This is a genomic window from Veillonella parvula (assembly GCF_040097785.1).
GTDB lineage: Bacteria > Bacillota > Negativicutes > Veillonellales > Veillonellaceae > Veillonella > Veillonella parvula_D.
This window is the reverse complement of record NZ_JBBNNS010000001.1, coordinates 57,672-115,342: the sequence shown is the minus strand read 5'-3', so window position 1 is coordinate 115,342 and position 57,671 is coordinate 57,672. Positions and strand designations below refer to the sequence as shown.

At 37.7% G+C, this 57,671-nt stretch carries 57 protein-coding genes (2 of these 57 cut by a window edge); 2 read left to right on the top strand and 55 right to left on the bottom strand.

The features are described from left to right. The 15 genes from smc to AAA071_RS00465 all read right to left on the bottom strand — a co-directional run. Positions 1-2,275: the 5' portion of a chromosome segregation protein SMC gene (gene smc / locus AAA071_RS00535; protein WP_024061461.1), read on the bottom strand. 1,280 nt of this gene lie to the left of the window's left edge; 2,275 of the gene's 3,555 nt are visible here — the first part of the coding sequence; it begins with the start codon at positions 2,273-2,275; its stop codon lies off the left edge, out of view. 45 nt (positions 2,276-2,320) lie between these two features. Beyond that, entirely contained in the window at positions 2,321-3,520 is a 1,200-nt protein-coding gene (locus AAA071_RS00530; protein WP_316581450.1) for an elongator complex protein 3, read from the bottom strand. 170 nt (positions 3,521-3,690) lie between these two features. After that, positions 3,691-4,431, bottom strand: coding sequence for a ribonuclease III (rnc, locus tag AAA071_RS00525; protein ID WP_004693448.1), 741 nt, complete (start codon positions 4,429-4,431; stop codon positions 3,691-3,693). Then, positions 4,431-5,675, bottom strand: a complete 1,245-nt coding sequence (gene fabF, locus AAA071_RS00520) for a beta-ketoacyl-ACP synthase II (RefSeq protein WP_004693446.1) — start codon at positions 5,673-5,675, stop codon at positions 4,431-4,433. Before fabF ends, rnc begins: the two co-directional genes overlap by 1 nt. A 35-nt stretch (positions 5,676-5,710) precedes the next feature. Next, positions 5,711-6,667 carry an NAD(P)H-dependent flavin oxidoreductase gene (locus AAA071_RS00515; protein ID WP_008600668.1) on the bottom strand — a complete coding sequence of 319 codons (957 nt, stop codon included), beginning with the start codon at positions 6,665-6,667 and terminating at the stop codon, positions 5,711-5,713. A gap of 77 nt (positions 6,668-6,744) precedes the next feature. Further along, positions 6,745-6,975 carry an acyl carrier protein gene (locus AAA071_RS00510; RefSeq protein ID WP_004693441.1) on the bottom strand — a complete coding sequence of 77 codons (231 nt, stop codon included), beginning with the start codon at positions 6,973-6,975 and terminating at the stop codon, positions 6,745-6,747. 51 nt (positions 6,976-7,026) lie between these two features. Beyond that, complete coding sequence (gene fabG, locus AAA071_RS00505; protein ID WP_287525351.1) at positions 7,027-7,770, bottom strand: 3-oxoacyl-[acyl-carrier-protein] reductase; 744 nt, start codon at positions 7,768-7,770, stop codon at positions 7,027-7,029. 1 nt (position 7,771) lies between these two features. Further along, positions 7,772-8,713 carry an ACP S-malonyltransferase gene (fabD, locus tag AAA071_RS00500; RefSeq protein ID WP_004693437.1) on the bottom strand — a complete coding sequence of 314 codons (942 nt, stop codon included), beginning with the start codon at positions 8,711-8,713 and terminating at the stop codon, positions 7,772-7,774. Positions 8,714-8,724: 11 nt separating this feature from the next. Continuing rightward, complete coding sequence (gene fabK / locus AAA071_RS00495) at positions 8,725-9,669, bottom strand: enoyl-[acyl-carrier-protein] reductase FabK (protein WP_316055155.1); 945 nt, start codon at positions 9,667-9,669, stop codon at positions 8,725-8,727. A 15-nt stretch (positions 9,670-9,684) separates the two neighbouring features. Then, the gene (locus AAA071_RS00490; protein WP_012864189.1) at positions 9,685-10,680 is read right to left on the bottom strand and encodes a beta-ketoacyl-ACP synthase III; all 996 of its coding nucleotides are present in this window, start codon (positions 10,678-10,680) and stop codon (positions 9,685-9,687) included. Then, on the bottom strand, positions 10,664-11,692 hold the full coding sequence (gene plsX / locus AAA071_RS00485) for a phosphate acyltransferase PlsX (RefSeq protein ID WP_004693432.1): 1,029 nt from the start codon (positions 11,690-11,692) through the stop codon (positions 10,664-10,666). The genes AAA071_RS00490 and plsX overlap by 17 nt, the downstream gene beginning before the upstream one ends. A gap of 3 nt (positions 11,693-11,695) precedes the next feature. Continuing rightward, complete coding sequence (gene fapR, locus AAA071_RS00480) at positions 11,696-12,256, bottom strand: transcription factor FapR (protein WP_004693429.1); 561 nt, start codon at positions 12,254-12,256, stop codon at positions 11,696-11,698. A gap of 305 nt (positions 12,257-12,561) precedes the next feature. After that, on the bottom strand, positions 12,562-12,738 hold the full coding sequence (gene rpmF, locus AAA071_RS00475) for a 50S ribosomal protein L32 (protein ID WP_004693428.1): 177 nt from the start codon (positions 12,736-12,738) through the stop codon (positions 12,562-12,564). A gap of 25 nt (positions 12,739-12,763) precedes the next feature. After that, on the bottom strand, positions 12,764-13,276 hold the full coding sequence (locus AAA071_RS00470; RefSeq protein ID WP_004697400.1) for a YceD family protein: 513 nt from the start codon (positions 13,274-13,276) through the stop codon (positions 12,764-12,766). A gap of 100 nt (positions 13,277-13,376) precedes the next feature. After that, positions 13,377-13,511: a rubredoxin gene (locus AAA071_RS00465; RefSeq protein ID WP_004693422.1), complete on the bottom strand. Its 135-nt coding sequence runs from the start codon at positions 13,509-13,511 to the stop codon at positions 13,377-13,379. A gap of 548 nt (positions 13,512-14,059) precedes the next feature. On the opposite strand from AAA071_RS00465, the gene AAA071_RS00460 reads away from it, so the two are divergent. Together AAA071_RS00460 and AAA071_RS00455 are read left to right on the top strand one after the other, a co-directional pair. Then, positions 14,060-15,013 (top strand): nitronate monooxygenase, encoded by a 954-nt coding sequence (locus tag AAA071_RS00460; RefSeq protein WP_004697213.1) that lies wholly within the window; start codon positions 14,060-14,062, stop codon positions 15,011-15,013. 21 nt (positions 15,014-15,034) lie between these two features. Further along, the gene (locus AAA071_RS00455; RefSeq protein WP_349233992.1) at positions 15,035-15,583 is read left to right on the top strand and encodes a gamma carbonic anhydrase family protein; all 549 of its coding nucleotides are present in this window, start codon (positions 15,035-15,037) and stop codon (positions 15,581-15,583) included. 93 nt (positions 15,584-15,676) lie between these two features. Here the strand turns inward: AAA071_RS00455 and AAA071_RS00450 are convergent, their stop codons facing one another. The 40 genes from AAA071_RS00450 to AAA071_RS00255 form a co-directional block, all read right to left on the bottom strand. Further along, positions 15,677-16,915: a chloride channel protein gene (locus AAA071_RS00450; protein WP_004697215.1), complete on the bottom strand. Its 1,239-nt coding sequence runs from the start codon at positions 16,913-16,915 to the stop codon at positions 15,677-15,679. Between the two features lie 2 nt (positions 16,916-16,917). Next, positions 16,918-17,415, bottom strand: coding sequence for an anaerobic ribonucleoside-triphosphate reductase activating protein (gene nrdG, locus AAA071_RS00445; protein ID WP_004697282.1), 498 nt, complete (start codon positions 17,413-17,415; stop codon positions 16,918-16,920). Positions 17,416-17,672: 257 nt separating this feature from the next. Further along, positions 17,673-19,823: an anaerobic ribonucleoside-triphosphate reductase gene (nrdD, locus tag AAA071_RS00440; protein ID WP_004697088.1), complete on the bottom strand. Its 2,151-nt coding sequence runs from the start codon at positions 19,821-19,823 to the stop codon at positions 17,673-17,675. Positions 19,824-20,067: 244 nt separating this feature from the next. Next, the gene (locus AAA071_RS00435; protein WP_004697179.1) at positions 20,068-20,871 is read right to left on the bottom strand and encodes a tyrosine-protein phosphatase; all 804 of its coding nucleotides are present in this window, start codon (positions 20,869-20,871) and stop codon (positions 20,068-20,070) included. A gap of 288 nt (positions 20,872-21,159) precedes the next feature. After that, positions 21,160-21,594 (bottom strand): VanZ family protein, encoded by a 435-nt coding sequence (locus tag AAA071_RS00430; RefSeq protein WP_004697058.1) that lies wholly within the window; start codon positions 21,592-21,594, stop codon positions 21,160-21,162. Between the two features lie 36 nt (positions 21,595-21,630). After that, complete coding sequence (locus tag AAA071_RS00425; protein WP_004696963.1) at positions 21,631-22,797, bottom strand: nucleotide sugar dehydrogenase; 1,167 nt, start codon at positions 22,795-22,797, stop codon at positions 21,631-21,633. Continuing rightward, positions 22,798-23,895, bottom strand: a complete 1,098-nt coding sequence (locus tag AAA071_RS00420) for an NAD-dependent epimerase/dehydratase family protein (protein WP_024061192.1) — start codon at positions 23,893-23,895, stop codon at positions 22,798-22,800. Positions 23,896-23,917: 22 nt separating this feature from the next. Further along, a complete protein-coding gene (locus AAA071_RS00415; protein ID WP_316581594.1) occupies positions 23,918-25,372 on the bottom strand; it encodes a lipopolysaccharide biosynthesis protein in 1,455 nt (484 codons plus the stop codon). Further along, positions 25,372-26,505 carry a CapA family protein gene (locus AAA071_RS00410; RefSeq protein WP_229055787.1) on the bottom strand — a complete coding sequence of 378 codons (1,134 nt, stop codon included), beginning with the start codon at positions 26,503-26,505 and terminating at the stop codon, positions 25,372-25,374. The genes AAA071_RS00415 and AAA071_RS00410 overlap by 1 nt, the downstream gene beginning before the upstream one ends. Continuing rightward, positions 26,489-27,421, bottom strand: coding sequence for an ATP-grasp fold amidoligase family protein (locus AAA071_RS00405; RefSeq protein ID WP_105086567.1), 933 nt, complete (start codon positions 27,419-27,421; stop codon positions 26,489-26,491). Before AAA071_RS00405 ends, AAA071_RS00410 begins: the two co-directional genes overlap by 17 nt. Further along, a complete protein-coding gene (locus AAA071_RS00400) occupies positions 27,399-28,640 on the bottom strand; it encodes an O-antigen ligase family protein (RefSeq protein ID WP_004693397.1) in 1,242 nt (413 codons plus the stop codon). Before AAA071_RS00400 ends, AAA071_RS00405 begins: the two co-directional genes overlap by 23 nt. Positions 28,641-28,659: 19 nt before the next feature. Further along, positions 28,660-29,727, bottom strand: a complete 1,068-nt coding sequence (locus AAA071_RS00395; RefSeq protein WP_105086568.1) for a glycosyltransferase — start codon at positions 29,725-29,727, stop codon at positions 28,660-28,662. Beyond that, on the bottom strand, positions 29,724-30,773 hold the full coding sequence (locus tag AAA071_RS00390) for an NAD-dependent epimerase/dehydratase family protein (protein ID WP_316581593.1): 1,050 nt from the start codon (positions 30,771-30,773) through the stop codon (positions 29,724-29,726). Before AAA071_RS00390 ends, AAA071_RS00395 begins: the two co-directional genes overlap by 4 nt. Then, a complete protein-coding gene (locus AAA071_RS00385) occupies positions 30,766-31,488 on the bottom strand; it encodes an IspD/TarI family cytidylyltransferase (RefSeq protein ID WP_058948433.1) in 723 nt (240 codons plus the stop codon). The genes AAA071_RS00390 and AAA071_RS00385 overlap by 8 nt, the downstream gene beginning before the upstream one ends. A gap of 9 nt (positions 31,489-31,497) precedes the next feature. After that, a complete protein-coding gene (locus AAA071_RS00380; RefSeq protein WP_058948432.1) occupies positions 31,498-32,364 on the bottom strand; it encodes a LicD family protein in 867 nt (288 codons plus the stop codon). 11 nt (positions 32,365-32,375) lie between these two features. After that, positions 32,376-33,062 (bottom strand): sugar transferase, encoded by a 687-nt coding sequence (locus AAA071_RS00375; protein WP_058948431.1) that lies wholly within the window; start codon positions 33,060-33,062, stop codon positions 32,376-32,378. After that, the gene (locus AAA071_RS00370) at positions 33,056-34,255 is read right to left on the bottom strand and encodes a DegT/DnrJ/EryC1/StrS family aminotransferase (RefSeq protein WP_058948430.1); all 1,200 of its coding nucleotides are present in this window, start codon (positions 34,253-34,255) and stop codon (positions 33,056-33,058) included. Before AAA071_RS00370 ends, AAA071_RS00375 begins: the two co-directional genes overlap by 7 nt. 77 nt (positions 34,256-34,332) lie before the next feature. Then, the gene (locus tag AAA071_RS00365; RefSeq protein WP_195394906.1) at positions 34,333-34,944 is read right to left on the bottom strand and encodes a CpsD/CapB family tyrosine-protein kinase; all 612 of its coding nucleotides are present in this window, start codon (positions 34,942-34,944) and stop codon (positions 34,333-34,335) included. A 1-nt stretch (position 34,945) separates the two neighbouring features. Then, entirely contained in the window at positions 34,946-36,391 is a 1,446-nt protein-coding gene (locus AAA071_RS00360) for a GumC family protein (RefSeq protein ID WP_004697438.1), read from the bottom strand. A gap of 150 nt (positions 36,392-36,541) precedes the next feature. After that, the gene (locus tag AAA071_RS00355; RefSeq protein WP_004693378.1) at positions 36,542-38,368 is read right to left on the bottom strand and encodes a polysaccharide biosynthesis protein; all 1,827 of its coding nucleotides are present in this window, start codon (positions 38,366-38,368) and stop codon (positions 36,542-36,544) included. Between the two features lie 37 nt (positions 38,369-38,405). Next, the gene (locus AAA071_RS00350) at positions 38,406-39,149 is read right to left on the bottom strand and encodes a polysaccharide biosynthesis/export family protein (RefSeq protein WP_004697402.1); all 744 of its coding nucleotides are present in this window, start codon (positions 39,147-39,149) and stop codon (positions 38,406-38,408) included. Positions 39,150-39,557: 408 nt separating this feature from the next. Next, positions 39,558-40,268 (bottom strand): ABC transporter ATP-binding protein, encoded by a 711-nt coding sequence (locus tag AAA071_RS00345; protein WP_287519098.1) that lies wholly within the window; start codon positions 40,266-40,268, stop codon positions 39,558-39,560. Between the two features lies 1 nt (position 40,269). Then, on the bottom strand, positions 40,270-41,031 hold the full coding sequence (locus AAA071_RS00340; RefSeq protein WP_004697257.1) for an ABC transporter ATP-binding protein: 762 nt from the start codon (positions 41,029-41,031) through the stop codon (positions 40,270-40,272). A gap of 11 nt (positions 41,032-41,042) precedes the next feature. Beyond that, on the bottom strand, positions 41,043-42,056 hold the full coding sequence (locus tag AAA071_RS00335) for a branched-chain amino acid ABC transporter permease (protein WP_024061205.1): 1,014 nt from the start codon (positions 42,054-42,056) through the stop codon (positions 41,043-41,045). Continuing rightward, positions 42,056-42,937 (bottom strand): branched-chain amino acid ABC transporter permease, encoded by an 882-nt coding sequence (locus tag AAA071_RS00330; RefSeq protein ID WP_024061206.1) that lies wholly within the window; start codon positions 42,935-42,937, stop codon positions 42,056-42,058. Before AAA071_RS00330 ends, AAA071_RS00335 begins: the two co-directional genes overlap by 1 nt. Positions 42,938-42,953: 16 nt before the next feature. Beyond that, positions 42,954-44,102, bottom strand: coding sequence for an ABC transporter substrate-binding protein (locus AAA071_RS00325; protein WP_118091540.1), 1,149 nt, complete (start codon positions 44,100-44,102; stop codon positions 42,954-42,956). 120 nt (positions 44,103-44,222) lie between these two features. Next, positions 44,223-46,142, bottom strand: a complete 1,920-nt coding sequence (locus tag AAA071_RS00320) for an ABC-F family ATP-binding cassette domain-containing protein (RefSeq protein ID WP_118091539.1) — start codon at positions 46,140-46,142, stop codon at positions 44,223-44,225. Positions 46,143-46,170: 28 nt separating this feature from the next. Beyond that, positions 46,171-47,493 carry a type II secretion system protein GspD gene (locus tag AAA071_RS00315; protein WP_118091538.1) on the bottom strand — a complete coding sequence of 441 codons (1,323 nt, stop codon included), beginning with the start codon at positions 47,491-47,493 and terminating at the stop codon, positions 46,171-46,173. After that, the gene (locus AAA071_RS00310; protein WP_118091537.1) at positions 47,475-48,323 is read right to left on the bottom strand and encodes a hypothetical protein; all 849 of its coding nucleotides are present in this window, start codon (positions 48,321-48,323) and stop codon (positions 47,475-47,477) included. Before AAA071_RS00310 ends, AAA071_RS00315 begins: the two co-directional genes overlap by 19 nt. 125 nt (positions 48,324-48,448) lie before the next feature. Further along, positions 48,449-49,438, bottom strand: a complete 990-nt coding sequence (gene galE, locus AAA071_RS00305) for a UDP-glucose 4-epimerase GalE (RefSeq protein WP_270278885.1) — start codon at positions 49,436-49,438, stop codon at positions 48,449-48,451. Positions 49,439-49,447: 9 nt separating this feature from the next. Then, positions 49,448-50,884 (bottom strand): glucose-6-phosphate isomerase, encoded by a 1,437-nt coding sequence (locus AAA071_RS00300; RefSeq protein WP_287518508.1) that lies wholly within the window; start codon positions 50,882-50,884, stop codon positions 49,448-49,450. 83 nt (positions 50,885-50,967) lie between these two features. Then, positions 50,968-51,246 (bottom strand): DUF1294 domain-containing protein, encoded by a 279-nt coding sequence (locus AAA071_RS00295; RefSeq protein WP_058948421.1) that lies wholly within the window; start codon positions 51,244-51,246, stop codon positions 50,968-50,970. 20 nt (positions 51,247-51,266) lie between these two features. Beyond that, on the bottom strand, positions 51,267-52,190 hold the full coding sequence (locus AAA071_RS00290; protein ID WP_349233991.1) for an NAD-dependent epimerase/dehydratase family protein: 924 nt from the start codon (positions 52,188-52,190) through the stop codon (positions 51,267-51,269). Positions 52,191-52,212: 22 nt separating this feature from the next. Next, complete coding sequence (locus AAA071_RS00285; RefSeq protein ID WP_008713648.1) at positions 52,213-52,938, bottom strand: ribonuclease H1 domain-containing protein; 726 nt, start codon at positions 52,936-52,938, stop codon at positions 52,213-52,215. 10 nt (positions 52,939-52,948) lie between these two features. Continuing rightward, complete coding sequence (gene ybaK, locus AAA071_RS00280; RefSeq protein ID WP_058948419.1) at positions 52,949-53,440, bottom strand: Cys-tRNA(Pro) deacylase; 492 nt, start codon at positions 53,438-53,440, stop codon at positions 52,949-52,951. Positions 53,441-53,521: 81 nt separating this feature from the next. Further along, on the bottom strand, positions 53,522-54,520 hold the full coding sequence (locus AAA071_RS00275) for a nucleoid-associated protein (RefSeq protein WP_024061215.1): 999 nt from the start codon (positions 54,518-54,520) through the stop codon (positions 53,522-53,524). Between the two features lie 27 nt (positions 54,521-54,547). Beyond that, positions 54,548-55,843 (bottom strand): AMP-binding protein, encoded by a 1,296-nt coding sequence (locus tag AAA071_RS00270; protein ID WP_349233990.1) that lies wholly within the window; start codon positions 55,841-55,843, stop codon positions 54,548-54,550. Position 55,844: 1 nt separating this feature from the next. After that, positions 55,845-56,951, bottom strand: coding sequence for an acetyl-CoA C-acyltransferase (locus tag AAA071_RS00265; protein ID WP_004693340.1), 1,107 nt, complete (start codon positions 56,949-56,951; stop codon positions 55,845-55,847). Positions 56,952-57,011: 60 nt separating this feature from the next. After that, positions 57,012-57,524, bottom strand: coding sequence for a biotin transporter BioY (locus tag AAA071_RS00260; RefSeq protein ID WP_004693338.1), 513 nt, complete (start codon positions 57,522-57,524; stop codon positions 57,012-57,014). 8 nt (positions 57,525-57,532) lie between these two features. Then, positions 57,533-57,671: the 3' end of a hypothetical protein gene (locus AAA071_RS00255; protein WP_349233989.1), read on the bottom strand. It continues 359 nt past the right edge of the window; the window shows 139 of its 498 coding nt (coding positions 360-498); the start codon falls outside the window, past its right edge — the gene reads right to left on this strand; the stop codon is at positions 57,533-57,535.

The window sequence follows — 57,671 nt, the reverse complement described above, 5'->3', positions numbered from 1 at the left end:
TTTGTACTAAACGTTGCTCTTCTTCATGGAGAACACGTTTCTTACGATCCAGCTGATTTTGTATATTTTGTACCTTTGTTTCACTAGCCACATAGAGTAAGTTCGTATGTTGATAGCTTTCATCAAGAGTCGCTTGATCCTTTTCAGTCTCTTCAACCCGTTTTTCAAGGCTTTCTAAGTTAGCTATTAAGGAGCGAATTTGTTCTTCAATTTGTACCAGTTCTTGTTCAAGACTAGCAGCCTCTTCCTTGCGGCTCAATACAGAAGCACGCTTACGTTTTGTGGCACCACCGGTTAGAGAACCACCAGGTTGAAATTGTTCCCCTGTAAGAGTTACGATGCGCAATTGCTGATTGTATTTTTTCTGTAATCCAATGGCATCATCCATGGAAGACACTACCAAGGTGCGCCCCAATAAGTATTGGAAAATATGGGCGTATTTATTATCAAAAGAAATACAATCAACAGCAGTGCCTAATACACAGCTTTCATGTAAAGCCGGTGTATCATATGGTTTACCTTTAACAGAATCCATCGGCAAGAAGGTTACGCGACCACCTTGGATAGATTTCAAATAATTGACACCCTCCGCAGCAGCGCGAGCTGTAGTAGTTACAACGTGGTTAACACTACCGCCTAAGGCCGTTTCGATAGCCGTAGTATATTTCTCCTCTACCGTAAAGAGATCGCCAACAGCGCCCGTGATCTGTTCGCGCCAAGAACCTTTACCATTGAGGATGTTCTTTGTGCCTTCTAAGTAACCTTCGTGCTGTTCCTCCCACTGTGCTAATAGTTCTAATCGACCTTTTGCACGTTGTTCTTGAGTGCGCAGCTTTTGTAATTCCTTACGCTCTTCACGCGCTTTCATGACCGCATCCTTAGCATCATCAACGAGGGCTTGTCGTTGAGCAGATAAGGCATTAAACTTTTGACCTAGCGCTTCAAATTCAGAACGAGCGACTTGTAGTTCACTATCTACCTGTGCTATTTCAGATTCTAGAATAGCACATTGATTTTTACTTTCCCCCTTGCGAGCTTCTAAGCTCCGAATACTAGCCTTAGCCGTTTCAATAGCACTCACAACTTCTAATTGACGTTTCTCAAAAGCCTCTCGATTGGATTGCAAGGATTGGAACTTAGCTTGTTCTGACCTTACATCTTCAACAGCCTTTTTGTAACTCGCTTCTAATTCTTCTAGATTAGACTCTTTTTCTACTAATTGAGCACTTTCATCTTGAATCAATTGATTTAAGATGCGCAATTGTTGCTCCTCGCCCTTTTGCGTAGCCTCTAGCTCGCTAATGCGCATAGACGTTTCATCTAATTCACGGCGCGCTGTTTTTAGTTGCTCTTCTAAGAGACGTAAATGACCAGATAAGCGTTCTTCATCGCGTTGCTTTTCAGTATATTGAGCCTCCCACAACTTAAGCTGTTCCTGCTCTTTTGACGAGGACGATTGCAATTCGTGACGACGAGCCTCTAATTTAGACAATTCAGTTTGAAGCTCAATTTCTTCATCTTTAAAGGCAATATTATCGTTTTCAAAACGTGTTAAAAGACGATCAGAGGTCTTATAATTGTGGAAGCCTAATGCCCCATCATAATCGCGCTTTGCGCGGCTTAAGGTCATATATTTTTTAGTCTTTTCCGCTTTTTCAGACAAAGGTCCTAATTGCTCTTCAATGGTAGCCATTACGTCTCGTACACGCTCCATATTACGATCTGTACTGGCAATACGACGCAATGCATCTTCTTTATTGATCTTAAAGCGAGAAATACCTGCTACATCTTCAAAGATAAGGCGCCGTTCTTCAGGTTTAGAATTTAAAATAGCATCAATTCGGTTCTGCCCAATGATAGCCATGGAGTCTCTACCAAGACCGGTATCTGCTAGTAAAAGATGTATGTCCTTTAAACGACAAGATCGCTTATTAATGAGGAACTCACTTTCACCAGTGCGGTATATACGGCGTGTAATGGCTACCTCAGCCATATCTATATCTAATTGTTGGTCACTATTGTCAAACACAAGTGTAACCTCAGCAGCGCTCATAGGTTTGCGCTTTTCCGTACCAGAGAAAATAATATCCTCTGCTTTTTGACCGCGCAAATTACGGACATTGGATTCTCCCAATACCCATTTCATAGCATCCGTAATATTACTTTTACCACTTCCGTTAGGACCAATAACGGCAGTCATTCCTGGTGAGAATTTTACAATCGTTTTATCCGCAAACGATTTAAAGCCCTTTAATTCCAACCGAAGTAATTGCATGACTGCCTCCTTTCTACCAACAACCCTAAATAATCATATCTTTTATTATAACACATATTGCAGGCCATCAATACAGCAACGAACGGTATTTCTCGTGCGTTCTTCACACCATTCAAATGCATACTGCGGATACTGAATCTGAAAGTATTTAACGTTTCGATTATTAAGGCCTCGCACCTTAGATGTTAAGCATCTCGGATAAGAAATAACAATATTATGCTGTACTGCAATACCATTATTCCTAATATAATTTGTTCTATCATTATTAGTGTTATCTATATATCCACTATTATCAGCATTATAAGCACTAACTCCACTAAATCCTAGATTTTCATAAGTAGCGTAGTCAGTTAGATTAAAACAATCGTTACTTAGTGCGTACGTATACTGAGATGCATGCTCATCAATACAACGTTCAATTCGCTGCTTATACTGTTCGTTCACAACCAGCTCCCCCATAGCGGGCTCATATGGCCCCGCTACTAAGCTATTCCTAGAATCTAATTCTTCTGTACTTTGTAAACCCGTGCGAATGACTTCAATACCATGCTGTTCAAACCAATCTTTTAAAAATGAACAATACTGTATAGCTAGCTCAGTACTTAGTGGTTTATATTCTCCAGCTCTATACTGGTCGGCTAGCTCTGTATTTTCTATAACTAGTACGGGATAGATACGTACAAAATCAGGTCGTAATGCGACTACTGCAATGGCCGTTTCTATTATGGTTTGCCATGTCTCTCCTTTTAGTCCTGGTAAAAGTTGAACTCCAACGGTCATATCACGATGTTTTAATCGTGTAACAGCCTCTACTACCTCTTGTGCCGTGTGCCCCCTCTTAGCATCGACTAAAATACCATCATTCATAGACTGCACACCAAGTTCTACAGTTTTTACTCCATAAGACTGTAATAATGTAATCGCTTCATCACCTACAGCATCAGGTCTTGTAGAGCAACGTATGCCATCAATGAGGCCCTGTTGAAGTATTTCATAGGCAGGCATTAATAATTTATGTTGTAAATCTTTAGTAATAGCCGTAAATGATCCACCATAAAAGGCAACCTCCCAAAACTTTTCATTCCGCTTTGTTCCTACATAGTCTTTGATTGTTTGTTGTATATATTCTGGAGTTAGGTGACTAATACCAGATTGGCCTGTAATACGAGATTGATTACAAAATGTACATACATAGGGACAACCTACGTGAGGTATAAAAAAGGGAATCATACCAAATGGTTTCATAGACACCTCCTCTTCTTATGTAAAAATTATTATTCATCTACTATTATATAGATTATTGTTCATCTATCATTATATAGATCATTATTCATCTATCATTATATAGATTATTACTCACATACTATATATTACTCACATACTATTATACAAAAAAAGCGCCATTCGGCGCTTTTCTATTTATCAGCCATCAACTTTTCTAAAGTCAATTGAGCCGCATGTTGTTCTGCAATTTTTTTACTTTTACCAGAGCCGGCCTCGTAAGTAACACCATTAATTTCAACCTCCATATGGAAGGTTTTAGCATGATCGGGACCACTTTCACTGAGCAAATGATAGACAATATGTTTATCCCCATCGCGTTGCACATATTCTTGTAATAATGTCTTATAATCTTTGCCCCGTTTACCTTCTAAGGCTTGCATGATATAGGTAGTTAAATGCTTTAAAACAAAGGCCATAGCCGTTTGATAATCTGTAGAAATATAAATGGCACCGATGAGAGACTCAAAGGTATCCGCTAATATAGAGTTTCGATCGTTACCACCGGAAGCGCGTTCTCCATGACCGAGCAATAAATATTGTCCTAGTTGCAAAGAACGACTCACAGATGCTAAAGAATCCTCACACACTGTAGCGGCCTTAATTTTCGTTAAATTACCTTCAGCCATATCTGGATATGTCTTAAATAGGTATTCCCCAATAATAAGATCCAAAACAGCATCGCCTAAAAACTCTAATCGCTGATTGTGATGAATATGCTTTGATTTATGTTCATTCGCATAAGAAGTATGTGTAAAAGCACAATCTATAATGGATATATCTGACACAGGTATGTCTAAACGAGCAACAAGCTCATGAAGAGATTCTTCACGAGCTTGTGTTATCTTACTCTTATGCGTTTCGATAGTAACCATTAAGCTTCATAACGGCGAATGCAAAGTGTACCGTTATGACCACCAAAACCGAAAGAGTTAGAAAGTGCACATTTTACTTGAAGTTCACGTGCGCCTTCACGAACATAGTCCAGATCCAAACCTTCATCAGGATTGTCACAGTTAATTGTAGGGTGAACTTTACCAGTTTCGATAGCCATCGCCATTACGATAGTTTCGATAGCACCAGCAGCACCTAACAAGTGACCTGTCATGGATTTTGTAGAGTTAACAGCGATATTTTTAGCGTGATCGCCGAACAATTCTTTAATAGCCAATGTTTCATTTTGGTCATTAAGGCCAGTAGATGTACCATGAGCATTGATGTAGTTAACGTCTTTAGGATCAATACCTGCATCTTTAATTGCTAATTCCATACATTTCCGAGCTTGAACACCACCTGGAGCTGGTGCAGTGATATGGTAAGCATCACCATTGCTACCATAGCCCACAACTTCAGCATAGATATGCGCACCGCGTGCTTTTGCGTGTTCTAATTCTTCAAGAACTACGATACCAGCACCTTCACCCATTACGAAACCATCGCGGTCACGGTCAAATGGACGGGACGCTTTTGTTGGTTCGTCATTGCGTGTAGACATAGCTTTCATAGCCGCAAAACCAGCTACAGCAGCCGGAGATACCGCAGCTTCAGTACCACCAGCAAACATCACATCAGCATCACCACGTTGGATGATACGGAATGCATCGCCAATCGCATTTGTACCAGAAGTACAAGCAGTTACGTCTGTAATAACTGGACCTTTAAGACCAAGGCGAATAGATACGCGTGCAGATGTCATATTTGCAATCATCATAGGTACTGCAAATGGACTTACGCGGCCAGGACCTTTTTCGAATAATGTTTCATACACCTCATGGATAGAGTCAATACCGCCTATACCTGTACCAACTACAGTACCACAGCGATCTAAATCTGCTTTATCTAAATCAAGATCAGCATCTTCACAAGCAAGAACAGCTGCACCGATAGCAAATTCTACAGAACGGTCCATACGACGAGCTTCTTTCTTATCTACCCCATAGTTTGTAATATCAAAGTCTTTTACTTCACCCGCAATGCGTGTTGCATAGTCAGATGCGTCAAAGCGTGTAATCGGCCCAATACCAGATTGACCTGCCAATAACGCATTGTAGAAGTTCTCTTTACCGATACCTACAGGAGTCACTGCCCCTAAGCCAGTAATTACTACACGTTTTTCCAATTATTCCACCTCTTATAGCTATACAGCCCTTTAAATTAATCAATCTCTGCTACTTGCTGTTTTAATTGAGCAAAGATATCTTTAACTGGCATAATCCTATCGACTTTTCTCATATTATTGCCAGAGAACACCAACCCCGTTTCCACATCACCTTGTTGTGCGCGAGAAAGAGCACGGATAATGCAGAATTTATGGGAACAATGTTTTAAACAGTTATCACACACCGTTGGAGGCGCTACAGTACCATCTAAAACAGATTCAGCAAATTTGTTTTTTATTGCTTGACCAGGCAAACCAACAGGACTTTGAATCAATACTATATCCTCAGGGTTTGTAGCTCGTACATACATTTTTTTCAATTCATCAGATGCATTACATTCATCAGAAGCAGCAAAACGGCTACCCATTTGAACACCACTAGCACCGATTTTTAACATTTCAACGATATCACGGCCATCTAGAACACCACCAGCAGCAATTACTGGAATGTTTTTTACCGCTGCTACAACTTCGGGAACGATTTCTCGAGCGGAACGATCCGTCCCCAAGTGTCCACCAGCTTCACAGCCTTCTACGATTACAGCTGCAGCACCTAAACCTTCAGAAATGCGAGCTAATTTTGCGGACGAAACAATTGGTACAATAGGAGTACCAGACTCTTTGCCCATTGCGAACATATCTCTTGAAAAACCAGCACCTGCTACTACAAGATCAATGCCTTCTTCGATGGCAGTCTTTACTAAGCCAGCAAATTGAGTTGCTGCTACCATCGCATTTATACCAATAATACCCGTAGGTGATAATTTTCTAGCTAATTGTATTTCGTATCGTAATTCATCGAAAGGCAAGCCCGATGCCGCAATAAGGCCGATACCACCTTCATTTGCAACGGCTGCTGCCAAGCGAGCTGTAGACAATCTAATCGCCATACCACCTTGAATAATAGGTACTTTGGCCACTAGATTCCCAATGCGAAGTTCAGGGAGCTTCACTATCAAATCCTCCTGTAAATAAAACCGGTTGGGAGGCCACTCGGCCTCCCGTTCGGTTGAATTGTTAGCTTTACAGCTTATTTAGCAGAATCAATATATTCTACTGTATCCTTAACGGTTTTAATTTTTTCTGCAACGTCGTCAGGGATTTCAACATTGAATTCTTCTTCAAATGCCATGATCAATTCAACGATATCTAAGGAGTCAGCGCCTAAGTCGTCGATGAATGTAGAATCAATGGTAACTTCAGCTTCATCAACGCCTAATTGTTCCACAACGATTGCTTTAACTTTATCGAAAGTGTTCATTAGTGGTTCACCTCCTTTCAAAGTGTATTTATATATAGTCTAATTTTACAACTACATTACCATGCCACCATCAACATTGATGACTTGACCCGTAATATAATTAGCAAAATCGCTAGCAAGGAATGTTGCTACTGTTGCTACTTCTTCGGCATCAGCCATACGGCCCAACGGAATTTGAGTAACCATAGCTTCTTTAACTTTTTCTGGTAATACATCAGTCATATCTGTATTGATAAAGCCTGGTGCAATAGCATTAACTGTAATACCACGGCTAGCCAATTCTTTAGCACAGGATTTAGTAAAACCAATTACGCCCGCTTTAGAAGCAGCATAGTTAGTTTGACCAGCATTACCTATAACACCAACAACAGATGTCATGTTAATAATATGACCAGAACGTTGTTTCATCATGATTTTAGATACTGCTTTAGTTACCAAGTAAACACCTTTTAGGTTGATATCGATAACAGCATCAAAATCTTCGTCTTTCATTCGCATTAACAAACCGTCACGCGTAATCCCCGCATTATTCACGAGAATATCAATGTGACCAAATTCTTTATGAGCTTCTTCCACCATGGAAGCAACTTCATCTACATTGGCTACATTGGCTTTAATTTTAATGGCTTTGCGGCCTAACGCTTGTACAGCTTCAACAGTTTCTTGCGCTGCACCTTCGCTACCGCTATAATTTACTACAACATCAGCACCAGATTGTGCTAGATTGATAGCTACAGCGCGACCAATGCCACGGGATGCGCCAGTTACAATGGCTACTTTACCCTCTAAATGCATTTTATCGAACCCCCTTCAAAAATTCAAGCGTTTTCTCTAAGGATGCAATGTCTTCAACATTGGCTAATTCCATATCTTTGTTAATCTTTTTAGTAAAACCTGTAAGTACTTTCCCAGGTCCCACTTCAACAAAGCGAGTAACACCAAAGTTTACCATTTCAGCTACACAATCTTCCCATAAAACAGGGTTAGCGGCTTGAGTAACTAAGGACTCTTTAATGTCATTGGCATTAGTCAAAATCTTACCAGTAACATTTGCAACTACAGGAATTTGTGCATCACTCACTTGGATCTTATCCAATTCTTCCTTTAACCGAAGAGCTGCTGGTTCCATCAAACGGCTGTGGAATGGAGCACTCACAGGAAGCATTACTGCACGTTTCGCTCCTGCTTCTTTCATTTTTTCAGCTGCTGTTTCCACCGCTGCAGTTTCACCGGCAATAACGATTTGTCCAGGGCAATTGAAGTTAACTGCTTGTACAGAACCTACAGAAGCATTTACTTCTTCACAAATTTCTACAACTTGCTCACGAGGTAATGCCAAAATTGCCGCCATAGCGCCTTTACCCAATGGCACAGCTTCTTGCATATATTCACCGCGTTTATGAACTACATATACTGCGTCTTTAAAGTTCAATACACCAGCTGCTACTAGAGCACTATACTCACCAAGACTATGCCCGCCTACGATATCAGGCGTAAAGCCTTGTTCTTTTAGGATTTCATAACAAGCTACGGATGCAGTCAAAATAGCTGGTTGTGTATTTGCTGTTTTAACGAGCTCTGTATCAGGACCTTCGAAGCATAATTTACTGATGGAGTAACCAAGTGCTTCGTCAGCCTCTTCAAAACGTTGTTTTACAATAGGATACGCATTATACAAATCTTGTAACATGCCTACTTTTTGAGAACCTTGACCAGGAAAAACAAATGCCGTTTTCATTAGGGGCCTCCTTATTTACTAAGATCTTGAAGATTCTTAATCACTGTTTCAGCTTCAGTCATGATATCTTTAATGATAGTTTCACATGGTTTAACATCTGTTAACATACCAGAAATTTGACCGATCATTACAGAACCTTCTTTTACATTACCCTCAATAGCAGCTAAACGAAGTGTGCCAGCGCCTAATGCTTCCAATTCCTCTTTAGAACCACCACTAAATTCAAGGGATTTATATTTATGAGCTAACGCATTATCTATAATACGTACAGGATGACCTGTTGTTAAGCCAGTCATAACTGTAGCACGATCTTTTGCTTTCAATACAGCATTTTTATAATTTTCATGGGCAATACATTCTTCGGATAATACGAATCGTGTCCCCATTTGTACCGCTTTAGCACCTAATGCAAATGCCGCAGCCATACCACGACCATCTGCAATACCTCCAGCAGCAATAACTGGTACATCTACAGCATCAACTACTTGAGGAATTAATGCCATAGTTGTAATATCACCTACGTGACCACCAGACTCTGTACCTTCAGCAATAATTGCATCAATACCGCCACGTAATAAGCGCTTTGCAAGTAATACTGATGCAACTACAGGAATAACTTTTGTACCAATTTCTTTCAAAGCGGGAACATAAACACCAGGATTACCTGCACCTGTAGTGATAACAGGAACACGTTCTTCCACAACTACTTCCATAACCTCTTTTACAAATGGAGACATGAGCATAATATTACAGCCAAAAGGCTTGCTAGTGCGCTCTTTTAATTTATGGATTTCATTACGGAAAATATCAGGAGGCATATGACCAGCACCAATAATCCCAAGGCCACCAGCTTCAGAAACGGCTGCCGCTAATTCTGCAGTACCGAGCCAAGCCATACCACCTTGAAAGATTGGATACTCAATCTGCAATAAATCACAAATGTCAGTCTTAATCATCTTGATGTGTCCTCCTTAATACCATTTCAAGACCAGGCTTGCCCATGTTAGGCCTGCACCAAATCCTGCAAACGCAACATTATCACCGCGTTTGAAACGTCCCTCGCGATTAGCTTCATCAAGTGCAATCGCTACAGACGCGGCAGATGTATTACCATACTTATGTAAATTAACAAAAACTTTTTCCATTGGCAGATGTAAACGTTTGGCTGCCGAATCAATAATACGAATATTCGCTTGATGAGGAATGAAGTAATCTAATTCGTTTAACTCCATACCAGCGCGTTCTAAGGATTTTAAAACCGTACGCCCCATCGTTTTAACGGCAAATTTATATACTTCAGGGCCATCCATATGAATAAATGTTAAGCCCTCTTCTACGCGTTGATCATTTGCCACCACAGCAGTGCCACCTGCAGGAATGCAAAGCGCTGGTCCGCCAGTACCATCGGCGCCCATGTCAATACCTTTAATGCCATAGCCTTCAGGTACTTCAGATACTACTGCAGCCCCAGCACCATCACCAAAGAGGATACATGTACCACGATCATTCCAGTTTACTCGACGGGAAAGAATTTCCGCCCCCACGACGAGTACTTTTTTATAAATACCAGAACTAATATAACTAGCGGCAGTAATCAATCCATATACAAACCCAGAGCATGCCGCTTGTAAATCATAGGCTGCAGCGTTTTTAGCGCCTAAGTTCGCTTGCAATACACAAGCTGCCGAAGGAATAATCATATCTGGTGTTAAGGTAGCAAAGATAATCATGTCGATTTCCTCTGCAGTGACATTAGCCATTTGCATAGCTTTTTTTGCTGCCTCGGTCGCCATATAGGATGTATTCATGCCTTCCGGTGCAATGCGTCGTTCTTCTATACCCGTACGCTCTCTAATCCATTGATCATTGGTATCAACCATTTTTTCAAGATCAAAGTTTGTTACTACATTGTCAGGAAGGAAGCTCCCAGTACCAATGATTCCTACAGGTTTATTCATCATAGTCATACTTTAAGGCTCCTTCAATATCCATCGTTTCTCTTATGTGTTGAATAATTTTACGCTCTACTAAATCACTAGCAATTTCAATAGCAGTTTTTATTTCTTTTGCTTTAGAACTACCATGAGCAATCATGAATACCCCATTAACTCCCAAGAGCGGAGCACCACCATTTTCTGTGTGATCCAAACGTTTTGCCATCTTTTTCAAAGCTGGCTTTACAAGCATAGCTCCTATCTTGGCGAAAATACTTCCTGCCATGATACTATCCTTTACTAATTGCGTAAGACCTGTTACTAAACCTTCCGCAAATTTAAGTACCACATTGCCTACGAAGCCATCACATACGACAACATCAACGGCACCTTTAGGAATATCACGACCTTCAATATTTCCTTTAAAATTGATAGTCTTCATACCCTCCAAAATCGGATATGTCGCCAATACGACATCGTTCCCCTTTGTGGCCTCTTCACCAATATTTAACAATCCTACAGTAGGATTTTCTTTTCCTAATAAAAGCTTAGCGTATTCAGACCCCATTAAAGCACCTTGTACAAGATGTTTAGGTTTACTATTAGAATTTGCACCAGAGTCTAACATAACTGTTATACCACTTACCGTTGGCATTGGAGTTGCAATGACAGGGCGATCAATGCCCTTAATGCGACCGAGACCAAACAAAGCCGCTGCAACAGCAGCTCCCGTACTCCCCGGAGCAATTACAGCATCACAACGATTATCGCGAACCAACGAAGTAGCGACCACAACAGATGCATCTTTTTTCTTGCGCAATGCTTGACCTGGATGTTCATCCATGCCGATTACCTGGCTAGCATGATGTACAGAAATACGTGGATTCTTAGCTTCATTATTAGCTTCTAATATATCAAAAATTTGCTGCTCATCGCCGACGAGCACCACTTCAATGTGTTGATTTGCTCGTACGGCTTCAATGGATCCAAGTACAGTCTCCATTGGAGCAAAGTCGCCACCCATGGCGTCTATTGCAATTTTCATAATTTACACCCTATTCTCTACGGATTCCATAATAAATTTTGCGCGAAACACTTCTTTTATTTTATCTCTTATTATAACCCAAATAAAGAACTTATTACCTCGGCGACGAACAATTTCTGCTTTCGCTACCAAATTAGTACCAGATCCTACCGGGTTCTTATATTTTATATTTCCAACTTCCGCAGAGCAAACAGTCGTCCCCATAACCACTTTTGCAAGGGAATTTGCTTGAGCATATAAATACTGCGGTTCTACATATCCAAATTGATCTTCCATATCAGCCGTAGTACGCAACATAGATAATGCTTGGTGCCCCTCGGTGACATCAATCAATTCGCCAACCACTTCATATGATACATGTTCTGCCATTTCATGTGATTGACCTGTAGCCATAACACGAATGCGTTCACGCAATTCAGGAATACCCAATTCTAGTCGATCGAGACGAATTGTTGGCACACTTACACCAAAGTGTGTTGCCAATTCTTCATCAGTAAGAAATGGCGTAATATTCAGTTTTTCTTGTAACTGCTTCTGGCGCTCTTGCTTCTTTAACCGACTCATGGGACCACCTTTTATGACCTAGTATTAATATTACATCCTAAGTATATACAATAATTCCCTTATTGGCAAGACTTTTCATACATATAGTAAGATTTTTTCATAGCATATACAAAATATAGTTGTTTTTTTATATTTTAGTATTATTGTTTATAAAAAATAAAAATGTGTCACCATCTTATAGAATAATCTTACTATAAAATAGTGACACTTGCTATTGATAACGAAACATATAAAAATATGAGTGTATATTTTGAAAGCATATAAAAAAGACGCCTACAAAGTAGGCGTCTCTCTCTGCTCACATATTAAGCATTAGCTACTACTTGTTCACCTTTATAGTGACCACATGTAGGGCAAACACGATGAGGCATCTTAGGTTCGTGGCATTGTGGACATGCTACATAACCAGGAGCTTCTAATTTCCAATTAGCACGACGACGATCGCGACGGCATTTAGACAATCTACGTTTAGGTACTGCCATTATCTGCACCTCCTTAGTACAATCATTAGGATAATCTATCATCTTTCTCATCAAGCAAAGCACGTAACTCTGCAAATCGAGGATCCACCACAAAGGATTCACAAGAACAAGGTGAAACATTTAAATTTGCTCCGCAATGAACGCACAATCCTTTGCAATCATCCTGACATAACACTTGAGAGGGCTCATTGATGATTAATGTATCCCTAATTAGTTCAGTTAAGTCAATTTCTTCTCCATCAAAAGAATTCACATCATCTGCAGCATCTCGACAATCACTAAAGATTTCCTGAAAGAAATCTTTTCGATAATGTTCTGTGGTATTTAAACAACGGGAACAATCATAATCGCCTTTAGACTGAATCGAACCTTGAACGATGTAATTTTGACCATCAAACCAAAACTCACCACTAATGGTTATATCATGACGGCTCCAAGGAAAAGCAGTTACGTCACCAAGCTCAGAGGCTGATATCGTATAGCTATAAGGAAATTTCTTTCCTATATGTTCTTTTGCTTGCTCTACTTGCAGTTTCATAATCTTACCTCGACTCATAATATTATAAACATGACATGGTGCTTTGTCAAATAAAAAAGACTATCTCAAGTGGACTCAAGATAGCCTTTTGGTAAGTCAATTACATTTTTTCGAATTGGTCTTTACCAACACCGCAAATTGGGCAAACATAATCAGCTGGTTGATCTTCGAATTTTACGCCTTCAACAGCTTCGTCATAAACCCAACCACATACTACGCATACATATTTTTCCATGTGTATTTCCTCCTTCACTTGAAAATTATTGTTTAATGTTTATCTTTAATTAATTCAGATACTCTATCTGTAATGTAGTATATCAAAGACATCGAAACTTTTCAATACTCATTTTCTTATTTTCTCATTTTTTATAATATTTAATAATCATAGATACTATGCGGTTTTCTACTACTTAACTCATTTGAAATATATTATCATTTAGTTTTTTTATCTTTAGACTACTGCTGAATATTTTATTTTAATCTAATAATTGGAAATTAATTTTGAAAGCATATTGTTTAAATAAATAACTATAATAACCTTATCTAAGGTGTACATAATTACTATATTATACTATTATATAGAGAAGAGATTATGTGACTACATATAATCTCCAAATAATATTACGCTTAATCTCTTTAGTATATAAGTATATACTGATGAATATTCTTGACTTTATTAATACTCTAATTTTATATAAGAAAATAAAATCATTCTTATATAAAATTCTCCTATAAAGGTATAATAAAGTTTCAGTAAATCTAATTGTTATCATAGGAGGCTTTATGAGAACAGCGTTAACACAACTTTTACAAATCGAATACCCTATCATCCAAGGTGCTATGGCTTGGGTATCTGAACACAAACTAGTTGCTGCCGTAGCTAATGCAGGTGCTACAGGTGTAATTGCTCTTGGTGGTCGTGATGCAGAATGGACGCGCAACGAGATTCGTGCCTGTAAAGACTTAACGGATAAGCCTTTCGGAGTCAATCTCATGTTAATGGCTCCCAATAAAGACGAATTAGTGGATATTATCATTGAAGAAAAGCCTGCATTTGTAACACTTGGAGCAGGCAATCCTGTACCATATATTAAACCATTGCAAGATGCAGGCATTAAAGTTATCCCTGTTGTTCCATCTCTAAAACTTGCTAAACGCATTGAAGAGGCTGGTGCTGATGCAATTATTATTGAGGGTATGGAAGCTGGTGGACATATTGGTAGCCAAACAACCATGTCCTTGATGGAAAATATTTTACCTGAGATTTCCATTCCTGTTGTTGTAGCAGGCGCTATCGTAGATGGTCGTGGTATTGCAGCAGCATTGTTGATGGGTGCTGAGGGTGTACAAATGGGTTCCCGTTTTTTGTTAGCTGAAGAATGCCAAGCCCACATAAATATGAAAGAAGCAATTATCAAAGCCACAGATACAGACTCTGTTGTAACGGGTCTCCTCTCCGGTCACGGTGGAGTACGTAGCTTGAAAAACGAATTCACTACACGTTACTTAGCTGCCGAAACAGATGGTGTCACTACTCCTGAAGAACGCACCAAAATGTCCCAAGGTACTAACAAACGTGCTGCTATCGATGGCGATGTTGTAAATGGTGCTGTACAAGTTGGACAAGGTTTAAACCGACTTACTACTATTGAACCTGCTCACACTATAGTACAAACAGTAATGAACGAAGCTATTATGTCTATTCGTAAAGCACAACGTCTTATTGAAATCGTATAGTTAATAAATTAGGAGTTCCTTATGTTACCATTTCACGGAAAATATCCCAAATTAGATTCCAAAAGTTGTGTTATGCCTGGTGCAGAACTTGCAGGTGATGTTGAACTAAAAGAATATGCTTCCATTTGGCAAAACTGCGCACTTCGCGGTGATGTAAATAAAATTGTAGTAGGTCGCTATTCCAATGTACAGGATAACTCTGTATTACACGTTGATGACGACAGGGCTTGCATTCTTGGAGATTATGTAACAATTGGCCATGGTGCAATAGTACACGCTAGTACCATTGAAGATAATGTATTAGTTGGAATGGGCGCTATTGTATTGAGCGGTTGTCATATTGGCTCTGGCTCTATTATTGCTGCTGGTGCAGTCATAAAGGAGAACACTGTAATCCCACCTAATTCTTTAGTTGTTGGAATCCCAGCTCGCATAGCTCGTACAGATGAAACGCAAATCGAACGTATTCACAATCAAGCACTAAAATATAAACACTTGTGGACTGTAGAATATGGCATGCTTCCTGATGCGGGTGGCGAGGAATACGATAAAAACGCCAAAATCGTATAATTACATATACATTAAAAGCGGATAGTTGATTAACTCAACTATCCGCTTCTTTTCTATATATTATATTTAACTTTTATTAACTGTTATTTATTGCTACTTAGCGCTATTTAATTTTGATTGAATAATTTGCTCTACCATAAGGGCTGTCCCCATTGTTAAAGCTATAGGAAACAACATCTCTACAGAGAAACGAGATAATTCAAGCATAAATACACAAGATGTCATAGGCATTTTTTGTGCAAGGCCTAAGAATACTACGGCCCCCACAAAAGCAGACATTCCCAAAGATACTGGCGCTATAGCAATAGCCCATACGGTACCAAATACGATCCCCAAAGTACTACCTAACATCATAGATGGTGTAATACGACCACCATATGCACCAGCGGCCAAAGCAAGTAAAACAGCTACCCATTTGGATCCAAATAAACCCAATGCATATGTCCATGTGATATCGTTCGTAAAAGTCAACTCATTGCCTGCTTTACCATTTCCAAGAATTTCAGGAAAATACATAGCTAAAACACCAATTAGTGTAAATGCTACGATAGAAATGGGAATCATTACAGGACTACTACGATGAATGGCGGGTAGCTTACTTTGTGTAATATTAAATAAAACAACACCAATTGCAATAATAGCGCCTAAAACGATAGAAAACTCTACATAATGACTCCCCAAACTGGGTTGTGCCATTGTATATTGTATAACATCTCCTACACCAGCTTGTCGCGTCACAAATGTAGCCAAACCACAACATAAGAGGGCTGCACTCATAGCCCGTATATTCCAAGTAAGAAGCAAAGTTTCTAATGTGAAAATTGCCGCAGATAATGGTGAATTATAAACTGCAGCTAAACCAGCGCCTGCAGCACATGCAATTAATAATTGACGGTCTTCTTGTTTTATATCAAAATGTTTAACTAAAAAGGTAGTAATACCAGCGCTAGCCTCACGTGGTGCAACTTCTCGACCTAATGGAGAACCAATACCTACCGTAATTATTTGCAGTGTTGCATGTAAAACAGTAGTAATTGGATTCATATCCATTTTACCAGAAACTGCCGTTTTTATATCCACAACGCCTTTACCATATCTGTGAATCAAAACCCAACCTACGCCACCTATCGCGCCACAGACGATTAAGGGTATTAATCGTTCTATCGGTGATACTCGGGCCACAGCTGCACCAAAGCTCAGATGATCAGCAGAGGAGTAATTATATACGAAATGTTGAATTCCATGTAATAAATGCGTATAGGAAGCCCCTACTAGCCCCGCTATAAAGCCAACTATAATAATGAGTCCTATAAATCGTTTATCATATATCATATTTACTCCATCGCTAATACAATTTCCCCAGCCGCTAATGTCTTTTTAACATCAATGATACGCTGATTTGAGGAACCTCTGAAGCGCAAAGCAGGGTCCTTAAGTTCATCTACAAAGCGGCCATCTACGAGAATGTCGATTTCTTGTAATAAAGCACTTCGCAACTCATCTTCTAAGATATCATCTATTTCATAGCCGGAATAGGCCCAAATCTTCTTTTCTGGCGCCGCTGCTCGAACAGCTCTCACCACCGGTAATAAGCCTTGTACATTTTGAAATGGCTCCCCACCTAATAATGTTAAACCTGAACATGTAGGATTCTTCACATAGGAAACCACTAAATCTGTCTCAGCTTGCGTCCATACCTTACCAGCATTAAAATCTTGGTATTCTTCATTAAAACAATTATAACAACAATGTGTACAACCTGTTACAAATATAGATGTACGAATCCCTTCTCCATTGGCAATATCATATTGTCTTATTTGCCCATATCTCATCATAACCTCCATAGTAGTGCCTATCAACTTTGATCAACACTATATAGATATATTTCAATTTCTCATATATACAGTAAAAGCTGTGCCTTAGGCACAGCTTTTACCATTTAAAACTATCGTATTTAGAACTCTAAAATCGTATCTATTAACATACCCACATCATTAGATGTCTATGATAATTATATTAATCTATATAACAGTTTATCTTAATATGCTTAATATACAGGATAATTATTAAAACTATACCTCTAATAATCTTAAATGTGCATTACACGATCTTTAATTTCCTTTGTGCGCCCTTCATTCCAGAAGTTTTCACCAAGGTATCCACAAGTACGACGGATAACAGTTAATTTATCGCGATTTGTATTATGGCAACGAGGGCATTCCCACTCGTTATGTTCATTTACCTTAATTTCTCCATCAAAGCCACATTCGTGACAATAGTCAGACTTGGTATTAAATTCAGCATAAGAAATATGATCATAAATATATTGAATCATAGTCAAAACAGCTGGAATATTATTAGTCATATTAGGAATTTCTGCATAGGAAATACAGCCACCTGTAGATTTCTTTTGGAACTCAGATTCAAAGGAGAACTTGTCAAATACATTAATCTCTTCTCGTACGCTTACATGATAACTATTAGTATAATAACCCTTATCCGTAATGTCCTCAATAATACCAAAACGAGCGCGATCCAAAGAAGAGAATCGATGGGTTAAACTTTCAGCAGGTGTACCATATAATGCAAAGCCCATGTTATGTTTAACTCGCCATTCATCAACAGCTGCATTTAAGCGATCCATAATCTTCATCGCAAAAATGCGACCTTTCTCGCCTGTATTCGATTCACCGGTAATTAAGCGAGTTGCTTCATAAATACCAATATATCCCAAGGAAATAGTCGCATAACCGCCAGTCAAGAATTTGGCAATTTTCTCGCCTTTTTTAAGTCTTGCAATAGCACCGTGTTGCCAATGGATTGGTGACACATCACTCACTACGTCCTTAAGTAATTCATAACGAAGCATTAGCGCTTTTTCTGCCAACTCAAGTCGTTTATCTAAAATTTCAAAATATCGTTCTTCACTACCGCGGGCTAGAATGCCAATTTGAGGTAAGTTTAAACTTACTACACCAATGTTAAAACGTCCATCAAACTTGTATTCACCATTTTCATCCTTCCAAGGAGATAAGAAGGATCGACAGCCCATAGGACTAAAGACATTACCTGAGTAGTTTTCCTTCATTTTTTTTGCAGAAATATAGTCAGGGTACATGCGCTTAGCCGTACATTGTGCTGCCAATTCAGTTAAGTAATAGTATGGACTATCTGGTGTTACATTATGCTCATCAAGAACATAAATCAACTTAGGAAAGGCTGGTGTAATATATACATCGGCTTCGTTTTTTACACCTTTAATACGTTGGCGCAAAATTTCTTCTGTAATAAGAGCCGCTTCCTTCGCGTATTCATAGTCTGGTTGGAAATACATAAATAATGTAACAAATGGAGATTGACCATTTGTGGTCATCAATGTATTGATTTGGTATTGAATAGTTTGGATACCATCTTTAACCTCTTTACGCGTACGTTTCCACGCTATTTCACGAGCCTTTTCCATATTAGGCTCCATGCCATAAATCTCAACTTGCTCTTCAATAACATTATTGAGGATTTTTTCATAAGATTTACGTACAAATGGTGCCAAAATACGGTCAATACCATTAATACTTTGACCACCATATTGACCAGATGCTACTTGTGCAATGATTTGTGTTGTTACAGTACAAGCAACTTGGAAAGACTTAGGTGTATCGATTTTCTTACCATTGATTACTGTGCCATTTGTAAGCATATCTTCCAAATTAATCAAGCAACAGTTAAACATAGGTTGAATAATATAATCCATATCATGGAAGTGGATAGCTCCACTATCATGGGCTTCCAAAATATCGGTAGGAATCAATTTACGACGAGCAATATCCTTAGATACTTCACCAGCAATTAAATCCCGTTGGGTAGATACAATAGCAGCATCCTTATTAGAATTTTCATCAAGAACACTGATATTACTACGATCTAATAAACCAATTACATCATCATCAGTTGTATTTTGACGGCGTTTAAAAGCTTGAACAGCTTTGTAACCTTCATAGGCACGTGCCGTTGCAGGATTATGATACTCAATCAACTTATAATACACTTGATCTTCAATAGCATAAATTGTCATGTCTTTTTGAAGCTTAGTAGCATATTCCTCAATTTCATTTGCAATACGCTGTGCCAAGCCCTCTTCGTACAACCCAGTACTACTATGTTCAGCTTTTTCAATAGCCAAAGCAATCTTGTTTTTGTCGAATGGTACCTTCGTGCCATCACGCTTAATGACCTGCAACATATTGGCAACCTCCCCATCTTGTTACTGCCAAAATATATGTTAAGAAGTATAAAAAGTATGTCTAATCACACTTTTTATAAATTTATATGTAAAAATGTAAAGAATTATTAGAAAACCCCTCTATTTTTACTGCCCTCTCAGTATACTATATATGGTGGTTGTTTTCAACCCTAAATACAATATAAAGTAAAAATAGGTTCCTCTATCTATGCCAATATGACATGGATAAAAGAACCTATATAAATTATAATGCAAAGCCAAATAGACGAGTTAAGAAATTACCCTTTTTCCCCACCCAACTAGATGGGACAGAAGGATAAAATGTGCGATTAGCTAAGAGGTCGCGTTCATTAAGATGGATATTTGGCAACAAATCTTTTTTATACGTATTGTCTAATTCAGAAATTGCTTCCACATAACCTTGGTACGCCTCAACATCACAGCCATCGCTGTAACCAGTACCAAAGAAATGAATTAAACCATTTCGATATAATTCAATGGCCCTATCATAGTTAGCGTTACCATGATCAAAAGATGCCATATTACATTGAATCAAAATACCTCTATCAACCCATGCTAGTAATTGTTCAGGTTTAGTAAATAATTGTCCATAAGTTTCTACTTCACTAATAATAGGTACAAGCCCCATATCTAGTAGACTTAATAACCACGCATTAATATGATGCACTTTGCTATTTTGTGGAAGAGCAACTAATATAAAATGGCTATCTCCCAACGTATATTGATTGCGATGAGAAGCTATATATGCAACCATTTCATCACAAAGCATTACGCGAGCTCCACTGTGAATAGTTATATCTACTTGTTGCTCCTTAACCATAACTTTTACTTCATTAACTAAAGAGTTCATAGCATTCCATGTGTTCAGATCCATAGATACTGTTACATCAGGCGTACTAAAAATATCTGTAATACCTTGTTCAGACAAGGACTTAATCATTTTTACTGATTCTGCCATTGTTTGAGGCCCTTGTGGACCTAACACAGCTGGCAAAATGCAACCATGTAAATCAACCACGCGACTCATAATCTTTCCCTTCTACTTTCGATTTTCTTTTCAAAACCGACCTCTTTTATAAAGTTCATGTTCTTCTCATTTAAGTTTATAATTCATTTTATATTCACGATTATAACAAGGGACCAGTCGCTTGTATAGTGGTTTTTCTATAAAAATAAATAAATTATTATATGTTCATTTAATACATTTTTTATATATTCATTTATTCTTCATAAAATATGACCCATAATCTCTACAATTATGAGTCATATTTTACACATTATTATATTAATAATTATTTAATTTTTAAATGTACTTTTATCTTTTATCATGACTAATATAATAAGTTAATTTCACTACCGATATACCGATGATTATACCAACTGTATCAATCAGTACATCAGACAGTTGAGAGCTGCGTCCTAGAGAAAATAATTGTATAAATTCATCTAGACTAGCTATTACTATACCCACTCCTATTGTTTTTACTACTGTGTCATATTCAATATAGCGGCGTAGAACTACATATAAAACACCACCAAGGATTGTGAACTCTGTAAGGTGGGCTAATTTTCGAATAATCCTATTTAAGGCCCATATATTTCCGTAAAAGCCTAATTTATTAGCTATAGGGGCAATCCACTTTGCAAAAATAAGACTAAACCCATCAGAGGTTCCTCCATTTTGCAAGGAATTATCCCATATAAAAAACACAATTAGACATAACACAATATATAGTATCCAACGTTTCATACTACTCTCCTAAACGCCACAATACATATAGCTGTATTAATCTCTATCAAAAATATCTCTTGTATAAACTTTATCTTTTACACCTTCTAAGCTACTATCCCAGCGATTAGCTACAATGACATCACTAACACGCTTAAAATCTTCAAAATTACGTATAACTGGCGAATTAAAGAAATCTTCTGCATCTAGTGTAGGTTCATATACTACCACAGCAATCCCTTTCGCCTTAATACGCTTCATAACACCTTGAATGGCTGATGCTCTAAAATTATCAGAGTTCATCTTCATGGTCAAGCGATAGATACCAACAATTTTCGGATTTTTAGCAATAATAGTATCTGCCACATGATCTTTACGTGTTCTATTCGCATCGACAATGGCAGAAATTAAGTTTTGTGGTACATCATTATAGTTAGCTAATAATTGCTTTGTATCTTTTGGCAAGCAATAACCACCATAACCAAAGGAAGGATTATTATAAAAATCTCCAATACGAGGATCTAAACAAACCCCCTTGATGATTTGACTTGTGCTAAGGCCACGTACTTCAGCATAGGAGTCTAACTCATTGAAATACGCTACACGTAATGCTAAATACGTATTAGCAAACAATTTAATTGCTTCCGCTTCCGTAGAATCAGTATATAATTGTGGAATATTTTCTTTAATAGCACCTTCCGCTAGTAATTGGCCAAAACGACGTGCTCTGTCAGAATCCTCGCCCACAACAATACGGGATGGATGTAAATTATCGTATAAGGCTTTACCTTCACGCAAGAATTCTGGCGAAAAAATTAAATTCTCCGTATTAAATTCTTTACGCATTTGTACCGTATAGCCTACCGGTACAGTTGATTTAATAATCATTACTGCATCAGGATTAATCTCTAGCACAGTTTTAATAACTTGTTCAACAGAAGATGTATCGAAAAAGTTTTTTTGAGGATCATAATTTGTAGGTGTCGAAATGATAACATAATCTGCACTGTTAAAAGCTTCTACTGGGTCAAGTGTAGCTTTGAAGTTTAACTCCTTAGTAGCTAAATACTCTTGCAATTCAGCATCTACAATAGGTGTCTCTTTGCGATTTAACATATCTACTTTTTCTGGGATGATATCGAGGGCCACCACTTCATTGTGTTGAGCTAACAACACACCATTGGAAAGGCCTACATAACCTGTACCAGCAATTGCAATTTTCATTTATTTGCCCTCCATCATATAGAAATCTTTATACCATATGGCAAAACGCTTTAACCCTTCTCGTAAGGTTGTATTAGGTTTAAAGCCAAAATCTGCTTCTAACGCACTTGTATCAGCATATGTAACAGGCACATCCCCTGGTTGCATGGGTACTAATTCTTTATGCTCCTCAAAATTATAATCTTCTGACAATACGCCAGCAGAAACCAATTCCTCTGAAAGAATGCGCACAAAATCAAGTAAATTTTCTGGGTTGCTATTGCCGATATTATAAATAGCGTACGGTGGAACCGGCAAGCCATCCGCACCATTGCGACGCTCTGGTGCAGTAGACATAACCTTAGAAACGCCTTCTACGATATCATCGATATAGGTGAAATCACGCTTACAATTGCCGTAGTTAAAAATTTTAATTGTCCCACCATTACGTAATGTATTTGTAAAACCAAAGTATGCCATATCTGGACGACCTGCAGGGCCGTATACAGTGAAGAAACGAAGCCCTGTGCTAGGGATGTTATATAATTTAGCATACGAATAAGCCAATAACTCATTTGACTTTTTTGTAGCTGCATAAAGAGATACAGGATTATCTACTTTATCATCTATAGAGTATGGGATTTGTTTATTTGCACCATATACAGAAGAAGATGATGCATACACTAAATGCTCTACACCTCTTTCACCATCGTCATAAGAATGACGACAAGCTTCTAGAATATTATAAAATCCAATAATATTAGACTCGATATAGGCGTCGGGGTTAGTGATAGAGTAACGAACCCCTGCTTGAGCTGCTAGATTCACTACAACTCGTGGTTTATAGATAGCAAAAATTTCATCAACAAAGGACTTATCTGCAATATTCCCTTTTTTAAAAATCCATATATTCTTATTATCTTTGCTAAGTTCATCAATCTGTTGCAATCGATACTCTTTCAATGCTACATCATAGTAATCATTAACAGAATCTATGCCAATAATTTGAGTCCCTTCTGCTTCAGATAGTAAGGACATAACTAGATTAGCCCCTACAAATCCAGCGGCACCCGTTACAAGGATTACCGTGTTGTTTAAATCTACATTTTTTGAAAGCATATGTACTCCTTTCATAGTTCTGTTAATTATGTCGTTTTACTTTACTTAAGACTTTTTTATAGCCAGAAGCAATAATTATGCGCTCAGATGGAATGACGTATAAAATAGCCACATATAATACAACACATAAAAGCATACAGACGACGGTCCACCATACTGCATCATAGAGATGTAAAATACTATAGGCAATTAACCCAACTATAGATGCTGTAATGAGATATACACTGATATTAGATATTATGCGAAATGCACTCATATTGACAAATAAAGCCAGTAGCAACATAGAAGCCACTAGCATTTCCATTCTTACTAACGATCGAGCATATACAAAGGTACTGAAATCATATTGAATACAAATATAGATAACTGGTATTAAAACTACTAGATGTAATATTTGAGCCCAAAATGATAGATTAGGCATCCCTTTTGCACGAAATATTTCGGAAATCAAATTAGCTGTTACAGTCATAATAGCCGAACTCAATGCCCAGGAACCTAATACAATGCCCGCTAACGTCCATTGTGGCCCTAGTAAAAGCTGAACAACAAAGTCTTGAAATACAAATAAGCCTACACCTAGAGGTACCAAAAATAGAGCCATATAGCGTTGGAATGTAAAGAATGTATTCGAAAAGGCCTGTTGATTATTTTGCACACGACTTAAAGCCGCGAATAATACAGGAGCCAAAGATGCTGTAGCCATAGCCATTACAGTCGTAACAATAGCCATTGACATCTTATATATACCCAAATAATAGGCATCTAAAAAACGGCTAATAATGAATGTATCCACCCAAGCAGTGAGCCATATAGAAAATGCTTCAGCTAAAGACCATGCACTATAGTTAAACATGTTCATAAAGACGCGACTACTAAAAAACAGATGAATTTGATTCTTCCGACTCTTTAATAATGCCAACGCCGTAAATAGCTGAGACCCTAGCATACCAGCAATTAAAGACCAATAATCGTACCCCATAAGCGCCATTGGTATAGATATCAATATAGGTGTAAGAATTGTTATGAGCCTAATATTTAAAAGAAACTTGAAATTAAAATCTCTTCGATACAATGCCATTTGGACACTACTAAAAGCAGATAAAGGAATCATAGCGCCCATCACGGCTAAAGGTATACCTAAGCCATCATTACCTACTAATACGGCCAATTCATCACGACCGATTATGATAGCGCCCCATAAAACTAGAGAAAACACTAGGTTGGCAATAAAGGCCACATCTGTGGCCTCTTGCTTATCTTGGGTACTTTCAAACTCATGCTGAACAAGAAATTTTTGAAAACCCGCATCAGCAAGCATTTCCGCAAAAGATATAACCATCATAATCGTCGCCAATATGCCGAATGCAGTCGGTGCTAACATATGAGCCAATATTATATTTGTCAGTGGTGTGATAAGCTTTGCCAAAACCTCTGTAATAACAGACCATTTAGCAGCAGCTACGATTTTAGTATCCATTATTTCTTATTGATATTCTTAATGCCTCTCAAGAATAGTTCATGATGAGCTTCACATTCCAAATAATTTTGTATTGCTAAATAACTCATTTTGCCCAAAATAAGTTCTACCAATTTTCGGCCCAATAAAGCATTAATAGCGCGTACAATAAATGATCTACCTAAAAACTCACGCAAATAACGTTTTACATGTGTATCAGCAAAGGCCTTATAAGCTTGAGTCACAAAGTGAGGGTCTTTAATTTCTTCACTACGTTTTCTATAAGCCTCTAATGTTTCTGTAGCTTCAACTTCTGTGGCTAGTCGTGTACCATTATCGGTTCTACGAATAGGCAATTCAGACACCACAAAATCATCCTTAGTTACGTCTATAGTAACTAGTATTGCATCTTTCACAAATTCCTGATGATTTACATAAAAGTCAGAGTTAAAAATAAAGTTTCCCTGTCCATAAATGATAGTGCCCCCCTGGTAATCTTCGCGAGACCCTACACAATGATTATGTTGACAGATAACGAGATTCGCTCCACTATCGACAAATTTATGGCAATATTTCTGTAGCATAGGAGATGGATAGCGATAGAATTCCTTGCCGCCGTGATATAGAACAATGACGTAGTCGCATTGTGCCTTTAAAACTTTCACTTCGTCAAAGCTTTCTAGCACATCAAAAGGATTAGCCCCCATTGTATGACAAGTAGCTATAGTAAACTCGTTCTCTGTACAAAGATAAAATCCAATACGTACATTATCTTTTTCAAAGATAAATGGCTTCTTAGCCTCTTTCAAATTAGCTCCAGCTCCAGCATGAGCAATCTTATGCTGCTTCAACAAATTTAATGTTGTCGTCAACCCTTCCACCCCTTGATCTAAGGAGTGGTTATTAGCCAGTGTTAAAAATAACGGCTCTAATGCCTTATATCCATTAATTGTTTTTGTAGGCGCAATTAAATTATTACCAAATTTTACGATGGGTGTCTCTATATCAGTAAGAGGAACCTCTAAATTGAAAACATTTAAATCCGATTGCTTCAAAATTTCATAAAGCTCTTTTCCTACAAAAGCTTCTCCATTACCGTTTTCAAATAATGTTTTATTAATATCCGTAGGAACTAAATCAGCCCCGATGTACATTCTCAAGATGTAACCACTCTCCTAATTCATAATCCTTTGACATAGGACGAAATCTTTCAAATCCAGCACCAGGAAAAAATGTTAATTCTCCAATAAATATATGCCCTTTAATTTCATAAAAATCAACACGCAAAAATGGACACCCTTTGCTAAGCTCCATCGCAACCTGTTGCATTTCACCATATGTATCTGGCTTTGGAAACTCTGTAGGTAACGGTGGATAATGTCCAAAATGAATTCCCATAGGATTCCAATCGATATCATAGAAGTTCATACGCGTTCCTGTTTTAGAAAAACGATTAGAACATACTACTGTTAACTTTGGTTCACCATGAAAGCAATACATCTTATAATCTAATATGTCATTGCTACCTAACTCCGACAAATATTCCTCTCCGATAATACGTCGAGGAACATTCTTATAAGGCCACTCTCTAGCAATACGTGAATAATCCCGTTTTAAGAATGTTCTTAATTTAGCTTTTGCTGCTTCCCAATCAAGTGTTGATTTATCTTTACAAATAACGATGCCTCCACTATCATGTGTACATTTCAAAACGAATTGATTAGGCAATCTATCAAGATCAATATCATCTACAGAGTTCCATACGGAAATCGTAGGTATTATATACTGATTTCCTACACGTTGAGCAATAAAATGTTTAGCTTCATGTTTATCAACCATCACTGTTTGTATTGGGTCTCTAAAATTAACCTTAAGCCATTGTAACTTTTCGCTGAAAGTTTTTGGATTTTCTAGATCTAAAGGGTATCCCATATACTTAGGAAATACCTTCTTCAAAAAGTCTTCATCAGACAAAGAGTCATAATAACCCGATTTAATTAATACCCTCGTACGATAGTAAGGTTTTGTTAGAAAGGACATGCCAACATTACACAATTTTCTGAACTTCATGTTTTCGTCCTTTCCGAAGCAGTTGCACTTCTAAATAAAACAACATCATATAAAAATAAGTGCTCTTACTTTCATAAGAAACCATACCCATATCCATAACAATCTGTGAAAGGAATAGAATGAGTACCATTATATATTCATTACTATGGATATCACGATAGCGAATTAAATTATAAGCCACATAGAGATACATTGAATAATAGGCTAGTAAACCAATGACACCCGTGCCAGCTAATAACTCAATATAATTGTTATGCAAGTAGTAATTATCTTTGCCATACACGAAAAAAGTATATACAGATGGATTATTGATACCTACACCAGTTATGGGAGATTGATAAAATAAGTCCCATCCAATATCTACCAAAGCTAACCGAATAATAGTGGATGAGTCCCCCCCTGTGCCTGTAAAGGCTTCTACCATGTTAGACATTCGGTCTAATACTTCAGAGAACATCGGCAATTGCAATACCGCAATACCTATAATGGTAAGACCTAATAAGGAACCAATAACTTTTACAATAGAATTGACCGCATTAGCACTACGAAAACTTTTAAAAATAAAGAGTAATACTGTACCAACACCGACAAAAACTAAGGCCTTACGACTACCTGTAGCCGCTAAAATACCAAGTGTTGGTAATGCAATAATATGCCACCAACGAGGACGATCGTATAGCATATAATACAAGGTCATAACAATAGCATTGGCACCCAATAGCCCTACCGTATTCGCATTCAATGCATCATTAGCAATACGTGCTGAGGATGATAAAACAGTAATAAAATAATCTAAACCGTAGAAATAAACAGTATAGAAACAAACTATATAGCCTGTCCACATGCCAATCTTTAATAATGTATCCACCGATTTCTTATCTTGATAACACATGTATAAAATGATGAGCATAAAGAATATCTTGACCATATCAAAACTTCGGCTCATAGCTACGGAAACATCTGTGGCATTAATCGCACTTAGATAACAAGCACCAATAAAAATTAACATATAAGCATGCATCCAATTAAACCGCAGTTTTATAACACCCTGTTCTCGTATAAGATAAAAAATGATGAGGCCAAATAAGCATACAAATAATACATACGCACCATAGTTCGCTTCGCCAAGGGCAAAGGAAATGGTCAACGACAACACTAAAAAGATTAGAGTTATGAACCATATCATGCGATCAGCAAGAGCCGTAATATTTAACTTCAATGGTTCTCCTCCTTACAACTCATAAAACTTCTAACCAACGTTTTGCGATTTTCCATAATGGAAATTCATCGCGTACTTTGATGGCATTCTGTGAAAGTTTAGCCGCTAGTGCAGGATCCTTTAATACACTGCGCATAGCTTCATACATAGCCTGCGTATCACCTACAGGTACGAGAATGCCATTCTCTCCACTTTTAATTACCATGCGAGCACCGCCTACAGGACAATCTGTAACTACTACAGGTAAGCCCATACCCAATGCTTCTAGCATGGAATTTGAAATACCTTCAAAATCAGAGGATGATACAAACATAGAACAAGGGGCTACCTTTTCTAAAATATTACTAGCAAAGCCAGGCAATAAAATGCGATTCTCTAAATTAAGAGACTTAATTTGAGCTCGTAGTTCATCCTCTAATACACCTTGTCCATAAATAACGAGTTTATACGCTGGAAACTCGTCTGCCAACATACTGAAGGCATTAATCATCATAGGCAAATTCTTTTGCGGATGCAAACGACAAGCTGTAACAATTGTCTTTTCTCGTTCCCCCTCTATTGGTGGTGGCAATTTGCCATTAATAGGATTGGGGATAATAACACCGCGATTTTGAACAGATTTCGGGAAATAAGAACGAGCATCTTCCGTTTGGAATACTAGTGTATCTGCAAATCTAAAGGCAAAGTTGCGCAATGCTTGTTGATGCCAACCAATAGGAACTTTGCGTGGATTATTGCGTTCAGAAAAAACAATGCGATTTTTTATAAACCAAGAGCTAATCGCTAAGATAAAACTCGATGCAGACAAAAAAGATAAGCATGTCGCATTTGGCCTAGTCTTTAAGATTTTGATTAGTTCTTTTATTTCTTGCATAAAGCGAATGACTTTATTAGAGCTTGTAGTATGAATTTCGATTTGTTCAATACCTTTCTCTAACGCATATTCATTACCATATCGATTAGGGCTTGTTTGGATAACTGTAATATGATGACCATCATGTACCCACTGACGAGCCAACTCTGTTAAGATTCGTTCAGCCCCATCGTTACCAAGGGAGATGGTGACAATTATTATTTCCTTTTTCATAAGCCTTCCTCTTGGATATATTCTGCCAGTCTTACATAGGCTTGTGCCATTGATACCTTAGGTTTCCAACCTAAAGACTTTAACTTCTTAGAACTTAAGAACATGTGTACTGTCGGTGCATAGCCGAACCCTTGTACATCTTCTGGAATATCAAAAACAACTTTACTCTTATTATTGCTCACATGAGTTGCCACTAATTGAGCAATGCTTGCAATAGAACGAGTCTCTTCATCATGACAAACATTATATGCTTCACCAGGTAGTCCCTCTTTTAAAAGAGTTAAAAGCCCAGTTAAGGCATCGGTAATATAGCAATAATTCGACATAGAATCACCCTTTGTATGAAGTACAATAGCTTCTTTTTTAATAGCACTCTTAGTAAACTGCATAAAAACGCGATTATCAGCTACTGGAACACCTGGACCAAAGGTTTGAGCTAGTCTAGCTATTACAGCAGGCACGCCATATTCCACAGCATAGGACTTGCAATAACATTCACATAGTCTCTTACTTTCAGAATAAGAACTACGAACATTTAGGTGATCAAGATACCCTAATCGGTCTTCAGTCATAACTTGACCAGACTCATAAGGTACACCATATTGTTCCATACTAGATAAATAAACTACTTTTTTTACCTTTTTTCGACGGCCTAACTCGAGCATGGCCTCCGTACCATAAATAGAGGTACGGATAGTTTCTACTGGATGTTCTACAAAAAACTTAGATTGTGTTGGTGCGGCTCCATGCAAAATATAATCACATGGCACATCAATAGATTCTAATGAGCCATCTACTAGGGTTAACGACTTATTGTCTAAATACTCACCGAGAATGGTTTTTGCCTTTTCATGGCTTCGCACATGACCAATCACTTTTAAATCCAGGTCATGAGTCTCATTGGCAAGTATAAGTAATTTTATAAACATCGATCCAATAAGCCCCGTTGCACCTGTTATAAGAATGCGTTGATGACGGAGGAAATGAAAGTAATTTTTTTCATGTACTAAAGCCGTTAACTCACGTTGAATAACGGAATTACTCATCTTTTAATCCTCCTAGCTCACGATTTTTAATAATCCCTGTGAACATATAATAATCAGATGGAGTTGTAATCTTTATATTTTCAGTTTCCCCTAATACAGGATATAGAGTATATCCATAGTGCATCATCATCGATGCGGAATCAATAAAGTCATGAATGCCCTCATCTTTTGCACGATTATGAACTGATATAATATCATCTAATCTAAAACTCTGGGGCGCTTTAGCCATGAGACATTCATTACGATTTAAAATGCGGTTAATAGAACCATTTTGGGTAACCATAACCGTTTCTATAGCTGGAGTAACAGTAATGGCAGACCCCTTTGATTCAACAGATTCTATGTTTCTCTCTATAGTAGAATTATCTACAAGTGGACGAACCCCATCATGAATCAATACAGTCACCGCATCATCAGGAAATAAACGCTTAGCCTCTACGAGTCCATTATATTGGGATTCTAGAGCGCTTTCACCACCAGGCACAATGGATAATACCTTTTGTAGCCCCGCCTTTTTGATGAGCTGTTTTGTATGATCAATCCATTCTGCTTTGCAGGCAAGAACAATCCCATCAATTGTCTCCGTTTGTTCAAACACATCTAAGGTTTGAATCAAAATTGGTCTACCGTTCCATTCTAAAAATTGTTTTGGCGTCTTGCTATTTTTCATACGAGCACCTACGCCACCCGCAAAGATTACTGCTATTCGTTTCATAGGCCCTCCTTATGGTTGAGCTTCTTTTTTGGCATAATATATGCCTTTATACTCCTTGTAAGGTGTATGTAGATCAGCAAATACTGCATCATGTTTTGCCACACGTTGTTCTATAGGTGGTAATTGCATATAGTCGCCCCAAATAAGACGCAAATATCTCTCATACCCTTTCATAACAGGTATTTGATGACCTTCAAAGTCTTTATATACAACAGAAGCAAAGTCCTCTCTAGGATGACGTAGCTTCATACCTTTTAAACTGCCAATTAACTCCGTACATTCATCACTGGTATCAAAGTCGTATTGAGTCATTCTCTTTTCTGCAAATCGCCAAATATGATAGCGTATAGACTGACTGGAAAAGATTTTATAAATATAACCAGCTAAAGCGCGATATGTAGGCCCTTTATTATCTGGTAAACGCTGCGCATTAAAGAGTGCAAACGTCATGGCCCACATCAATTGCAATACACGACTAATTTTGCCGGGTGCACAGCCATCAATAGGCATAATTTCAAGTGCTAAACCATGACAAACATCTTCATGCATACTATGACGATTAATAAAGGTCGTATTATTATCTCTTATAGATGCACCTGCATCATGATAGATGTGATCTCGATCAGTACGACAATACGTAAATCGTTCAGTGTCAGCATATTTGGGCCATAATTTAGCTAACTTTTCATAATCTGGACGAGGCATAAATAGATCTAAATCATCATCCCAAGGGATAAATCCATTATGCCGTATAGCCCCAATGAGACCACCGCCGCAAAGATAAAAGCGCAAATTATGTTTATTGCAGAACTCTTTAAAGTACAGCAACATATTCAGCTCTTTTTCTTGTATTTCCTTTGTCATAGATGTACTCATAGGGACCTCTTTCAACGTAATACAGCTAATACTGTATCAATCATCGTTTTTATATCTTGTAAAAAAGAAAACTCCTTAATACTCTTTAAATTCCAAGCCATCTTGCCCGGTAAAACCTCATTTATATAGACTTCATCAACATTTTGAGCATTTTGTAAAAGTTGATCTTCATCCTTATAAGTAATACTGGCAATACTGGTAACCCCAGCTGGTAATAATAAGGTAGCTTTCATTTCATCTGTATAAGCAGACACGTAACGTGGAACCTCAGGTCTTGTACCAACAAAACTCATATCGCCTAAAAGGATATTGATAAGCTGAGGCAATTCATCGAGGCGACAGCTGCGAAGCATATTTCCGACCTTAGTGACACGCATATCATTTTGCGACGTCACTTGTGCTCCTAAAGATTCTGCATTTTTTACCATAGTACGGAACTTGTAGATGCCAAAGGTACGACCGTACTGTGTCACTCGAGTTTGACGGAAAAAAACCTCTCCCGCACTATCTCGTTTAATCATGATGGCTAGTATCAAAAATACAGGACTTAATGTAATAAGCAGTCCCGCTGCCATTACGCGGTCAAAAATGCTTTTACAAAGAAGGCTTGTACGTCTTTGATTTAATATTTCAAAATAGGGACGAACCGCTTCACACTGTAGCTCTTGTGGTAGGTCATGAAAGTTCTTTACTAGCATTCGGTAATAATCCTTTTAAACTGTTCAATGATATATTGCACTTCTTCATCTGTAAGGAGCGTATGAAGTGGCAATGTAATTTCATTCTTAAATTGGTCATAAGCATTTGGATAGTCATCGATTGTAAAGCCTAAGTTTTTGTAAGCCGTATGCATTGGAATTGGCTTATAGTGAACATTCGTTGCAATGCCAGCCTCAGCCATAGCTTCTATAACCTTATTGCGATATTCCGCATCACGGCCATCTAAACGGACTAAATACAAGTGACCACTACTCTCATGCTCATCTGTATAATGGTTCAACAATGTAACAGGTAAATCCTTAAATGCTGTATCATAAGCTTCGATAAGTTCTTTACGACGTGCCAAAAGTTTTGGGTATCTTTCAAATTGAGCTAGCCCAATAGCCGCCATGATATCCGTCATATTACATTTATAATAGGTACCTTTAATATCATATTCCCAAGCACCTGCTTTTGTTTTTGCAAGAGCATCCTTATCTTGACCATGCAAAGATAGCAATTGGAATTGCTTGTAAATAGTTTCATCATCAATACCATCTATATGACGCCATGTAGCACAGCCGCCTTCAGCAGTAGTAAAATTTTTTACTGCATGGAAGGAAAAACTACTAAAGTCTGCAACATTACCTGTTGATACTCCTTTATAAGATGCACCAAAGGAATGAGCACAATCAGCCACAATAGGGATATGACCTAATGCTTTTTGAATATCATTAGCAGGTATAAAGAGAGATTTTTTTTCATCCACAATGGAGCGTAGTCGATCATAATCGCAAGGTACACCTGCAACATCAACAGGGATAATTGCTTTTGTTTTTGGTGTAATAGCGCGAGCGACTGCATCGTAATCCATTTCATAAGCATCTTTCTGTGTATCAACGAGTACTAAGGTAGCACCTACATGAACTACAGGACTCGCACTAGCTGTATAAGAATAAGCACTAGTTATGACTTCGTCTCCAGGTCCAATACCCAATACGCGAAGAGACATTTCAAGCGCTGCCGTAGCAGAGTTTAAACAAACGGATTTAGGTGTACCTAACTGATGAGCTATCTTTTTTTCTAATTCTTTAGTACGAGGACCCGTCGTAATCCACCCACTTTTTAAGGCTTCAACGACTTCATTGATTTCTAACTCTGTAATATCTGGAGGAGAAAAATTAATTCTCATATAAATCACCTCAATACTTTCTGTACCATATTGATACACTTGATTTATCACATAGAATATTGATTAAAGCAGTTATATTAAGCGTCAATTACCATAGATCCTAAAAGAGAAATACCTACTTGTGAAAGCCGTTTCTTAGCTTCAATCAAATCTTTTGGACTAGCTACTTCATTTTTAACAACTAACACAACACCATCTGATTTCTCTGCCAATACAACTGCATCTGTAACAGACAATACGGGTGGTGTATCGATGATAACCACATCATATTCATCACGTACATACTCAAAAATCGCAGGTAATTTGCTAGAATCTACAATATCAGATGGATATTCAACAACTTCACCCGCCGTAAGAACATCCAAATGAGGCACTACATTACGATGAATCGTCAAATCTTCATCCATCATCACCGCATTTGTAAGGCCCTTATTTTGTACATTAAAGGCTATATGTTGTGTTGGATTACGTAGATTACCATCTACTAGAAGAACTTTATTATTATTTTTAGATAAGGCTAATGCAGTATTAGCAGCCACCTCAGAAGTGCCTTCACCACTAGTGGCTGCAGTAATGCAAATAAGCTTACACTTATGTTGGTTACATACATATTGAAGATTGCTACGCAATGTACGGTATGCTTCCACAAGTGGTGTATCACCACGTTCATTAGAAATTAGTCTAATCATATTAACCTCTCACTTTGCGCAACAATGCTACGAAACGATTACTAGGCTCTTCGTATTCTACTTCTTTATGATTTGGAATCACGCCCAAGTTTTGAATGCCAAGGATGTCATTAATCTCTTGTACAGATTGGACTTTGCGATTACCAAAGAATTGGCCCAATATATAGAGGCAACCAAAGATGAGGCCTAAAATGGCAGAGCCTAATAAAATAAGAATCTTACGTGGTGCAATCGCCTTTTCTGGCAATGTAGGAGGATCAACGATTTGAACTTCATTCGGTACCATAACCTCTGCTACCTTCGCTTCTTCTAAGCGAGTAGATAACATTTGATAGATATCTTGTGCCACATCTACATCACGTTTTGCTTGGATATAACCGCGTTCTTTTTCAGGTAATCCCTTTATAGCTTCTTCGTTTGCTTTATCTAGCTCAGCTAATGTAGATTGTTTACCTTGAGCTACAGCTAAAGCGGCTTCATTTTTAAACTTATCCGCTAGCAAGCCTTGTTGTGCAGAGTTGCTTGAAGGTGCTTGTTGAGATGCAATGGCGTTGATTTCAGCATTTAGACCACTTTTAGCTTCTTCAATTTGTTGATTAATTTCTTTCATCGCAGGATGTTCATCAGTATATTTACCAATATAAGAAGCTTTACGAGATTCTAAATCTGCTAACTGACCCTTGTAGGCTTGAACCGTAGCACTATCAGCGATGCTTTTACCTGCAGAACCTAATTGCTCATTGATACTACCAAGTGCAGCTTGTGCCGTTTCTAAATCGAGTTGATTTTGAGCCTTCTCACGATCAATTAGAGTAATCTTATCAGTTAAGCCTTTCATCTGATCAGCTGTAGAGTACACCTTATTATCTACTTGGAATTGTTGCAATTTATTTTCTGCTTGCTCTAATTCAAATTTTGCAGTAACAACGCGTTTTTGTAAGAATTCACGAGTAGTTCGTTGTTCAACATGAGAAATTTCGGCAAGACGTTTCAAGAAGGTATCAATAAGTAATTGATTAGCTTCTTGTGCTTGCTCAGGGCTCTTACCAGTTACGCTTACTTGTAATAACTCGGTTTCTTTATACGGTTTAGTTTCAATGCGAGTTTTAACAAAATCTTCATATGTTGGCGCATTACCGGTACCTTCAGGATCTTCTATAGCAGTAATTACTGGCTCTACTACATTACGACTTTTTAAAATTTCTGCATCTGTGTTCATCAATTGACGAGACATAGAATCAGAATAGGCATTAGCACTAGATAATACAGAATTGCTCAAACCTTGAGCTTGTTTAATGCGCAACATCGATGTAGATTGATATGTAGATGGTGCAAGAAAGGCATACGCACCACCTAAAACCATACATGCTACCGTAATATTAATAATTTTACTGCGCTTTTTAATGAGGACTCTGCCTACCTCTTTTAAATCAATAATTTGTTCCACCCATATACCCCTTTCTGTAAAAGTATACAAACAACAGGGTCTCTCCCACTTAGAATATTAACTGTACCTAACCCTCTCAATAAAGGCACAATGTATCAAAATTAAAATAGTCTTATACATATATCGGGTAATAAATGTATCATCCACGACCTATACATTATGATTTGGATCGTATGTAGGAATGATATCCTGCAATACATTAATCACATCTATATCGGTTTTACATGTATCAAAGCGCTCTATTTCACGACTCAGCCATTCTTGATCAACATCTTCTAGAGCTGCTTCAAAAATTTTCTTATGCGTAGTAGTATTCGTACCTTCTCCGGCAGTTAATAGTTCTTCATATAACTTTTCACCTGGACGTAAGCCAGTAAATTCAATACGAATATCCTTATTAGGCTCAAAGCCAGAAAGGCGAATCATATTCTTAGCCAAATCGACAATTTTAACCGGTTCACCCATATCCAAAAGGAACACTTCTCCTCCATTCCCCATGGCACCAGCTTGAAGTACTAATTGACTGGCTTCAGGAATAGTCATGAAATAACGTGTCATTTCTGGATCTGTAACGGTTACAGGACCACCTGCTTCAATTTGTTTACGGAATAAAGGAATAACCGAACCACGGCTACCAAGTACATTACCAAAACGAACTGTTATAAACTTAGTATCATATGTGTGATTCATACCAAGTACAACTTTTTCAGCAACCCGTTTTGTAGCGCCCATAACGCTAGTTGGATTCACCGCTTTATCCGTGGAAATCATAACAAATCGATCTACCCCATGAGCTCCGGCTACATCCGCAACATTACGAGTACCATAAATATTATTTAATACCGCAGCAATTGGCTGGATTTCCATAAGAGGCACATGTTTGTGAGCTGCCGCATGAAATACTACATCAGGATTATAGTTTTTGAAAATTTGTTCTAATTGATTCTTATCGCGAATATCTGCAATGATTGGAACCAAGGTATCTTGGGGCGCAATATTGCGCAATTCTTGATGAATAAGATAAATACTATTTTCACCATGACCTAGAAGCAATAGCTTTTTAGGCTTTACACGTAAAACTTGACGACAAATTTCAGAACCAATAGAGCCCCCTGCACCAGTAACTAAAACCACTTTATCCTTAAGATATGTTTCAACCTTGGACGTGTCGAGCTGAATCTCATCACGCTCCAACAAGTCCTCGATTGAAACAGGATGTAAATGAGATACAAGAACTTCATCATCAAGTAATTGATACATCCCCGGTAAAATATTGATTTTACATTTTAAGGGAGAACAGATTTCCATGATTTCTTGAATAATATCTCGCTTCACGGAAGGCATGGCAATAATAATTTCTTCTACCTTATATTTAGCAACTAATGCTGGAATATCTTCACGATTACCGAGAATTCTAAAACCATTCATAAGACGATTATGTTTAAACATGTCATCATCAACATAACCAATCACTCGACGAGAACGCTTATGATATCGTTCAATTTCACGAGCTATAGTTGCACCTGCATCACCGGCGCCTATGATCAATGTATTCACTTGGCCACTTTCACCATCATCCCCACTGCTATAGTGAAGTGCCACATAATGAAGCAACATACGTCCCATACCTACAGCACCTGTAGTGAGGAACCATGTAATAAAATAGACAGAACGTGGTAATGACTTACCAAATACAAACATAGAGGAATAGAATAAAGCCGTACCAATTGTAGTCGCTACAAATACTGCTAATACCTCTCGCATCCCTGCATAGCGCCAAATACGTGTATATAAATGCATTATCAAGAACATCAACATATACGAAATAAGTAATAACGGAAGTGCATCCACCATTTGATTAATATATTGAGGTTCTATGTGTCCATCAAATCGAATAAAAAGACTGATAAAAGCAACGATTACAATCGTCACAATATCGGTAATAAACAATATGGATGGTAATAAATATGAACGCAAAAAAACGCCCCCTTATATGATAGATATCGCCTTATCTTTAATCCTTACCTATTCGTGATACCATATAAGCCCCTGTTAAGATTGGAGCAATATCACGAGCAAAGTTGATACGACTATTCTTAGTTAAGTAAAGAATATCACCTTCACGCATGATGTAGTTTTCAGACATATCTCCAGTTTGTAAAATACGATTCAAATTGATAGGAATCGGTTTCTCTGGATTATCTTGATGAATCAAGTAAATTTTCTTCTTTGCTGTATCCCAGTTAAAACTACCTGCAGCCCCAATCGCATCAATAACTGTACTAGATTTAGTCAACGTATAGGCGCCAGGCTTATTAATTTCACCAAATACATATACGCGAACACCGCCCAATTTCGATACATTTACTGTGATATCAGGATTAATGATATAACGAGACAAACCTTGCTGTAATTCAGCTGTAAATTCATCTACAGTTAAGCCATCTGCTTTTACAGCACCAACCATAGGAAACGATACATATCCATCTGGTCTGACGGTATACACAATGTCATTACCATTACGCGTACCAAGCTCTGCCTGCTGAACCACTTGAATATTCAGTTCATCGCCTTGACGCAGACGATATTCTTTATCAGAGCTAATTACAGATGCACTATTTTCCAATGGTGCATGGCCTTCCATTTGTACATTCTTAGCATTATAAGGCTGATTAGTATTTATATTAACTGGTGCAGCCATAGCCATTGTTGTAGTATATAAGAATGTAGCCATCATCATATACTGTTTCTTCTTCATACTTACCTCTTTTTTATTCAACTTATTTAATTCATCACTTAATTATTGATGTATCTTATATCTAAAAAATCAGTCATGCTATTTTATCATTTTTTTAAATATACTTCTACAAATCTAGTATCTTCCAGGCGAACTTCATAAAATCTTCAACAACAATTCCCTAAAAATATAGTATTTTCAATATATGTTCATTAATAATTATTTGCTTTTTTCATTCCTAATTCACTAGATTTATTATTGATTTTCTTAAAAATAATAAAAAATTTATAAACTCACTTCATTATCAGCTCACATAGTGCTCCTATTTCTATCAGAATTAGTGATAAAAAATAAGGTGTATATACTAGAAATCTAGTATATACACCTTATTCAAAGTTTTTGACACTAATGATCGCTTTATATAATTACTTATTCAACACGACCACCTAAATAAGCTTCCATAACACGAGGATTATGGCGAACTTCATCAGCAGATCCAGATAATACCATTTTACCAGTCTCCAAAACATACGCATAATCAGCAATCTTTAATGCTTGGCGTACATTTTGTTCTACTAAAAGAACTGTTGTTCCATCGGCACTGATTTCTTTAATGGTTTCAAAGATCTCATTTACTACTAAAGGCGCAAGCCCCATAGATGGTTCGTCTAGTAATAACAACTTTGGACGAGCCATAAGTGCACGGCCAATAGCTAGCATTTGCTGTTGACCACCAGATAAAGTACCACCCAATTGATAGCTTCGTTCATCAAGAATAGGGAATCGTTTAAATACCTTTTTGATATCTGCTTCGATTTCTTGATCTTTACGTGTATAAGCACCCATTTCAAGGTTCTCATAAACACTCATATCTTGTAGTATTTGACGCCCTTCAGGAACTAAAGAGATACCATTCTGTACAACTTGATGAGTTTGACGACTCGTAATATCTTGACCTTCAAAAATCACTCGACCAGATGTGGGTTTTACAAGTCCCATAATAGTCTTCATCGTAGTAGTCTTACCAGCACCATTAGCACCAATAAGAGATACAATCGAACCTTGTGGAACCTCTAGGCTTATATCTTTTAGGGCTGTAATATGTCCATAACCAGCCACAATATTTTCTAGTTTTAACATATTACACCTCTTCTTTACCTAAGTATGCTTCAATTACAGCTTCATTATTTTGAATTTCTTGAGGTGTACCTTCGGCAATTTTCTTGCCAAAGTTAAGTACTACCAAACGATCACAGATATTCATCATCAATTCCATGGCATGTTCGATAACCACAACGGTAATACCTAGGTCACGAATCTTGCCAATCAATTGACGCAGAACTTCAGTTTCACTATCATTCATACCTGCTGCCGGTTCATCAAGCAAGATTAACTGAGGGTGTGTCGCTAAGGCACGAGCGATTTCAAGACGACGTTGCTTACCATACGGTAATGATGTGGCAACCTCTTCTGCATCTGCTTCAAGACCTACAAGCTTTAAGAACTCATAAGCAATACCACGACAACGCTCTTCTTCAATGCGTTGACGTTTTGTTTTCAAAAAACTAGATAAGAAGCCAGAGCCAGTACGACAATGCATACCGGTTAAAACAGTTTCAAGAGCTGTCATATTGCCAAAGAGACGAATATTTTGGAATGTACGAGCAATACCCATTTCAACAGTTCTATGAGGCTTAATCCCTACAGCAGACATACCATCAAAAACAATTTCGCCCGAACTTACTGGGAATACACCTGTAATCAAGTTGAACAGTGTCGTCTTACCAGCACCATTTGGACCAATAACACCAAATACTTCACCTTGTTTAACGCCAAAAGATACTCCTGTGAGGGCTGCAACGCCACCAAAGCTTTTACTTACGTCATTTAATTCTAATAGCATTCAGTTCCCTCCTATCCTTGTTTTTCTTCTTGTTGTTTGCGTTTATATGCTTCAAAACGTTCTGTCAACACTTGTGATTCAGGAATATATGGAGCCTTTTTAAAGCCTAATTTGCGACTAATTTTGTCTACCATCGATTCTGTCAGAATACCATCTGGGCGAACTGCCATCAAAATAACGAGTAATGCACCGTAGATGATGTCCCGATAATCGGATAAGAAGCGCAATACTTCTGGCAATAATGTAAGAATAAAGGAACCTAATACTGAGCCCCATACTACATTAGAACCACCAAATACAGGGAATAATAAGATTTGAACTACCTTATGGTAGCTAAAGTCTGTAGGATTTATAAAGTTTGTAATATGCGCATACAAACCACCGCCAATACCAGCGATGAAAGCACCAATGATAAAGGCCATCATCTTATAGTATACAACGTTAATCCCCATCAATTCTGCTGCATGATCATCAGCCTTAATCGCTGCAAAGGCACGGCCCACACGACTATTATTGATTCGTACACAAAAGGCAATAATCAATACTAAAATAGCTAACAAAATAATGATAGCCATTAGATTGCCCCATGCAACAGCATCAATGCCCATTAAACCATCGATATCAAGTTCATAGGCTAAGTTTGTTAATTCTTGAGGAATGGATGGAATACCAGAAAGGCCTAATGCACCATTAGTAATATCCAAATTCAAGAAAATAACACGCACAACTTCGCCAAAACCAAGAGTAGCAATGGCAAGATATAATCCGCGAAGACGTGTTGTTGGTAAACCGATAATAACGGCTACAAGGCTAGCAACTAAACCACCAATGATAATGCCTAAAACGATAGGCAAATCAGCTTTCAAAGAAAGGATAGCGCCTACATATGCACCAACGCTCATAAAGCCAGCAGCCCCTAAAGAAAGCTGACCACTTGCAAGTGTGAAATAAATTGAAATACCCATGATGGCATTGATGATGAAAAACATCACGATCTGTAGATAATACGGGTTCAATAAATCCATTATGGTCTCCCCCCTTTATCTTTAGATCCAAACAAGCCTTGTGGGCGCCAGAATAATAATAGGATGATGAGACCAAAGGCCACAGCATCACGGAATGTAGATGCGCCATATGCAACAGAGAAGATTTCTGCTACGCCTAAAATGAAGCCGCCAACCATGGCACCTGTAATATTACCAAGGCCACCTAAGATAAGTACTGCAAGGCCTTTAAAGCCTATAATAACCCCCATCGTAGGCTCAATAGCATTAAAGGACAAGCCTACCAACACGCCTGCAGCAGCACCTAAAGCAGATGCAATCATAACTGTAACAGATATAATCATTGTTGGATTAATACCCAAGAGAGCTGCTGTTTCCGTACTCATAGATACAGCGCGAATAGCCTTACCAATCTTAGTTTTCTTAATAACTATATTAAGAATCAGCATTAAAACAATAGAAACGCCTAAGCCAATAATTTGTACCATGGAAATTTTGAAAGCTCCAAAGTCGATTAGGCCACCAATATAGTCTGGTGGGAACGATCTAGTTTGAGGGCCCCAAAGCAATAATGCCAAACTTTCAAGGAAAATAGAAACACCAATAGTACTAATAAGTGGTGCCAAGTGAGACACCTTTTTCTTACGAAGTGGACGAAGCGCCACAAATTCTAAAAGATAACCAAGGATAGCACCGACAGCCATAGCTACGATAAGGGCTACAAAAATGTTAACGTCAAAAACAGTTACCATAAAAAGACCAACGAAGGCACCTATCATAAAGATGCCTCCGTGTGCCATGTTGATGATATTTAAAACGCCAAACACAAGTGTTAAGCCAATAGCGAGTACAGCATATAAGCTACCGAGGGTTAACCCGTTAACTAATTGTTGTAAAAACACTATACTACCTCAACTTTTATTTTTTTAATGCGTCAAATTGACCGTTTTTAATTTGTAAAACTTGAACTTCCATGGAAGGGTCGCGTTTTTCGTTGAACTTGAATTGACCAGTTACACCAACAAAGTCAGCAATATTTTTCAAAGCTTCTCGGAATTTTTCACGATCTGTAGTGGAACCTGCTTTTTTCAAAGCTGCTTCATAGAGGTATACCGCATCATAAGCTTGAGCTGCGAATTGGTCTGGTTCTTTACCGTATTTATCTTTATAAGCTTTACGGAAATCTTTTACCTTTTGATCGTCTTTGTTAGGGAACCAAGGTGTACCTACGATAACGCCATCAGCTGCAGCACCTGCAATTTTAATGAATTCAGGGCTGTTAAAGCCATTGGAACCAACTACAGGTTGATTCATACCCATTTCACGCATTTTTTTCATGATTAATGCGCCTTCTTGGTAAAGAGAAGCAACTACGATAACATCAGGTTTTGCTTGTTGAATCTTAGTTAATTGTGCAGAGAAATCAGTATCTTTATCTGCAAATGTTTCAGTATCAACGATTTGTACGCCTTCAGATTCCAATGCTTTACGAGCTGTATTATTTACAGATACCATTTGGTCATTATTGTTGGAGTACATAATAGCTGCAGTTTTGAAGCCTAAAGTTTTATGTGCTTCTTTAATTGCAGTATCTACTGCCAAGGATTCAGGTACAGCATTACGGAAAATGTAATCGCCGATATCTGTAATACCTTCAGCAGTTGTAGATGTACCAAGAGCTACGATTTTACTTTTGTTTGCTACAGGACCAGCTGCCATCATTTCACCAGATAACATTGGGCCGATAACAGCTACAACTTTATCCTTAGAAATTACTTTATTCATTGCATTAATTGCTTCGTTTTTATCACCTTTAGTATCTTCTACTAATAAGTTAATTTTTACAGCATTTGCATCAGCATTGATTTCGCTTACTGCCAATTCTGCACCAGCTTTAATGGACTCACCATATGCTGCTGCACCACCAGTTGTTGTTGTCAACAATGCGATTTTAGCTTCATTGCTATTTGCATTACCTGCATCTTTATTGCTGCCACAACCAGCAGCAACTGCCATTACACCAGCAAGGCCAAAAATGACTGCTTTTTTTAACATGGATTTATTCATGTTACACCCTTCCTTTAAAACATAAAACTTTGATTCTATACCTATATTATGAGAAATTTCAATCTTTTGTCAATTAAAAGAAAATGATTTTAATTCCTTAATAATATATACATTAAAAAGCTATTCACATAGCCGTTCCCACTTCTCATATAATGAATCCAACTCAGTTTGAGTCTCTTCAATTTGTATGGAAATTTTAGACATTTCATCTAAATCTTGTTGTACTACAGGATTAGCTAATTGCACCTCATACATTTTCATCGTCGCCTCGAGGCGAGCAATTTCAGCTTCTACCTCAGCTAATTGTTTTTCTACCATATAAGCATTTGGCTTCTTCTGATTTTCCTCTATAGTTTCTGATGCTGAAAGCATTGACTCATTAGTAGGAGTAGCTTTACTATCACGCTTACTGCTCTCAGAGTTTTTCTCATTAGCTAATGCTAATAAGTCTTCTTGCTCTTTCAGCTTTTCCTTATAGTATGAATAATTACCGAGGTACTCTGTAATTTTACCTTCATCTAGAATTACTGTTTTTGTAGAAACTTGATCTAAGAAGTATCTATCATGAGAAATAATAAAGCAAGTCCCTTCAAATTGTTGTAATGCTCTTTCTACGATTTCTCGTGTAGGAATATCTAAATGATTGGTCGGTTCATCTAAAATTAGGAAATTATCGCCTTGAAGAAATAACTTAAGCAAAGCTAAACGAGCGCGCTCACCACCCGATAATTCACCTACTAGCTTAAATACATCATCACCTTTAAATAAGAACGACCCAAGCACATTACGCGCCTTATCCTCACTGTAGTTAAAGTGATTCATAATCTCTTCTACTACCTGCCAAGAATCGTGCAACTCTTCGTGCTCTTGTGAGAAGTAACCCACTTGTACCCGATTGCCAATATCTACATGACCATTTTCAGGGAATAATTCTCCTACAATAGTTTTCACCAGTGTAGACTTACCAGCTCCATTAGGCCCGATAAGTGCTACGGATTCACCACGTCGAACAACAAGAGAGATATCATTAATAATACGACTTTCACCATATCCTACAGATAAGCGATCTAGTACTAAAACCTTATCGGCACTCATTGCTGCAGGAGGGAACGAAAATTGTAAATGATGTGAAGTAACAGGTGCCTCTAGACGTTCTAATCGATTGAGTTGAGACTGACGACCACGAGCCATTTTAGACTTGATACCAGCACGGTATTTATCTATATAAGCCTCTGTTTTCTTAATGTACTCCTGTTGTTTTTCATAAGCCACCATATCTGCCTTTAAGCGTTCATCCCGTTGTTGAATATACCGACTATAGTTACCGCGATAGGTTGTAGCCTTATGATTATCTAACTCTACAACACCTGTGACAATACGGTCTAAAAAATACCGGTCATGACTTACAATGAAAATTCCACCCTGATAGGCAGATAGGTACCCCTCTAACCACTCCAGCATATCCATATCTAAATGGTTAGTTGGTTCGTCTAAGAATAAAAAATCGGGACTACGTACTAATGCTTTAGCTAAGTTAATACGTGTTTTTTGACCACCTGAAAATGCATTAGCCGGCTTATCTAAGTCATCGTCAGTAAAACCAAGACCATAGACTATGCGCTTTGTCTTTTGCTCGTAGTCATACCCGCCTAACCATTCTAGACGATTCTGTAAATAATCTAAGCGTTGTAAATCCGATTCGCTAGCCTCTTCAGATTCCAATCGACTAGTGAGTTCTTTTAATTGTTTTTCCAATGCATGAACATCGGCCCAAGCCTTTTCTATTTCTGTAGCAAGGCTATCATCCCCCAGATTTACATCTTGTTGTAAATAGCCAATACTAGCAACAGGCGACTTGACTACATTACCTTCATCCAGCTCTTCATAGCCTAATATGCACTTTAACAAGGTAGATTTTCCAGCCCCATTAGGGCCTACCAAGGCGAGTCGATCACCTTCTTTTAACTCAAAGGACACATTGGAAAATACTTGGCGCACTCCAAACGATTTTCCAAGGCCTATCATTCGAATGCGTTCCATTCACAACCTCCTAATCATTTACTCTTCATTATACCACAGTTGCCCTCACTAACATTAGCATTTCTATAGAGTCTTTTGTTTTTCGACTATGACGGAATAATTTTCCTAACAAAGGGATATCTCCTAAAATAGGTATCTTTTGTATTTGATGTTGATCTCGATTGTCCATGAGTCCACCAATAACCAGCACTTCTCCTGGTTGTAATCGTACTCTTGTATGTGCTTGACGTGTGCTTATTTTATAGGCTTTCATTTCAGATACCATAATAGGTGTACTCACCTCTGCATGTATTTTAGCATCTACACCATCATCAGCAGTAATAATAGGAGTATAATTCAACTTAATGCCCACCTCTTCATAACGAGTAGAACGCTTTCGTTCTCCATTCACTTCCGATTCTTCTATAACTGGTATTCTTTCACCTATCAAGATATGTGCAGTCTCACCATTGAGAGCCATAATAGATGGCTTTGCAATTAGAACGGCTTTACCTGAGCTTTCCATAAGACTTAGCTCTGGTTTTACAAAGAACTTATAGGCCTCTCCAGTCGGAGTTTTGCCAAAGGTAACGGCACCATAGGAATGTGTTTTATCTTCTCCATGGCCGGTCAAGCTAAGCCAAGACCATCTAAATCCTTGTTCCTTAGCATAGGATTGTTCCATAGCAATGATGGTAGCTTCTAATTGCACTTGTTTTGGTTCCTTGTCGATAGCACGTACTAAGGTTTCTACACGTCGCTTTTCTCCACTCGTCAAATGCATAATTACTTCGTTTTGTTCTGAAAGCACTGCCATTTTATCATTTTTTACCACTGTGCCTACCACATTTTTCAAAGACTCAGCCGGCAAATGTTCAGGTGATATAACATATAGCTCTCTTTTTTCAAGTTTTTCATCATCAGAATCAATAAGAAGGGTATTATGCTCCTTCGATACGGAAAAATGATATAACTTACCTAATTCATTAATAATTGCTTCTGGTGATTCTCCCTTTACAGTGGCCGTAATACTCCCTTTTAACGACTCTACACCAATTACGGATATACCATAACTACGACAAATGCCTAAGACGGTCTCCTTTAAGGATGCATTGCGTACAGAAATCGTTATGAGTTCGTTCCCAACCTTTTTTTCATTTTTATCTACTTCACTACTATTTACGATAGTTTCAGAACTACTAGCAGTTATTCTATCATTTCTATTAGTACCTATCCTATCAGTACTATTAGCAAATACCATGAACGGAGTTACAAGCATGACGACCATCCATAAGCTTATTCGCAATATAACTATCACTATAATCTTATCTATATATTTTAGACCTAGAAAGTTTACTCGATTCTTAGCCACCGTGATGAACCTCCTTCAATAATTTCTACACCACTTGCAGTTATCTTAGATACTGATATTTCTTTCCACACACTTCCTATACTAACCATTTGTTCCTCTGTACCTTTTCGTAAAATGGCAATATTCTGTTGTCCCTCAATAATACCTATAAGCTCTATGGGATGTTGTTTGATAGGATTACTTATAGTAGGTTGTATACTGGATCCAACTCGTCTAGCACTAGTATCTTTAGATTTTAATTCAATATAATTACCACTATGCTTTTTATTATTTCTTTTTTGTTGATATTTTCCATTTCTACGACTTTTATCTTCCGCTTTTCCAAAAGTACTCTTTTCATCATCGGACTCATATAAATTATTATTTATATCAACGAAATTGCCATTACTATCTTTAGTCATCTTATTCTGACCAAGTAAATCATCTATAGGAATATCTTTAAAAACCTCTCGCCAAGGATTTGCTCGCTCAACACCGGTAATATCATATAATAATCGTCCATGAACATTGCTTTTTACCTCTCTATCCTTTACATTTTTTATATCACTTTCATCTTTAAAATAGTTCTTTCCTTTCCCTGTTCTATTACCATGTGTTGTTTCTTTTGATAATTTCTCTGAGCCTCGTTCATTTTGATTACCATCTCTACCATTAGATTGATCTAAACTAATATGAACATTTTCCTCCTCATGAGGATAAAAAATACCAATACCTAAAAGGGCCACCGCAATGATAAGGAAAATACCAAGTGCAAACTTATAGTGGCGCATAATAAAATGCTGCTTATCAATCCACATTTTCATACGTTCTATATAGTCTCGTAAATTCATAATCCACCTCCTGCTGACATATTCTAGGAGGCTCTTTTAAAATCCTACAAAAAAATGACTCTACCAGTCACCACGGTGACTAATAGAGTCATTCATTATATTGACAAATCAAAACTATTTGTTCTTTATTTACTACTAAACCCATCTGGATGAGATGTATGCCAATGCCATGCATCTTTGATAACATCAGCAACATTACTAAATTTAGGATCCCAACCAAGTAAATTTTTAATTTTTTCAGAGGATGCAATTAATGTTCCTGGATCACCAGCACGGCGATCACCATATTGAACAGGAATATCGATACCTGTAACCTCTTTTGCAGTCTCGATGATTTCCTTTACAGAGAATCCATTGCCACTACCAAGATTAAATACTTGAGATTCTCCGCCTTTACGTAAGTAGTCCATAGCCAATACGTGAGCAGTTGCTAAATCATTGACATGAATATAGTCGCGTACACATGTGCCATCAGCCGTATCATAATCAGTACCAAATACAGTTATATGCTCTCTTTTACCGCGAGCCGCATCTAACACAAGTGGAATCAAATGAGTTTCAGGATGATGGTCTTCTCCAATCATACCAGACGGATCTGCACCGGCCGCATTGAAATAACGCAACGCAACATATGTAGAACCATAGATAGAACTATAATCAGACATCATTTCTTCTATCATCAATTTAGTGCGACCATATACATTTGTTGGTTGCAGTTGAGCATCCTCACGAATAGGCACTACCTTTGGCTCACCATACACAGCAGCCGTACTAGAAAATACAAAATGCTTTATACCTGCGGTACGAGCAGACTCAATAAGGTGATAGGAACCAACTACATTATTTTCATAATAAATAGCTGGATTTTGCATGGATTCACCAACTTGTGAGTGAGCAGCAAAATGCATTACACCTAGGATGTTATGTTCTTTCATAATGCCTACTAGTTTAGGATCTGCAATATCCATATTGTAGAACTTTACCCCTTCAGGAATAGATTCTACATGCCCTCGAGATAAATTATCTACAATGATTGGTGTATATCCTGCTTGTTGTAAAGCACGTACAGTATGACTCCCAATATAACCAGCACCACCTGTTACTAAAATATTCATAGTTCCCCCTCATGAATTATGTACATCCTTTGCTCGAGCCAATTTGGGCCCAATGAGACGCTTATAAACCTCTACCCCTGGTTGATCAAAAGCATCAACGCCCGCAAAAATGGACTCAAAATAAACGGCCCAACAATGCATAAACATAATTTCCCCTAAATGGAATGCGTTTAATGTTGGTACAGTTATAGTCATGTTAAAACGATTGTCACTAGACAAGGCTTCTCTATTAGCATCTAAAGCAATGTTTAAAATATCACAAATGCCTACATCAGATAGAGAGTGTAAACGTTCATATTGACTATAAGAATCTGGAACAATGAGATTATGTTTCCAGTCCTTAACCTTAATAAATTGAACTACCTTATTTAGGCGCCCCTCTTGATGCTCTTGAACTTGAGCATGCATATCCATAGTACCTACTGCAGCTACTGGCGTACGGCCATATGGTAGACAAGTATTACTCATTTTTCCAAGAGATTCGGATAGGAGCTGTACATACCAATCAGATAATGAGTGGAGTGCTTCACTATAAGGCATAAACACCTCTATAATACGACCATATCGTTCAGATGCAATATATTTCAATAATGCACTTAAAAGGCCTGGATTTTTAAAAATGTCTTCTTCTTGACATGCTACATCCATAGATGCAGCACCAGCTAAAAATCCTTCAATATCAAATCCTACAAGAGCGGCCGTTACAAAACCAACTTCTGTAAATACAGAGAAACGACCACCTACGCCATAAGGAATACTATAGGTCTTCCAATTATTTTCTATCGCCATAGATCGTAAAATCGTAGGATGTTCATCATCAGATACATCTGTAACAGCTATCACTTCGTAGTTAATATTACGATCTTGTAAAGCCTTCTCCAAAATCATGAAGTTAGCCATAGGTTCAATGGTAGATCCAGACTTAGAATTAATAACGAGCATCACCTTATAATCAGGACCTTTTTTCTGAGCTTGACACTCTAACGTACGAATTAGCCCTACTAAGTAATCACCATCCACATTAAAGCCTGCAAAGTACATTCTAGGATAGCCGTCGCGTTCCTCTGCACTGTAGTTATTCCAAAATGCTCCACATTGCACATCAAAAATAACTTTGCTTCCCAAATAGGAGCCCCCAATACCTAGAGATACAACCGTATCAATATTATGGCGTGCATAGTCACGTAATTCGTAGAGCCGCTCTAACATATCTGGTGTATTGATACCATCTTCTGAAATATATGGAAGTTGGTAAAACAACACAGGTTCAGGTAAACCATCTTTAGAAACATGACCTTCTTCGAAGCCTGTAGAACGCAAAATATTTGTATGACGCCATACATTTTGTATAGCTCGTTCAAAATTATTCACATCGCGTTCTTGTATGCAACTTTCATTATATATATTAGCATAATCTAACGCAAAACCTGATTGTAATCGCAACATCAAATATCTCCTTCACTGACATTTTATGTACAATATTCTTTTATTATACCATAAAAGAATGAATAAAATATTAGTTTATACAATCATTTTACCCACAAGCCATAACCGAATCCGACTGCATATACAGACCAAAGTAATGCAAAAGGGATGGCTAATTTAAATTTAATTTTTAATGTCTTATGACGCCATAGGACCATACCTAATAAAGCACCAACACCACCAAAGGCAAAAGCTAAAAATAGTAATGTGAACTCTGAAATCCGATCATATCCATTAATGGCACATAATTTATCATATCCATACAGGCTAAATACGATAAAATTCCATATACCTACGGTCACCCAAAATTGCGTATCACTCATATCCCCAAACCTTATACCCCTTACTTATGATGAGCTTTAAAGTATTCTAATGTCTTTTGTAAGCCGTCCTCTAATGTTGTAGTAGCAGTAAAGCCAAAATCACGTTCAGCTTTCACATTACTTAAGCGCGAATGTTTAATATCTCCTATACGCTCATCTTCATAATAAACCATAAAATCTGTCCCGCTAATAGTCCGGAATCGCGTAATCAACTCATTCACAGATGTTCCCTTATTGGTAGATATATTATAAATACCTGTGCATTGACCATTCCCCATAGCCTTAATGTTAGCATCTACCGCATCATCTACATAAATGAAATCTCTAGTTTGCTCACCATCACCAAATACAGTTAATGGTTGCCCTTCGACAATCAAGCGGTTGAAAATACTGATAACACCACCTTCACCACCATCACCTTGACGTGGTCCATATACATTAGCATATCTAAAGCATACTGTATTTAATCCAAAAGCTTCATGATAAATTCGCAAGTAGCCTTCTGCAGTAAGCTTTGTTAAGCCGTAAAAAGACGAAGGCATACCACTCAAGTCTTCAGTCAATGGCAATACTGCCAAGTCGCCATATACAGCAGCTGATGAAGGCATTAAAAATTGTTCAACATTCACTTTACGACAAGCATCGAGAACATTAATAAGCCCTATTAGATTTACATCACAGTCATAACTTGGGTTCTCCATGGAGGATTGTACCATTGTTTGCGCCGCTTCATGGAAAACAATAGACGGCTTAAACTCTTCAAATACAGATAGTAATTTTGGATCTCGTACATCCATCTCAATAAATTGAGCATCTTCATGTACAAAGGAGCGCATACCTGTAGATAAATTATCTATAACGAGTACATCATGACCTAATTCAATTAATCTATCAACTAAATGGGAACCAATAAATCCGGCCCCACCAGTAACACATATATTCATAGCGCCCTCCCTTCTAACATCTTTAAATACCTGCACCTTGTTTTGCTAGTGCATCAGCCATTTCATTATATGTATCGCCCGTATGAGCAGCCACCTTGTGAAAGTAAACTCGCACACGATTTTTTATAGAATCATAAAATGCTGAGTACTCTTGGGTTAGCTCATTATTACGTTTCCATCCCTTAGTAGCCCACATTTCTATGCCCATATAATCATAGTAAAGTGAACATTCAGAAATCCCATTATCAACGGCGTATTTCATAACATGCATAGCAGCCAACAACTCGCCAGCTACATTCCAAAACGATGTATATCGTTTATCAGTAGAGGAAAAAGAAAAAGTTTTCCTCTTGCCATTCAAAAAGATAACCCCACCTGCCCCAACAGTATTGGTCTCTTTATTATAACTACCATCGATATACGCAACCATATAGTTTGGAGTAGTAAAATCTGGTTTCACAACATTTGCTGATACTTTACTTTGAATACTAGAACTAGAAACTATAGGCCTAGAATTTTTAGATTTAAACTTCACTTCTTGTGGCGATTTAAGTTCACTCTTTTTAGCGCTCATAAAATCACTTAAAGACAAACCTGAATCCTCTACAAAAGCACGTGCTTCGGCTTCTGTGGAAAATGATTTGTAGATAGCACCACCATAGCCCTTTACTTGTTTTTCACAGTCAGACCATGTAGTGTAAACTCCTGGTACACGACCCTGACGAACAGCATAAAACTTTTTTGCCATACGCCCCCCCTTAATGGTCCATTGTCAGTTCAACAAATTCAGCATTTACAACAGATGCCAAATCCTTTGGATTTACCTTCATTTGCATACCGCGTAAACCTGCGCTTACATATACAAACTTTTGGGGTTCCATAGTAGCATCAAAATAGGTAGGAAATGCTTTTTTCATGCCTACTGGAGAACATCCACCGCGCAAATAACCTGTAATACCTAACAAATCCTTAACATGAACAAGCTCTACAGACTTATTATGACTAACACGTGCTGCCTGTTTCATATCTAACTCTTCAGCCACAGGAATACAGAATACTACATATCCAGTTTTGTCACCTTTGCCAACTAATGTTTTAAAGACTTGTTTCTCATCGAGTTTTAATGCTTCTACTACATGAAGGCCAGCAGCACGCTCTTCAGACCACTCATATTCGCTAATACTATAAAGTATCTTATGAGTATCTAAAATACGTAATGCGTTTGTTTTTTTATGTTTCTCTTTACTCATCATAACCTCCATATACTAGCATAGCAAATAAATTTAATCATTACATAATATATTTCTATAGACAAATATAATTTTTCATTACTATTTATTTACGATTTTATTAATATTTTTTAATTCAATACGCAAGGTACCATCATCATTAGTTTTTATCTCAATAAACTCACGATTTTTCATATATTCTACAGGAAATGAAATCTCAATACCTGTATCTGTTTTAATCTTATGATGCTCTCCAACCTTCGTGGCAAACTCACGATTGACTGGCAAAGGACGCAGCATATCCGCATCAGCTAATTCTTTTTTTGCCGCCTCTTGTTGAATAGGATTCGCTTTAAATACCTCTTCTACAATACGAACAGGATCAACGGTATCTGATACTTCTGCATTTTTAGCAATCATAGATTTAGCGGTTGTCAACTCAACAACGCCATCAGACTCATGAGCTTGAGCCACCTTATCTACGATAGTCTTTACCTTTCTCACCGTATCTCGCGAGGATTGATTAGTCCCTAATTGCAAAACCTTATCTGCTAGGATATAGGATACCTCACCATCAAATTCCCCTTTAGGTTCAAAAATTCGAACGCTAAAATCATGCAAATTAATGGATGCAAAGGCACGTAACTTCTGTGACGGCATCGGCAACACAGCCTTATGAGAAACGAGTTCTGTAGCCAATGTACCATCATCTTCACTGAATAATTGATGGGTAAAAGCATCATGAGCTTGACACAAAAGAATACAAACATAAGGCGTATCCGTAACGGCTTCACAGATAATTGTATCAATAACAACAGAATCAGTAGCTTGTTTCATGTATGAAAATAAGCTTTCACCTAAATTCTTACATAAATCAATAAACTTAAGCTCTCCATTTTTATAATCTAATAATTGTTTGCCCACAGGGCTCGCATCATGTAAGGTTCCGGTTCTAGCCCCTGGATCTTTAAAAGCCTTAACTACATGATTTGCTATATAATCTTGTATAGCTTGATCCCCAACCTTTAATTCATGTTCAGAATATACAGCTAACGAGGATGTAAAGTCGAAAATCTCTAGCGCCGCCTTATTAATCTGCATGATGCCTCCTTGTAGTACAAAAAATGTTTACCCTTTATTATACCACTCTTTTAGCTTTCGTTTATCTACTTTTGAGCATTCCGTAAGGGGTAGCATAGGAACTTCTATTATAGCTTTTGGCCACTCCACAGAAGGCCTTTTATTATGAATAAAGTCTATAACTTCATTCAATCTAGCCTCACCATCTAGCACCATATAAACTACGTAGTCTTCCCCTCGTATCTCATCAGTAATATCAATTATAGCAACCTCGGAAACCCCTTGTAAGGATTGTAAATACAATTCCATCTCTGGAATAGAAATTTTATATCCCCCTTTATTGATTACGTCGCCTGCTCTCCCATTAAACATTAGATAACCATCGCTATCGATATATCCACAATCATTTACAGTATATGTATTAGGAATCCCTTCAATATGATATTTTGTGGTCACATAAATAACATTATCAGTCTCTGCTATCTGTATGGTTGGGAATGGTCTCCCCACCGTACCTTCTCGCTCTAGCCATTCCTTACCTGTACAATACGTTATATAGTTAAGCTCTGATGCGCCATAGTACAAGATAAACTCCATATCAGGACATATATGTTGTAACTGTTCCATTAATTGTCGATCTAGAACTTGAGATCCTGCAATTATATATTTAATAGATGATAAATTACTTTTACAGTGTCGTACCAATAATCGTAGTTTTGTTGGTAATGCATATATATGGTCTACATTGTATTCCTCTATGAGCTGTATCCATCTACTAGGACGCAATGAACTCGTAGTAACAACGGTCCCTCCAGCCCATAAAGCGGCAATAACCATATTGCTAACACCTGTGAAACTAAAACTCCCTTGTAAAAAGATTTTAACATCTTTGTTTATATGAAAAATATTATTTTGAATATCAAAAAAATCACGCCAAGACCTCTCTCGTCTCCACAAAGGTTTTGGTCGTCCCGTAGTCCCCGATGTAAGTACTCCAAAATCAGCTAATGGCGGTACACCTTCATAGGCTATAATACGATCTAGCTCATCTACATAAGCCTTATCCATCTCATTGTGACATACCATAGGAATATTATCTTTATATATTGCCCCAAGCCACTGTGTAAGTTGTTCAACAAACGACAATTCCTTAATTAAAAGAACCTTAGTTTTTAATGTCTCTTTAGACTGAGTAAAATTTACAATGTGACTTGTATTATTAATATCTACCGATAGAATAGCATCATATAGTTCACCATATGTATATTGTATGTCATCTACGATTAGGGCAATTTTATGGGGCTCTAACTCTTTATTCTGTTGTAAGCGTTCAATAATTGTCATATTACATACGTTCCATAATTAAAGCCGATCCTGTGCCTCCTGCACCAGCAATAGCGCATAAACCATAACGACCACCACAAGATTCTAAAGCAGCCATACAGTGAAGCACTAATATGGCGCCAGAACATCCATAGGGATGCCCATAAGCTAACGCTCCACCAAACATGTTATATTTCCCAATATGATTAGGATAAGTCTTATCAAAAAGAACATCAATAATGGCAAAGGCTTCATTCCATTCCACTACGTCAATATCATCCATAGTTAAACCTGTACGTTTTAAAATGGCTTCTGTGCTTTCAAGGGCACCCTCTGGACTAAACTGGGGATTTCCTGCCCAAGGTTTGACGCTATGAATTTTAAAAGGCCCTTTTTTATTAGATAAATATACAAAGGCTGCTCCATCATGAGTTAAACACGCATTGCCTGCATTTGTAATAGAGTCAGCTCCCAACAAAGGTTTCATCCTAGACAAGAGTTTTTCGTTCATCGTAGGTCGAATACATTCATCTATACATCTTTTACCATCTATAGTAATAGGCATAATATATGACTGTAAATATGGGTTATCTAAAGCTGCTGATGCTCTTTGATGACTGCCAATAATATGCGGATATAAATCTTCCTTTGTTACATTGTATTTATGAATAGTCCGCTCGGCCCCTTTGAGCATAGCTAAAGGCGATTGATCTTGGGGCGTAAATTGAGCTACCTTATAGGGACCTTCTCGGTCATCCCCAGATGCATACACCCGCTCTGGCTGTAACGACGAACTTTCAATACCGCCTGCAATAGCAGAATCCATAATACCAGACACAATATGTGCATATGCTATCTCAATACTCATCAAAGCTGAGGCACATTGCATATCAACGGTGATAGCAGGCACAGAATTTGGTAAATTACACATAAGACCCATGAGACGGCCAAGGTTACCACCAGTACCAACTGCATTACCACAGAAGATTCCATCTATATGTGAAATAGTATAACGATTAATTATTTCATCAATTACTTGAGAGCCCAAAATCTCGGGTCTCATATGTTTATATTGTCCATTTAAAACGCCGATAGGACTTCTAAGCCCACCATGAATATATACTGACATATATACTCCTTCTTAAAAGCAAAAAAGAGGCATCCCGCAGAATGCCACTTTAATTGTATTCTAAATTTTAACTTTAGTTGCTAACCAAGAAGCAACCAGACATTTTACGATATCTCCAGGAATAAATGGGAACATGACTACAGGCAAGGCCGCCCAAAGTTCTGTTTTTGTAACAATCATAAAACCTGCTACACCAAAGAGGTACACTACAGGAATAGTAATCACAAGAGATCGCCAGGCATAAGAGAAAAAGCTTTTTTTAGAACCTTTAAATATACTTAGTAATGTATATGCAACTGGCCAAGAAAAAATAAAGCCACCTGTTGGTCCCAACAATTTGCCAAGACCAGCCGTACCGCCAACAAATACTGGTAACCCAACTGCACCAAGCAAAATATAAATGATAAATACGATAAGTGCATCCTTAGGCTGTAACAATAAGCCGATTAATGTGGCTACCAAAGTCAAAGCCGTTACCATAGCGGGACTAAATGGCAATGGGAAAGAAATATATGCTGAAATACATAATAAGGCTGTTAATAAAGCCATTTTTGTTAAACGTCTTGTTTCCATAATTACCTCTAACTAATACATCTTTGTTTCAAAGATGATGAATCTTCATTTTCACCGAAAAACGTAGCCGAAAATGCCAATGTATCACCAATGTAACCTTCTACATGAGCATCTTCAGGATATTCCACCAAAGTTACCTTGTCATCT

Coding starts and splice junctions, on each gene's coding strand:
- AAA071_RS00370 (WP_058948430.1), bottom strand. CDS start 34,255: ATGAGAATTAATTTTTCTCCTCCAGATATTACAGAGTTAGAAATCAAT.
- fabG (WP_287525351.1), bottom strand. CDS start 7,770: ATGCATTTAGAGGGTAAAGTAGCCATTGTAACTGGCGCATCCCGTGGC.
- rpmF (WP_004693428.1), bottom strand. CDS start 12,738: ATGGCAGTACCTAAACGTAGATTGTCTAAATGCCGTCGCGATCGTCGT.
- AAA071_RS00310 (WP_118091537.1), bottom strand. CDS start 48,323: ATGAATTTACGAGACTATATAGAACGTATGAAAATGTGGATTGATAAG.
- AAA071_RS00275 (WP_024061215.1), bottom strand. CDS start 54,520: ATGCAGATTAATAAGGCGGCGCTAGAGATTTTCGACTTTACATCCTCG.
- AAA071_RS00490 (WP_012864189.1), bottom strand. CDS start 10,680: ATGACTATGATGAATAAACCTGTAGGAATCATTGGTACTGGGAGCTTC.
- AAA071_RS00345 (WP_287519098.1), bottom strand. CDS start 40,268: ATGTTAAAACTAGAAAATATTGTGGCTGGTTATGGACATATTACAGCC.
- fabK (WP_316055155.1), bottom strand. CDS start 9,669: ATGATTAAGACTGACATTTGTGATTTATTGCAGATTGAGTATCCAATC.
- plsX (WP_004693432.1), bottom strand. CDS start 11,692: ATGAAAATTGCAATAGACGCCATGGGTGGCGACTTTGCTCCAATGGAG.
- AAA071_RS00285 (WP_008713648.1), bottom strand. CDS start 52,938: ATGGCAAAAAAGTTTTATGCTGTTCGTCAGGGTCGTGTACCAGGAGTT.
- AAA071_RS00415 (WP_316581594.1), bottom strand. CDS start 25,372: ATGGATACTAAAATCGTAGCTGCTGCTAAATGGTCTGTTATTACAGAG.
- nrdD (WP_004697088.1), bottom strand. CDS start 19,823: ATGTTGCAGGTCATTAAGCGTGATGGCACGAAGGTACCATTCGACAAA.
- AAA071_RS00365 (WP_195394906.1), bottom strand. CDS start 34,944: ATGATTAGACTAATTTCTAATGAACGTGGTGATACACCACTTGTGGAA.
- AAA071_RS00465 (WP_004693422.1), bottom strand. CDS start 13,511: ATGGAAAAATATGTATGCGTAGTATGTGGTTGGGTTTATGACGAAGCT.
- AAA071_RS00290 (WP_349233991.1), bottom strand. CDS start 52,190: ATGAATATATGTGTTACTGGTGGGGCCGGATTTATTGGTTCCCATTTA.
- AAA071_RS00455 (WP_349233992.1), top strand. CDS start 15,035: ATGTTACCATTTCACGGAAAATATCCCAAATTAGATTCCAAAAGTTGT.
- AAA071_RS00385 (WP_058948433.1), bottom strand. CDS start 31,488: ATGAAACGAATAGCAGTAATCTTTGCGGGTGGCGTAGGTGCTCGTATG.
- AAA071_RS00530 (WP_316581450.1), bottom strand. CDS start 3,520: ATGAAACCATTTGGTATGATTCCCTTTTTTATACCTCACGTAGGTTGT.
- fabD (WP_004693437.1), bottom strand. CDS start 8,713: ATGAAAACGGCATTTGTTTTTCCTGGTCAAGGTTCTCAAAAAGTAGGC.
- AAA071_RS00300 (WP_287518508.1), bottom strand. CDS start 50,884: ATGTTGCGATTACAATCAGGTTTTGCGTTAGATTATGCTAATATATAT.
- nrdG (WP_004697282.1), bottom strand. CDS start 17,415: ATGAGATATGGGCAAATAAGACAATATGATATTGCCAATGGAGAAGGG.
- AAA071_RS00295 (WP_058948421.1), bottom strand. CDS start 51,246: ATGAGTGATACGCAATTTTGGGTGACCGTAGGTATATGGAATTTTATC.
- AAA071_RS00395 (WP_105086568.1), bottom strand. CDS start 29,727: ATGAAAAAGGAAATAATAATTGTCACCATCTCCCTTGGTAACGATGGG.
- fapR (WP_004693429.1), bottom strand. CDS start 12,256: ATGAGTCGGTTAAAGAAGCAAGAGCGCCAGAAGCAGTTACAAGAAAAA.
- AAA071_RS00430 (WP_004697058.1), bottom strand. CDS start 21,594: ATGAAACGTTGGATACTATATATTGTGTTATGTCTAATTGTGTTTTTT.
- galE (WP_270278885.1), bottom strand. CDS start 49,438: ATGAATATTTTAGTAACAGGTGGTGCTGGTTATATTGGGAGTCATACT.
- AAA071_RS00420 (WP_024061192.1), bottom strand. CDS start 23,895: ATGCTTTCAAAAAATGTAGATTTAAACAACACGGTAATCCTTGTAACG.
- AAA071_RS00320 (WP_118091539.1), bottom strand. CDS start 46,142: ATGGAACGCATTCGAATGATAGGCCTTGGAAAATCGTTTGGAGTGCGC.
- AAA071_RS00350 (WP_004697402.1), bottom strand. CDS start 39,149: ATGAAGAAGAAACAGTATATGATGATGGCTACATTCTTATATACTACA.
- AAA071_RS00435 (WP_004697179.1), bottom strand. CDS start 20,871: ATGAGTCGCGTGGTTGATTTACATGGTTGCATTTTGCCAGCTGTGTTA.
- AAA071_RS00375 (WP_058948431.1), bottom strand. CDS start 33,062: ATGCTAGTAAAGAACTTTCATGACCTACCACAAGAGCTACAGTGTGAA.
- AAA071_RS00260 (WP_004693338.1), bottom strand. CDS start 57,524: ATGGAAACAAGACGTTTAACAAAAATGGCTTTATTAACAGCCTTATTA.
- AAA071_RS00325 (WP_118091540.1), bottom strand. CDS start 44,102: ATGAATAAATCCATGTTAAAAAAAGCAGTCATTTTTGGCCTTGCTGGT.
- AAA071_RS00405 (WP_105086567.1), bottom strand. CDS start 27,421: ATGAAGTTCAGAAAATTGTGTAATGTTGGCATGTCCTTTCTAACAAAA.
- AAA071_RS00510 (WP_004693441.1), bottom strand. CDS start 6,975: ATGAACACTTTCGATAAAGTTAAAGCAATCGTTGTGGAACAATTAGGC.
- AAA071_RS00450 (WP_004697215.1), bottom strand. CDS start 16,915: ATGATATATGATAAACGATTTATAGGACTCATTATTATAGTTGGCTTT.
- ybaK (WP_058948419.1), bottom strand. CDS start 53,440: ATGAGTAAAGAGAAACATAAAAAAACAAACGCATTACGTATTTTAGAT.
- AAA071_RS00335 (WP_024061205.1), bottom strand. CDS start 42,056: ATGGATTTATTGAACCCGTATTATCTACAGATCGTGATGTTTTTCATC.
- rnc (WP_004693448.1), bottom strand. CDS start 4,431: ATGGTTACTATCGAAACGCATAAGAGTAAGATAACACAAGCTCGTGAA.
- AAA071_RS00460 (WP_004697213.1), top strand. CDS start 14,060: ATGAGAACAGCGTTAACACAACTTTTACAAATCGAATACCCTATCATC.
- AAA071_RS00410 (WP_229055787.1), bottom strand. CDS start 26,505: ATGTACATCGGGGCTGATTTAGTTCCTACGGATATTAATAAAACATTA.
- AAA071_RS00425 (WP_004696963.1), bottom strand. CDS start 22,797: ATGAAAATTGCAATTGCTGGTACAGGTTATGTAGGCCTTTCCAATGGT.
- AAA071_RS00270 (WP_349233990.1), bottom strand. CDS start 55,843: ATGACAATTATTGAACGCTTACAACAGAATAAAGAGTTAGAGCCCCAT.
- AAA071_RS00340 (WP_004697257.1), bottom strand. CDS start 41,031: ATGCTATTAGAATTAAATGACGTAAGTAAAAGCTTTGGTGGCGTTGCA.
- AAA071_RS00380 (WP_058948432.1), bottom strand. CDS start 32,364: ATGAGTACATCTATGACAAAGGAAATACAAGAAAAAGAGCTGAATATG.
- AAA071_RS00390 (WP_316581593.1), bottom strand. CDS start 30,773: ATGAGTAATTCCGTTATTCAACGTGAGTTAACGGCTTTAGTACATGAA.
- AAA071_RS00265 (WP_004693340.1), bottom strand. CDS start 56,951: ATGTCAGTATATATTCATGGTGGGCTTAGAAGTCCTATCGGCGTTTTA.
- AAA071_RS00470 (WP_004697400.1), bottom strand. CDS start 13,276: ATGAAACTGCAAGTAGAGCAAGCAAAAGAACATATAGGAAAGAAATTT.